A 55,785-nucleotide genomic window follows, 5' to 3' on the forward strand; every position below is an offset into this window, starting at 1 on the left:
GGTTATGTTGAGGCCGAATTCCCGGAGCCAGGCACGTACCACTTTGTTGACCACCAGATGGTGCATGCCGAAATGGGGGCACGCGGCAACATAGTGGTGAACTAAACCAGGGTTTACAACTTAATCGGAGCGTCAGTCGGCTCAACTGCACGGGGAAGGTTGGACTCGCCCATCAGGTACTGGTCCACGGCCTCGGCGCAGGCGCGGCCTTCGGCGATAGCCCACACAATCAAACTGGCACCGCGGCCATTGTCACCGGCCACGAACACCGGACCGTCGAAGTTCTGCTCGATGTCGCTGCGCACGGCAAGGTAGTCGTCGTCACGCATCATCACACCGCGATCGTTGAACTGAATACCCAGCTCATGCGGCAAGCCCCCGCGCTCCGGACCGGAGAAGCCCAGAGCAATGAGAACTAGGTCGGCATCGAGCTCGAAATCCGTGTCCTCCATGGGCACGCGCTTTCCGTCGATGACCTCAACCTCGTTAGCAGACAGGCCGGTTACGTGGCCGTCCTCGCCGTGGAAGGAGACGGTGTTGACGTTGAAGACGCGCTTGCCCAGCGTCTCACCGGTAACGCGGGCGTTGCGCCCGAGTGCCTCGGTAACCTCTGGCGGCTCGGAACCGGTGATGGTGTACTCACCTTCTTCGTGGGCAGTCGCCACGCGCCAGACCAGCGGGTACATCGGCCACGGAGTCGACGCCGCACGGGACTTCGGAGCCCGCGGACGGATATCGAACTGCGTGACGGACGCAGCACCTTGACGCAGCGCGGTACCAAAGCAGTCAATACCGGTGTCGCCACCGCCAATGACGACAACCTTCTTGCCCTTGGCATCAATTGGCGGGCTGTCGAGCTCGCCTACGGCAACGCGGTTGGCACCCGGCAGGTACTCCATAGCCTGGTGAATGCCCTCGAGGTCACGGCCATCAACGGGCAGGTCGCGGGCCAGCGAGGCGCCGGTAGCTAGGACCACTGCATCGAAATCGGCCAGGTCAGCGGCTGTCGGTGAGATGTTGGTGCGGAACTCAGTGCCCTCGATTTCCATCTGCTCAAGGCGACGGTCGAGGTAACGCTGCTCCATCTTGTAGTCCGGAACGCCGTAGCGCATCAGACCACCGATCTTGTCGTCACGCTCGAAGACCGTGACATCATGCCCGGCGCGAGTGAGCTGCTGTGCTGCAGCAAGGCCCGCCGGCCCGGAGCCGATGACAGCAATGTGTTGGCCGGTGTCGAAAGTCGGCACAATCGGCTGCACCCACCCCTCATCGAAACCGCGCTCGACGATAGCCAACTCGATATTCTTGATGGTCACCGCATCGTCGTTGATGCCGAGCACACAACCACCCTCGCACGGAGCCGGACACAGGCGACCGGTCCACTCGGGAAAGTTATTGGTGGCGTGCAAGCGCTCGAAAGCCTCTTGCCAGCGGTTCTGACGAACCAGGTCATTCCACTCCGGAATGATGTTGCCCAGCGGGCAAGCCGAGTGACAAAACGGCACGCCGCAGTCCATGCAGCGAGAAGCCTGCTGTTGCAGGTGCTCCTGACTAGCCTCCTCATAGACCTCTTTCCAGTCCATCAGACGCAGCGGAACCGGGCGATGAGCAGGCTCTTCGCGCTGGAATTTCATGAAACCCTTCGGATCAGCCATTGGTTACTGCCTCCATGATTGCCTCGTTGATGTCAGCGTCGTTGTCCTTTGCCTTCGCGACTACGTCGAGAATTCGGGCGTAATCACGCGGCATAATTTTGATGAACTGTGCGGCCGGGAACCGAGTCTTAGAACCCGTGAGCTTGCGGTGCTTCGACAGCGTTGCCTCCAGCCAGCTGATGTCCTCATCGTCGAGAGGCACGATGTCGACCAACTCGGTGTTGATGTTCGCCCGCGTCGCCTCGTTATCCAGCAGGTAGGCGATACCGCCACTCATACCGGCGCCGAAGTTGTGACCGACCGGGCCCGCCACTACGACGCGGCCACCGGTCATGTACTCGCAACCGTGGTTACCGATGCCCTCGACCACGGCCGTGGCACCGGAGTTACGCACGCAGAAGCGCTCGCCGACGGTGCCGCGGACGAAGATTTCACCGCTAGTGGCACCGAAACCAATGACGTTGCCGGCAATCGTGTCGGTAGCCACATCCGCGGTTGGCGGGGTCGAACGTGAAGGTCGGACCACAATCTTGCCTCCGCATAGGCCCTTGCCGACGAAGTCGTTGGCATCGCCCTCCAGCTTGATAGTCACACCGGCCGGCAGGAACGCGCCCAGCGAGTTACCGGCGGAACCGAGCAGGTTGACGACGATGGAGTCGTCGGCAAGCCCCTGCTTACCTGCGACTTTGGTGACTTCGTACCCGAGCCGCGTGCCCACGGAACGGTTCACATTGCTGATGGCGTGGTGCAGCGCCACTGGCGTCGGCGCCAACCCATTCGCGCGCGCCGTACGCAGCGCGGGCTGCGCTTCGTCGATGAGGCGCTCGTCCAACGCACCCTCAAGCCCGTGGTCCTGCGCCTTCGTGCAGTAGGAATCCTGGTCCACGAAGAAGGGGCTCTCGGCAACGTGCAGGATTCGCTCCAGGTCAAGCTTTGCGACGCGCGGAAGGTTGCCCAAATTCTTGCGCGGACGCAGGCACTCGGCATGTCCGACCGCTTCATCGATGGTGCGGAAACCCAGCTCAGCGAGGTATTCACGGACCTGCTGGGCGATGAAGGTGAAGAAGTTGACCACGTGCTCGGCACGACCGGTGAACTTGCTCCGCAACGTCGGATTCTGGGTGGCAATACCGACTGGGCAGGTGTCCAGGTGGCAGACGCGCATCATGACGCAGCCCTCAACCACCAGCGGAGCGGTGGCAAAACCAAACTCCTCAGCGCCCAACAGCATCGCGACCACGACATCGCGACCGGTCTTGAGCTGGCCATCGCACTGCACGCGGATGCGGTCGCGCAACCCGTTGAGCATCAGGGTCTGCTGGGTTTCAGCGAGCCCCAGCTCCCACGGACCACCGGCGTGCTTGAGGCTGGTCAGCGGCGAGGCGCCGGTGCCGCCATCGTGGCCGGAGATCAACACAACGTCGGCATGCGCCTTCGACACACCAGCGGCGACAGTACCCACACCCTGCTCGGAGACGAGCTTCACGTGAATGCGGGCGCGCGGATTGGCGTTCTTGAGGTCGTAAATGAGCTGCGCCAAATCCTCAATCGAGTAGATGTCGTGATGCGGTGGTGGCGAGATCAGACCCACGCCCGGGGTGGTGATGCGCACTTCCGCAATCCACGGGTAGACCTTGTTCGGTGGCAGCTGGCCACCTTCGCCGGGCTTTGCACCCTGGGCCATCTTGATCTGGATGTCGGTGCAGTTGGACAGGTAATGGCTGGTCACACCGAAGCGACCCGAAGCTACCTGCTTGATGGCAGAGCGTTTCCAATCGCCGTTGGCCTCCATTTCGAAACGGTCTGGATCTTCGCCGCCCTCGCCGGAATTGGACATCGCACCCAGGCGATTCATAGCGATGGCCAGCGTCTCATGTGCCTCCGCAGAGATGGAGCCGTAGCTCATCGCGCCGGTGGAGAAACGCTTGACGATGCTGGAAACCGGCTCGACCTCATCAATGTCGATCGGCTCGCGATCCGAGACGAACTCGAGCATGCCACGCAGGGTTGCCAGCTGCTTGGTCTGCTCATCGACCTTGTTGGTGTAGTCGCGGAAGACCGCGTACTGACCAGTGCGGGTCGCATGCTGCAGCGTGTAGATGGTCTCCGGGTTGAATAGGTGGTACTCGCCTTCGCGGCGCCACTTGTACTCGCCGCCGAGATCCAGCTCGCGGTGTGCTTGCTCTTCCGGACGCGGCAGGAATGCGCTGCGGTGACGAGCTGCAACGTCTTCTGCGACCTCGTCGAGGCCAATGCCCTCCAGCGGAGAAACAGCGCCGGTGAAGTACTCGTCCAGGAACTCCTGCGACAGACCGACGGTGTCGGCCAGCTGTGCGCCACGGTAGGACTGCAGTGAGGCGATACCCATTTTGGACATGACCTTCAGCACGCCCTTGGAGGCGGCCTTACAGTAGTTCGAGCAGGCCTGATCCAGCGTCAGATCACCGAGCTGGTCCTTCATACGCAGCTCATCGATGGTTTCGAAAGCCATGTATGGGTTAATGGCATCGGCGCCAAAGCCCAGCAGCATGGCCATGTGGTGCACCTCGCGTGCGTCGCCAGCCTCAATGATGAGGCTGGCGCGCGTGCGAGTGCGTTCCTCCACCAGGTGGTGGTGGACCGCGGAGGTCAGCAGCAGCGACGGGATCGGCGCAAAGCGCTCGTTGGACTCACGGTCAGACAGCACAATCAGTCGGGCACCACGGTCAATGGCTTCAGAGACCTCACGGCGGACACGACGAATAGCGTTGCGCAGGCCACGGCCACCGCGGGCGACTGGGTACAGGCCGGAGATGACCTCGGCGCAGAACTCGGAGTACTCCTCGTTCTTGCCCGCCTGACACAGGGTGACAAATTCGTGGTTGTCCAGGATTGGTTGCTCTAGCCGGATACGACGGGCGGCATCGGCAGTGGGCTCCAAGATGTTGGTCTCTGCCCCCAGCAACGTATTCATGCTGGTGATGGACTTTTCGCGCAGCGAGTCCAGCGGCGGGTTGGTCACCTGCGCGAACCGCTGCGAGAAGAAGTCGAACAGCATGCGAGGGCGGTTGGACAGTGCTGCAATCGGCGTGTCCGAACCCATCGACCCCAGGCCCTCCGCGCCGGTGAGTGCCATCGGGCGGATAATTAGGTCAACGTCTTCCTCGGTGATGCCGAAGACGCGCTGACGCAATACTGCGCGGGCGTGCGGCATGTACTGGTAGCGCTCTCGCGGCAGGTCGGTGATGTCGACTAGGCCCTCTTTGATCCATTCCTCGTAGGGACCAGTGGCGGCCAGCGTGGACTTAATCTCTTTGTCCTCAATAATGCGACCGGCTTTCATGTCCACCAGGAACATACGCCCCGGCTGTACGCGCGTGCGCTGCACAATCTGCTCCGGCGGGATATCCAAGACACCAGCTTCGGAGGCCATCACCACCAGGCCCTCGTCGGTCACCCAGATGCGCCCCGGGCGCAGGCCATTGCGATCCAGGGTTTTTTTTATGACCTGGCCGTCGGTAAAGCAGATGGCGGCGGGGCCGTCCCACGGCTCCATCAGGCAGGCATGGTACTCGTAGAACGCGCGAACCTGCGGGCTGAGGTTATCGTCGTGCTCCCAGGCCTGCGGAACCATCATCATGACCGCATGCGGGAGACTACGACCACCGAGATGCAGTAGCTCCAGGGCCTCGTCGAAACGCGCAGTGTCAGAACCGTTGGGGTCGCACACCGGCAGCGCGCGGTCGATATTGCCCAGCTTGCCAGAGCGAATCAGCGACTCGCGGGCGCGCATCCAGTTCTCGTTGCCGCGCACGGTGTTGATTTCACCATTGTGAGCGACGTAGCGGTACGGGTGCGCCAGTGGCCAGGACGGGAAAGTGTTCGTGGAAAAACGAGAGTGCACGATAGCCAGCGCAGAGGTGACTTCCTTCTGCTGCAGGTCAAGGTAGAAATCTTTCAGCTGCGGGGTGGTCAGCATGCCCTTGTAGACGATTGTGCGACTGGACAGTGACGGGAAGTACACGGTGTCGCCACCAGAGCCCTCGCCGGCCCCCTGTTCACCCAGCTCACGCTCGCAGCGCTTACGCAGGAAGAACATCTTGCGGTCGAGATCAATATCGCTGAGCTGACGCCCCTCGTAGTTCTTCGCGGTAACGAAGAGCTGACGCAGCACCGGCATAGCCTGGCGAGCCATCTGGCCAAGCCCGTCAGCGTTAATCGGCACATCGCGCCATGCCAAGATCTCGATGCCCTCTTCGGCGCAGATGTCCTCAATAGCCCGGATGGCATCGAGAGTGGCCATGCGCGACTGCGGCAGGAACGCAATACCGGTGGCGTAGGTGCCAGCCGGCGGCAAAATGACGCCTTCTTTACTCAGCTCAGCGCGGTAGTAGGCATCCGGCACCTGAATGAGAATGCCGGCACCGTCGCCGGTGGTTTTCTCTGCACCGGCGGCACCGCGGTGGTCGAGGTTGACCAGTGCCTGAATGCCCTTTTCCACAATGTCATGGGTCTGGCGACCGTAAATGTCGGCGACAAAGGCCACGCCACACGCATCGTGTTCGTTCGACGGGTGGTAGAGACCTTCCCTCTGAGGACCACGAGGCAATGTGGTCGCTATTTCGGTCAGAGTCATGGCTGTCTTAGCTGTCATGGCTGTTTTCCCCTTATAGGTGCAATGTGCCAATTGGGGGACACGGGTTATCTATATTTCCAACTCTTTTAACAATGTACTTTCATCTAAGCGTATTGCAATACGTATTTAGGGAATTACCTGTATTTGCCCACCCCCGAAGGAGCTAGGTTGACAGTGCCATTCGATAAAAACCGGGCTTTTACTACCGGTTTTAACTTCAACTCCCCCTAATCGAGCTACCACCCCCACTATCCACGCACAGTTGTTCGATTCTTTAGCAAACCCCCTCCATACCCAATCCGCTCCTACCGCTATGGTTAGCTCCATGCTCGCCAACCGTCGTTTCCGCTCGCCATTACAGGGCCTCGCCCTCCTTATCGGCACAGCGACAATCCTCAGCGGCTGCACGGCTCCCATAGACCCCACTCCAGAGAGCCGGTCGTACAGCCCGGCACCGGCACCCGCATTCACGCCCGAGCCAGCGGAACCCGCGCCCGAGATTCCTGAAGCGCCCCACACCCCAGACGCCCCCGACACCCCAGCGCCCAGCACATCGCCTATCGACGGCATCCGTAGCGCCCTCAACCAGCTGGAGATAAAAGGGCGCGCACCGAAAACCGGCTACGCGCGCGATGAATTCGGGCAACGTTGGAGTGATGACGTCTCTGCCGAGTTTGGCCACAACGGATGTGACACACGGAACGACATTTTGAATCGTGACCTTATTAATAAGGAGTACAAACCAAATACTCGCGATTGCGTCGTAGTTTCGGGGCAATTACTGGACCCCTACACCGGCACGATGATTGAGTTCCAGCGCGGCCGCGACACCTCTTCCGCCGTGCAAATCGACCATGTTGTAGCCTTGAGCGACGCCTGGCAAAAGGGAGCACAGCAGCTCTCACCTGAGGTTCGGCAGGACTTTGCCAATGACCCCCTCAACCTCTTGGCCGTCGATGGTCCCGCTAATCAACAAAAGCGGGATAGCGATGCCGCCTCCTGGGTACCCGCCAACAAACCATTTCGCTGCCAGTATGTCGCTCGCCAGGTGGCGGTAAAACACAAATACCACCTGTGGATCACGCAGGCGGAGCATGATGCCATCGACCGTTGGCTCTCCACCTGCACAACAGAGGATGAGCCCGCGCTTGCCGCTCTAACCCTGAATTAGGGCAACCGCTTCCAGCACGCACCGACACCACGCTTCTAGGCTCAAGCCGGCGAATATGCCACCTATTTAGCTACGTGTTCGCAACCTCCGCCCCTCCTAGTCGCGAACATTTCTATTTTTTTGAAGATTCCTAGCCCCCTAATTTCTGGGGGCGACCGCCATTCAGCCACTGCCCGCCCCCTCAAACAAACCAGCCGAAAACCCCAGGGCTCATAGAGTTATATAGGTCAATATCGGAATTGATTTCGTTACCACAGTGTTATCATTTCGTTATATTCGCCGCTTTCCATCGGTTTATAACCGTTTGATAACACTGTATCCTCGAGTCCGTTCGCGAAAAAGGTATCCGTCGTAAAGCATTGCGCACACTGATTGCGTATTTTTATTTTTCTTCGTCGAAACTACTTTTTGACGCGGCACAGGTTTGTTAAAGTCTGGTTGTTACAAAATCGCACTATCGTGACTGATGGTGTCAATGTGACTAAAGAGTCGCTTGGCGCTATTAATCGCTTGTCCATCATCTTGGAGGATTCTCACCCATGGCAGCTGAAATGAAGGCTCCGGAAGTACCACTTGGGCTCCAAATCAAGGCTTTTGCCCAGTCGATTCCACCACTCCTGCGTACCGGCGCCCTGTACATGACTCCGAAGACGGCGCCGAAGATCCTCGATTACCTGCGTCGCTTGAAGTTCTCCGTCGCCAGCCTTATTTCCATGAGTGCGCTGCGCTACCCGGATCGCCTCGCCCTTGTCGATGATGACGGCGAGCTGACCTATTCTCAGCTGCTGGACAACGCTCACGCCCTGGCTCGCGCCTTGATGGACCGTGGCATGACCCAGAAGTCCAGCTTCGGCGTTATCGCACGTAACGGCCGCGGCATCATCCTGCCGATGGCCATCAAGGGATTCATCGGCTCCGAAATTATGCTGATGAATATCGGCTCCGGCCCGACTCAGATTCGCGGCGTCGTTGACCAGAACAAGGCCAAGTTCCTATTCGTCGATGACGAGTTCCTGGGCAATCTGCCGGAAGACCTCGACGATGTCACCGTCGTTATTACCTCCGTGACCAAGCCGGAGACCCGCAAGAACGCGGGCAAGAACTTCCTGTTCATGGAAGACCTCATTGAAGAAGGTCGTACATCGAACGCCAAGTTAGATCCGAAGCCGGAGCAGGGACGCATCATCATCATGTCCTCCGGCACAACCGGCATCCCGAAGGGTGTCCTGCGCAATGAGCCGAAGACACCGGCAACTGTGGGTGCAATCGCCGAGCGTATTCCGTGGCGCCGCAACATGGTCATTCACCAGTCCGCATCCATGTTCCACGCCTGGGGCTGGGCAAATGTGCTGATTGGCATGGCTACCGGCTCCACCATTGTCACCATGCGTGTCTTCGACCCGAAGAAGGCTGTTGACCAGTGTGAGCAGTACGGCTGTAACGGCATGATTTCCGCGGCCTTCTTCCTGCGCCAGATCAAGGACGTTCTGGATGAGGAGCCGAACCGCAAGATTGGCCCGTTCCGCTTCATCGTCTCCTCGGGTAACGCCATCCCGGGCTGGCTCGTCTCCGCGCTGACTCACCGCTTCGGTCCGGTTATCTGTAACTTCTACGGCTCCACCGAAGCCGGCCTGTGCTCCATCGCATCCGGCGCGGACCTCGCAGCTCGCCCGGACTCCGCAGGTCGACCGGCAATTGGCGCCAAGGTTCGCATCCTGGGTGACGACGGCAAGGAAGTCGAGCCGGGTGAGGTTGGCATGATCCACACCGCTCAGGAGCTCTCCTTCATCGGTTACCTGAACAAGAAGGACAAGTTCACCACCGTCGATGGCCTGTTCCAGATCGGTGACCTCGGCCGTATCGACCAGGACGGCTACCTGTACATCTGTGGTCGCTCCGACGACATGGTGATCAAGGGCGGCGAGAACGTCTTCCCACGCGAGGTCGAAGAAATTCTCGGCCCGGTGCCGGGCATCGCCGACGTCTTCTGCCACGGCAGCAACGAAAACGACGAGATTTTCGCTGACCTGTTCCTCTACGTTGTCCGCGAGGACAATGAGGCCGGCAAGAACCTCACCGAGGACATGCTGCGCGAGTACGTCCGCGAAACTCTTGCCGAGCACTCCACTCCAGACCGCGTCTTCTTCGTCGACTCCCTGCCGCGCAACGCCATCGGCAAGGTTGTCCCGCGCGAGGTCAAGGCAATGCACGAGCGCCTGAACCTGGACGCTCAGTAAGAAGCGTGTACACGAAAGTGTGCCCACCGGCTATCCGCCGCATGGGCACACTTTTTGCTTATCTCAGCTACCTTTTACACGGCTATCCGCGCGGGCGCACCTGGATTTCATCCACGTTGGCATCCGCTCCGGTATCAACGGCCAGACGTACTGCGGCTGCGATCGATTCAGGCCGCATGAACTTCGTGCCGTCGTAACGCCAATCCGCATCATCGCGGTGCCAATTTGACTGCAGCTGAACCTGCATATCGGTATCGACGCGTCCGGGGTGCACGGAGCTGACTCGTACCGCGCCACGCTCTTCCTCGCGCAGCGCATCGGTGAACGCCCGTAGCGCGAACTTCGACGCTGCATACGGCGAAGTACCAGCTGAAGCGCGGAATCCCGAGCCCGAGTTGATGGTCACCAGCGTGCCCTCCGCCTTGCGCAGCGCCGGCAGCAGCTGGCGGGTCAGGTCGGCGACGGCGACGACGTTGATGTCCATAATCCGCGACCAGTCCGCACGCGAAACCTCCGCCACGTCCCCATCGACGTACACACCCGCCGAGTGCACGAGCACATCCAGCCCGCGCCCACCGAGCGCCTCCAACAGCTTTTCCACTTCCGCGTTTACGGCGTCTACATCACCCAGGTCAGCAACGAATACGCTTGCCGACGGCAACTGCGACGCCACCTTCTCAGCAGACTCAGCACTGGTAGCGGCCACAATGACGTGGTAATCACGGGAGAGATCCTTGGCAACCGCCAGGCCGATACCACGGCTTGCGCCCGTGACCAGGGCAATCTTGGTATCAGCGGCAATATCGATGCTCATGCACGGCTCCTTTATTTAGTCGATATGTACTTGACTTTGGTTTTGGGCTTACTTCTTCGGCTTCGCGCCGCCCACCTGGTCGATGGGGGTCACCTGCAGGAAGTCGATGTTGACGCGATTCGGGCGGGTGGCCGCGAACACAATGATGTCGGCAACATCATCGGCGGTCAGCGACTCAACGCCGTCGTAGACCGCTGCGGCCTTGGTCTCGTCGCCGTCGAAACGCACGAGTGAGAAGTCGGTGTGGACGCGCCCCGGATCGATTTCGGTGACGCGCACGCCATCGACAGCAACCTCTTGACGCAGGACTTCCACCAGGGCGCGCTCAGCGTGCTTGGCGGCGTTGTAGCCGGCACCGCCGGTGTAGACCTGGCGACCGGCAATCGAGCCGACGGTGAGCACAATGCCGCTGGTGGTCTTCAGTGCGGGCAGCAGTGCGCGGGTGACGCGCAGGGTGCCCAGCACGTTGACGTCGTACATCCAACGCCATTTTTCCTCGACAGCGCCTTCAACCGACTCCATGCCCCAGGCACCACCGGCGTTGTTTACCAGCACGTCGACACGCGGTTCAGCCTTAGCCAGCGCCACCACATCGTCGTCAGAGGTGACGTCAACCTTGTAGACTGTCGGTTCACCACCGGCAGCGCGGATCTCCTCCGCGACAGCCTCGAGCTTGTCCTCGCGGCGGGCTCCCAACACAACGCGAAAACCTTCAGCTGCGAACTGCTTGGCAGTGGCTGCACCAATACCGGAAGAAGCACCGGTAACTACAGCTACTTTCCTGCCATTAGTTGAAGTTTCAGAGGTCATGAGGGCTCAACTCCTTGCTACATGCGTCTACTGATATCCCCGACTGTAGTCATAGGACACCTTCCTCCGCCGAAGACTGCGTGTGCTTTACACCTGATGTTCCACGTGAAACGTATATAAAACTGTGCAAAAATTTTTCCGATTCACCGCATGCACAGCCGTTAAAACCGCGATACTGGTTGCATGTCTGACCAGCCTCACTTCTCACATCTTCTCTCCCCTCTCGACGTCGGTCCTCTAACTCTGCGCAATCGCATCATCATGGGTTCAATGCACTCCGGTCTGGAAGATCGCACCCGTGATATCCCTAAGCTGGCTGCCTATCTGGGTCGGCGTGCCGAAGGTGGCGTGGGACTCATCGTCACCGGCGGTTATGCTCCCAACATCGAGGGTTGGCTGACTCCGGCCGGTTCGATGATGGCGTCGAAGCGCATGGCGGACAATCACCGCCGCGTTACTGACCTCGTGCACTCCCACGGCAGCCACATCGTGCTGCAGGTGCTGCACGCCGGTCGTTACAGCTACAGCCCGCTGGCTCGCTCCGCCAATACCGGTCAGTCACCGATTAGCCCGTTTAAGGCTCATCGCCTCACCGGCTTTGATGTCTCACGCACCATTGGCGCTTATGTCCGCGCTGCGAAGCTCGCGAAACGCGCTGGTTACGACGGCATTGAGGTTATGGGCTCCGAGGGTTACCTGCTCAACCAATTCCTGGCCGAGCGCACTAACCACCGCTCGGACAACTGGGGCGGCAGCGCCGAGGCTCGCATGCGTCTGCCCATCGAAATTGTTCGCCGCATTCGCGCCGAAGTGGGCGAGGACTTCCTGCTTCAATACCGCATTTCGCTGCTTGACCTGGTGGAAGACGGCCAGACCTGGTCCGAGACCACTGAACTCGCGCAGCGTCTGGTCGAGGCTGGCGTCGATGTCTTCAACACCGGCATCGGCTGGCACGAAGCACGCGTCCCCACCATCGTTACGTCCGTGCCGCGCGCCGCATTCACGGATCTGACTGGTCGTCTCCGTTCGCTTGTCGACGTCCCGGTCGCAGCCTCCAACCGAATCAACCGCCCTGAGGTTGCGGAGAAGATCCTCGCTGACGGCAATGCGGACCTGATTTCCATGGCCCGCCCACTGCTGGCTGACCCGGACTTCGCCATCAAGGCGGGCGATGGTCGAGCTGACCAGATCAACACCTGTATCGCCTGTAACCAGGCCTGCCTGGACCACACCTTCGCGGCCAAGCGCTCCACCTGTTTGGTCAACCCGAAGGCGGCTTACGAAACCGAGCTGGTATCCGTGCCGGTTGCGAAGGACAAGGCCAAGCGCGTCGCCGTCATCGGCGCTGGTGTGGCTGGACTCGCTTTCGCGGAAGCCGCAGCTCAGCGCGGTCACCAGCCGGAGATTTTCGAGGCCGCCGATCAGATTGGTGGCCAGTTCAACCTCGCCGCACAGATTCCGGGCAAGGAGGACTACGGCGAGACGCTGAAGTACTTCTCACGTCGCCTGGAGGTGCTCGAAGTTCCGGTTCACCTGAACACGCGTGCCGACGTCGACGAGCTCAAGACCAAGTTTGACCACGTGATTGTGGCCACGGGTGTCACCCCACGAATCCCGGGCATTGACGGTATCGACCACGAGAAGGTCATTCGCTACGACGAGCTGCTCTCGGGTGCGAAGCAGGCCGGTAACAAGGTGGCCGTCATCGGTGCTGGTGGTATCGGTGTGGACGTGTGTGAGTACCTCACGCGCAAGCCGAACCAGACCATCGAGGCCTGGAAGGACGCCTGGGGCGTCGGTGACCCAGCGGAGTTCCGCGCGGGTCTGACCAAGCCGGGCACGGTCTCCGGCGCGGCTGAGGAGTTTGAGGTCGAGCGCGAGGTGCACCTGCTGCAGCGCAAGACCTCCCGCATCGGCAAGGGCCTGGGCAAGACCACTGGTTGGGTTCACCGTGCGGAGATTAAGAAGGCCGGTGTCAAGCAGTACACCGGCGTCACCTACAACCGTATCGATGACGAGGGTCTACACATCACCATCGATGAAAAGTCACAGGTCATCGCAGTTGACAACGTGATTGTCTGTACTGGCCAGGTATCCAATCTGGACTGCCTGGGCGACAAGGATCGCGAAAGCGTCACCGGCGATAACTCCAATGTCACCATCATCGGTGGCGCAGACGTGGCCGCTGAACTGGACGCAAAGCGTGCCATCCGCCAGGCCGTCGAAGTAGCGCTCGCGCTGTAGGGCCGCTACCCCTCGTAGCGGTCGGTGTAGGCGCGCTGCTCGAACTCGAAACGGCCCGGGTGAGCCGGGAACTCACCCGGGACACCGATGGCCAGCAACAGCGCTACCGCCACATCGGTGTCACCGGCACCGATAGCTTCCTTGACCTTCTGCTCACTAAAGCCCGTCATCGGGGAGCTAGCCCAACCAAAGGCGCTGGCAGTGACCATAGCGAAAGAAGCGGCAATCATGGCGTCGCGGATTGCGAACTCGCGGGAGAGACCCTTTTTCTCGCGGGCCTCGTGGAAGGAGGTCATCGAGGCCTCCCGCTCAGCGGCGGCAACTTCGTCCCACAGGCCAGTGGCCTTGTTGGTCTCAACCAGGCGCGGAATACCGCGCTTCCAGCCAGTCGGCTCACCAATGAAAGCGAGTAGCAGCGGCGCATTGGCAACCTGCTTCTGACCACCGGCAGCTTCCACTACCTTCTGACGCACCTCAGGGTCCTCGATACGCACAATCGCGCGGGACTGAATGTTAAAGGCGCTGGGAGCTTCCAAAGATAGCTCCAGGAGGCGGCGCACGTCAGCGTCGTCAAGAGGTTCGTCCGCATAGACGCGTGTGGCACGACGGTTGCGGACGATGTTCTCAAATTCGGTGGCGAACTGGTCGCGCGGAGAATGTGAAGTCATGCATTAGAGATTAGCGGGTGGCCAACCTTCGAGTTCGAGTAGCCAGCGCTTCATTTCGCGGCCACCGGCATAGGCACCGAAAGATCCCGCTCCCCCACTGGCGGGCACCACGCGGTGACAGGGAATCAGAATACCCAGCGGATTGGTGGCACAGGCCGACCCGGCAGCCCTGGCGGCACGGGGTGAGCCGGCCATCTCGGCAAGCTCGCCATAGGTCACAACCTGGCCATACGGCACATCGCGCAGTGCGGTCAGAGCACGAGCGCGGAAAGAATCCTGCGTGAATACGTCGCAGTCCAGCGGCAGCGCAAACTCACGGCGCTGCCCGGCAAAATACTCGCGGAACTGCTGCGCCGCCAGTTCCGCCACCGCCTGCGCTTCGGGGTCGGCGGCGCTGGGGTCGTCGTCAAGCACGGGACCTAAGAGATTGACTTCGACGACCCCGCGAGCGGAGGTGGCGATTCCAAGCGCACCGAAGGGCGTTTCCACCTTGGCAATCACCATGAAACCTCCTACTTAGTCCTTGTTGGTCTGGAACCAGTCCAGCAGCTCGTCCCACTCCTTCTCGTGACCGGAGCGGAAGTAACCACCGTACCCCACACCCTTGCCGCCAGCCGGCTGAGCCTGACGCTTTTCAATCTTTTCAGCAGAGCTCATCACATTGGTAATCAGGTCTGCCGAGGACTCCTCAGTCCAGTAATCATCCGGAACGCGGATGGACAGGAACGGCTGCGGAGCCTTGGAGAAGCGATTAGCGAAGTCAAACTCGGAATCGTCGAAGAAGTAGCCTTCCTTGCGAGCCCAGCGCGCCCACTGACGCATGACACCGTTCGGCGGCTCAACAGCCAGACGCCACGCCGACGCCGGAATGTGGCCAGTAATGAAACCGCTTATCGGGCCCAGAATGTTAAAGATGAAGAATGCGCGGACCTTGCCCGCCACGGACGGCACCTTGGAAATACGCATACCGCGGCAGTTGACCAGTGCTGCTGCGTCATAGGTGCCCTCGGAGCCGGCGTAGGCGATGCCGTGACCACCAACCGCGTGGCCGACAGCGAAGTGCGGCACGTCCGGGTAGGTCTCCTTGGCCCACTCGATCACACCCGGAATATCCTTGGTAATCCAGTCCGACATCCGGATGTCTTCATTGTTCTGGTCAGTCTTCAGAGCGGACTGGCCAATTCCGCGGTAGTCATAGGTGATAACGCCGTAGCCCTTTTCTGCCACGGTCTCAGCGAAACGGTGGTAGAAACCCTGCGGCACACCGGTACCGGAGTGAACGGTGATGATGCCGTTGGGAATGTTCTCTGGGTTCTCCTTCGGGCGGAACATGGTTCCGCGCAGCAGGACGCGGTCATTAGCCGGGATAATGATGTCCTGCCGAGGGCACGGCTCCGGCAACTTCGGGCTCTTCGCGGAAAAACGGCTAATTCCAGTGGAAGTGGTTGAGGCTTCGGAGGTCATTTATGCAGTTCCTTCGAGTGGACTTAACAAGTGCATGATTTTGTATACACAATCTTAAAGTGTAAGGCTCATCACTTTCAGCGCTTTCGTGGAATTTGGCTCACTTTGGGTACTGCGCGTTCTTTTAGCCTCTAACGAGCTGCCTCACGCGCGTTACAACTGCACATCCCCATAGGCGCGTTCGTCCTCGATCGGCTCCAGATGCGAGGAAATATGCACACCCGGGAAGCGCTCCCGCAGCTCATCCTCCATCGCAGTAAGCACATCGTGGCCGCGCTCGACGCTCCACGCGCCCGGCACCAGCACATGGAACTCAATGAACTGCTGATGCCCCGACACACGAGTGCGAATCTCGTGAACGTCAATGCCCCGACTCCGATTGCGGTGCGAGGCCAAAATCTCGTCCACCGCCACGCGGTCCTCGCCCTCCATGGCCTTGTCCATCAGGCCGTTACCGGAATCGCGCAGCAGCTTGAAACCGGTGACCAGGATGTTTACGGCCACCGCCAGCGCGATAATCGGGTCGAGCCACCACAGGCCAGTAATCCACACCAGAGCCACACCCGCCAGAACACCGGCGGAGGTCCACACATCGGTCATAAGATGCTTGCCGTCGGCGGTCAGCGCCAGGGAGTTATGCTGACGCCCGGCCCTAAGCAGAATCAGCGCCACCGCACCATTAACCACCGAGGCAATCACGGTCACGATGAGGCCCAGGCCGATCTGCTCAATCGGCTGCGGGTGCACCAAACGCTCGATAGAGACATAAATAATCGCCGCCGCCGCCACAAAGATCATGGCACCTTCCAGCCCGGCCGAGAAGTACTCTGCCTTGGAATGGCCGAACTCATGGTCGCGGTCCGCGGGCCGCGCGATAACCTTGAGCACAATAATTGCGACAACTGCCGCAACCAGATTGACAATCGACTCCGTCGCGTCGGAAAGCAGGCCCACCGATCCGGTTAGAGTGTAGCCCCAAAACTTCAGCGCGATGGTGACGACCGCCGCCCCCACTGAAAGCCAACCAAAACGAGATAAGTCCTGCATATGCGGGCACTTTACCCGCCTGTCCGGAGTTACTACCAGTTCTATGAGCACCGATTTCCAGTTCAATTTGCAGAACATTTCTGCAGGCCTGCCGTTCGCGTCGCAGCTCGCCTCGCTTGCCGACGCCGTGCGCGACCACGACGTAGTAGTCCAGGCCCCACCGGGTACCGGCAAGACCACTTTGGTTCCACCGGCGGTGGCCAACACCCTAGGCGGACGCATTGTAGTCACGGCTCCCCGGCGCGTGGCGGTGCGCTCGGCGGCGCGGCGGTTGGCCCAACTGTCGGGCACGAAGCTCGGTGGGGAAGTTGGTTACTCGGTGCGTGGCGACGCCAAAGTTTCCCACGCCACCCGCGTGGAGTTTGTCACTCCCGGTGTGCTGCTGCGTCGACTGCTGCGCGACGGCGACGTGGATGCCAGCGCGGTGCTCATCGACGAGGTGCACGAGCGCGGCTTGGACACCGACCTGGTGTTGGCGATAGTGCGCGACTTGCGGGATATCCGCGATGACCTGCGCCTTGTCGCTATGTCTGCGACGGTGGACGCACCGAAGTTCGCGGCCTTGCTCGGTGGCTCCACCCCGGCTCCCATTGTGGCGGCGGAGGCGGCAATCCACCCGCTGGATATTCGCTACTCGCCCTTCCCACAGCGGCTGGATGCGCGCGGTGTGACCGACGATTTCCTGCAGCACGTGGCAGCGCAGACCAGGACACTGGTGGAGGAAGCCGCCGGTGATGTGCTGGTTTTCCTCCCCGGGATCCGCGAGGTGGAACGCTGCGCAGGCTATATCGCCGACGCCTCAGATGCGACAGTGCTAACGCTGCATGGCCAGCAGAGCTCCGAAGAGCAGGACCGCGTGTTCCGTCGACAAGCGGACGGTAGGCGCGTGATTGTGTCCACCGCGATTGCGGAATCATCCGTGACCGTGCCGGGCGTGCGCGCCGTTGTCGACGCCTGCCTCACGCGCGGGCCGCGACTCGACATCGCGCGTGGCTTCTCCGGCCTGGTCACCAGCTCGTGTGCGCAGTCCTCCGCGAACCAGCGCGCGGGCCGTGCGGGACGTGAGGGCCCGGGCATCGTGGTGCGCTGCGTCTCTCAGTCGGAGTTCGCGTCCTTTCCCGCCTGGCCCGCGCCGGAAATCGAGGTCGCCGACCTGACCCAAGCGCTCCTCGACGCCGCCGCGTGGGGCACGCCAGGGATGCAGGGACTCAAGCTTCTCGACGCCCCACCACCCCACCACACGGAGGCTGCAAACCGCATTCTCGCTGGCCTGGGTGCTGTTGATGAGGCCGGTGACATCACGGAGCTCGGACGCACCCTGGCTACCCTGCCGGTGCATCCACGCATGGGACGCGCGCTGCTGACCGCCACGGCCATGATGCCGGAGCACGCCGGCGCGGTCGCACGCGCGGTGGAGAAACTCACCGATGCCCGCGGCTTGGCCAAGCAGGTGCGCCGCATTGAGCTGGATACTGAAGCCCCCGCCAACCTGCTGTCCTCGGACATCCCCGCGCTGGTCACGGCCCTGGCCTGGCCGGATTTCATCGGGCGACGGCGCAGTGCGAACTCCGACGAATGCCTCTTCACCGGCGGCACCGCAGCGGAACTCGCCCGCGGTTCTGACTTGCACGGCCACGAGTGGATCGCGGCCGCCGACATCTCGCGGCTCTCCCACGGCGGCGCGCTAATCCGCGACGGCGAGGCGATCGACCTGGAAATTGCCATGCTCACCGCCGGCCACCTCGCCCGCACAGAGACCACGGCGCGCGTCGAACAGGGCCGCGTTCGCGCCCGTGAGCGCGACCTGCTCGGCGCCATCGAGCTGTCCTCCCGCCAGGTCTCCCCGACGCCCGAGCAGTGCATTGCCGCCAACTCCACCTGGCTTGCCGGCACGCTTGCCGACGCCAGCCCCAACCTCGACCGCGACACCGAACAGCTCCGCCGCCGCATGGCCTTTCTCCACACTCATCGCGGTGCCCCATGGCCGGATGTCTCCCCCGCAGGGCTTGCGGCCCAGGCCGAGCTCCTCTTCGCTGGCGAGCTGGACCGCCCGACCCCTCCGACTTTGGATGCCGAGCACCTCCGCCGCCTGCTGCCCTGGCCGGAGGCCACGGACTTCGACCGGCTGGTGCCCGAACGCCTGGAGGTCCCATCCGGTTCTAAGATTCGCCTGGAGTACCCGGAGGACCCCACCGACGAAGAGGCGCAGATTGTCCTGGCTGTGAAGTTGCAGGAGTGCTTTGGCCTGGCGGAGACCCCGCAGGTATTGGAAAAGCCGGTGACAATGCACTTACTGTCACCGGCTCAGCGACCACTCGCGGTCACTGGAGACTTGGAAAGTTTCTGGAATGGCGCCTACGCACAGGTTCGCTCCGAGATGCGGGGCCGTTACCCCAAGCATCCGTGGCCGGAGAACCCGTGGGAGGAGCAGGCTACTGCGAGAACGAAGCGCCGTCGTTAAGCAGGCTCGTCGTTAAGCAGCTGCCTGCGCCCGCACGCGACTGGGTTTGTACCAGAGGTAGATTGCGTAGCCCAGGCAGGTGAAGAAGAGCACGCCGCCCATGATTCCCTGCATGTTGCCGTAGAACCACTGCCCCACGCCCGCAGCATGGCCGAAGTCGTTGCCCACGAAGACCTTGTACGGCGCCCACCAATGGGCGATCATGAACAAGGTGCCGACAACGATGTTCCCGATCTCGCGGACGAAGAGCACCAGCGGCACAAAGACCATGACAATCGACCAGTGGTGGCTGACCGCGTACGGTCCAGCAAAGCTGACCGCCAGCGCGACGAAACCGAGGGCTGCGACCTCATAGCCATCGCGATGGTAGACCCACGCCACGAAAGCGGCAGCGATGGCGCCAAAGAGGAAGAAACCGTAGATGCCAATATCGAGCGCAGTGCCCTCCACCCCGGCGCGGGCGAGCAGACCACTGAACGCCTGGTTGGCCTCGTAAGCCGGGGCGCCACCGCGGTTGCCGGCGAAGAACTCATCGGTCCAGAAGTAAATCGACTCTTTAAAGCGCACGGCGAAACCAATGGCGACGGTCACCAGGAACCAGCAGAAGCTCTTGGCCACGGCCGCAAAGTCACGGCGCATGAGGAACACCAGCGCATATGCCGCAGGGGTGATCTTGATACCCGCCGCGATACCCACGCCCAATCCACGTAGCTTCTTGGGCAAAAAGCCCAACACATCGGAGACCACCAGCAGCGCGAGGAAGACGTTGATCTGCCCGAAGAGCACGTTAGCGCGCAGCGGGTCGAGCAGCATCACCACCCCGAGCAGGCAGGTAGCCATCAGCTTCGGACACTCAGAGCCGAGACGAGTGAAGACCATCCACAGCATCGCCCACACCGCCGCCAGCGTGGCGAACGTCCAGATGATTTGCAGGGTAACCGGCCCCGCCCAGGTCAGCGGGTAAAACAGCAGCGCTGCAAACGGTGGGTAGATGAAGCGGAAACCCGATCTGGTGGGAAACTCTGGGGAGTAGAGATCCTGGTCTCGTCGTAGCGCCCAGCCGGCGTCTTGGAAGACCTCGAGGTCCATCATGTAGGCAGTTGCCGCAAGATAGATGAAGTCGATGACAACGACCAGCGACACCAGCCCAAATACAATTGCCAAGATCCGTCTCTGCATGACGGAAAGCGTCGAGAGTCTGTCCATGAGCATGATTCGACACTACCGCACAGTTCTTCCTACTCAGGCCTTAGAGTGGGAGGTATGTTCGTGGAAAACTATCGCAAGGTTCGCTCCGAGATCGACGACGCTTGCCGACGAGCCGGGCGTCAGCCCTCCGAGGTCCGTCTGCTGCCCGTCAGCAAGACTGTGCCTGTCGACGCCCTGGTGGAATCCTGGCCGGAGCTCGCGGCAGCCGGCTGCGCTGGCCTGGCGGAAACCGCGTCCAGGAAGCGGTGGCCAAGGCGGAGGTATTCCGGGAGGCCTTCGGCGAGAAAGCACCACATATGGCCATCATTGGTCCACTGCAGACGAATAAGGCAGGCCATTTAGTCAGCTGTGCTGATGAGTTTCAGGCGCTGGACCGACCGAAGGTGGCCGGAGCGCTGCAGCGCCACTTGGCTGATTCCGAGCGCACACTTGATGTGCTGATTCAGGTCAATGTCTCCCGCGAGCCGCAGAAGTCGGGCCTGGCGCCGAGCCACGCAGCGGAGTTTGTCCGCATGTTCGGCCCCGATGGCGAGTACCCGAACCTGCGCCTGCGCGGGTTTATGACCATCGCGGCCCAGAATGACCCGAATGTCCGCGAGACCTTCGCGGAGCTGCGCGATCTGCGCGACAGTCTGCTCGGGGATTTGCCGGAGGGCGTCAGCCTCGACGAACTGTCGATGGGTATGTCCGGCGACTACCGCGAAGCCATCGCCGAGGGAGCGACCACCGTGCGTGTGGGACGCGCTATCTTCGGTGAACGCTCGTATAAAAAATAAAGGTAATCAAATGAAGGTAATCTCAGTGCCATGAGTTCTGATGTCTCCCCGTGCTCCCGTCGTCGTTTCCTCCTGGGAACTGCCGCCACTGCAGCTGGCGCACTCGTAGCCGCTTGTGCACCAAAGTCTGCGGTGGAGAAAGTTGACGCTGCCGACATTCCGGTTGGCGGCGGTGTGGTTATCGGCAATTACGTCGTCACGCAGCCGGAGGAGGGCAAGTTCGCCGCTTTCTCCAGTTCGTGCCCGCACCAGAATGGTCGCATCACTGAGGTCAGCAATGGTGTGATGATTTGCCCGAACCACAACTCCCACTTTGATATTGCTACTGGTCAGGTTGTTTCTGGCCCCTCACGTAAGCCCGCTGGCCAGGCTCCGCTGTCGGCCGATGGCACTGAGCTGATTGTGGGTCAGAAGTAGATTCCGGAAGCAGATTCATGGTCGGCGGGTTCAAGGCCTAAGAGATCTAGTCCCGCCGGTGCCAGCTGGAATCGCAGCGGGCGGCGGCTCGTGGGCATTGCCAATCCTGCCGCCTCTAACTCGGCGAGATACTTTCGCGCTGTCCGCTTTTCCTTGCCGACGGTGTCAGCGACGTGTTCGAGCTTGATTCCATATTCGGGCCCGAACAACCGAACCTGTGCCAGGACGTATAGCGTGCCAATCTCGTTTCCTGTAAGCGACACAGGCAGCACCCGCTCGGGCGAGTTAGATAGCTCAGCTATCCGCTGTTCAAGCCTTTCGCACTGGTAAGACTTCATCTGCAGCTCTTCCAGCAAATACTGCTGTGCATTCAGAATGACATCAGCCATCGCCTCGACGAAGAAAGTGACTTCTCCCCGGTTCATTGGGTCTTCCGTAGTGGTAAAAGCCTTGTAATACTTCGCTTTATCCTCAGCGAGTTGGCGGGAAATAGTCAGCGCAGTTGAGGTCGAGAGTGCCTCCCGCAAAGCCACGGACAGTAGAAAACGTCCCATCCGGCCGTTGCCGTCATAAAACGGGTGAACGAATTCGAACATGAAATGGCTTGCCAAGATTCGAATCAGCCGATTGTCCTCTGCGGAATTCACCGTTGCCAGGAACTCATTGAGGAGTTGGTGAATGGCAGCTTCGCTTTCAACACCTCGATGAACCTGTTGTTGCCCATCGGTAATCGTGACCGTTGCTGCCCTGAAGAGTTCACCGTCTAACTCATCTTCGGCGGCAATCTCATCGCCGAGAAGCTGATCGTACTGCTGACGGATTTCTGTGAGCGTTGTCGGAAACTCAATCCGCTCATCGTTGGCCAACCGGAAATAGAGCTGACTGAATTCATGGAAGCGCTTGTGCTGGGTTCCCGAAGTGTTGTCCAACGCCTCCGCGACTTCTCGCCGTGTGGAGTGAATTCCCTCAATTTCATTGGTGGCTACCACCTCGGTCAGGAGCAGATTGAAAAGATAGTGAGTCCGCGCGGCATCCGGCAGGCGATTCCACAACTGTGAGATCTGTAGCTCTAGAGACAGAATCTTTTCAATCTTGGCCGCGAGATCGCTTGTAATGCAGCAAAAGAGCGGCCACTGCCCCAGCGGAAAGTGCCACTGAATCGTCGACGGGGAGTCTTTGCGTGACTGGTATTCGCCTTCCAATGTCTGTTCCGCATCATGTGCGGACATGTGGAAGATCCTCTTAAGCGGATAGTGCTTCACGGCGAGCTCCCTTCTTTCCCCGGCGTTCTTTACATGATGCTTTTTACATATAGTGCCCTAAAAACTAACCCTTAATGTAAAAAATCACTGTTTTTTACATTAAGGGTTCTTTACGCGGTGCCTAAATGCGCTATGTTGCCGATATTGCCCCTACCGCCGCGGCTTCAGCCCCGCCACAGCACACGCGCCCGCGACGAAGGACAGCGCCACCAGCCACGGAATCAGCCCTGCCCACTCAAAGCGGCTGAACACCATCCCGGATACCCAACCGACAATGGACGAACCCGCATAGTAGCTGAACAGGTACATCGATGACGCCTCGGCGCGGTCGCGCTGCGCCACCAGCCCCACGCCGGACGAGGACAGCGAGTGCGCCACGAAGAACGATGCCGTGAATACAAGCACGCCCACAACCAATGTGGGCAGCCACGGCAGCAGCGCCAGCCCCAAGCCCACGCACGCGGCCAGAGTCGCAATGGCGATGAGGCGACGGCGGCTCACCGTCTTCGCCCACACGCCCGCGCGTGCCGACGACCACGTGCCCGACAGGTAGAGAATAAATACGAACCCTGCCAGTGCCGGGGAGAGCCCGAACTTATCGCCCAGTCGGAAGCCCAGGTAGTTGTACAGAGAGACAAACGACCCCATAAACAGGAACGCCAGGGCGCACAGCGCGAGAATGCGCGGGTCGCGCAAGTGCCGCGCTATGGCCTGCCCCTCCCCTGCAAACGACAGCTGCTTCGGCTGGAACCTACGCTGTTGCGGCAGGAAGTACCAGGTCAGAATGGCGAAAACAAACGCCACCGTCGCTGAGACCGCAATCGCCATCCGCCAAGAGGCGAACTCCAGCACAATGGACGGAATAATACGGCCGAGCAGACCACCGACCGTCGTGCCCGAGATATACAGCCCCATCACGCGACTGACGTGGTCGGCGTGGACTTCCTCACTGACATAGGCCATAGCCACTGCGGGAACACCGGCAATGACAATGCCCTGCAGCAGGCGCAGCGCAATCATCGAACCGATGCCCGGCGCGATTGACACCACGAGCCCCAGCAGCGTTGCCACAAATGCGCTGATGACGATTACGCGCCTGCGTCCAAAGCGTTCGGACAATATGGACACCGGGATAATCGCACAGGCCAGACCACCGGTGGTGGCGGATACCGTCAGTGCGGCGGTGGCTGGGTCGACCGATAGCTCGTCGGAAAGCGTGGGCAGTAGCGCCTGCGTTGCGTAGAGCGCTTGGAACGATGCCAGGCCGGCGAAAAGCACAGCGATAAGCGCGCGGCGGAATCCGGGATCTTCTGGCCGCAGTCCTTCGATCTGTTCGGGGTTTTCGTTAGCGCTAGTCACTTGTCCTACGTTAGCCCTCCCTCCAAACCCCTCGCTGAATACACCAAACCAAAAAACCTTTTTAATTCGCCCGCGGTATCGCTTTCGTTTTATTAGTTTCGTAGGCATGACTACTTCTTCCGCACAGCCACAGGGTCGCAATCACGACCGCGAGTACGACATTGTCGTCTACGGTGCCACGGGTTTCGTGGGCCGCTTGATTGTGGACTATCTGGCTAAACACGCCGGTCAGACAAAGGTGGCGCTCGCAGGTAGGAATGCTCAGAAGCTTGCCGACGTCGCGGAGAACGCAGGCGTATCGGACTGGCCGGTCATTGTTGCGGATGCCGCCGACCAGCAGGCGGTGGCACAGCTTGCTGCCAGCACAAAGGTGGTGTTGACCCTTGTTGGACCGTACGCAAAGTACGGCCGCACCCTGGTGGCCGAGTGTGCCAAGGCCGGTACTCACTACGTCGACCTGTGTGGCGAGGTGCTGTTCGTCCACGACTCCATTGCAAACAACCACGAGGTAGCGCAGCAGACCGGAGCTAAAATTGTTCACTCCTGCGGCTTCGACTCGATTCCCTCCGACGTCGCTGTCCGCGAGCTCCACGAAGCAGCTCACACCAAGCTCGGTGAGACAACCCTGCTGTTCAAGCACGTCAAGGGTGGCGTCTCCGGCGGCACTATCGATTCGGTCCGCGTTCAGCTTGAACAGGCCAAGAAGGATCCCAAGCTGCGTCGCATCATCGCCGATCAGTACGCGCTGGCTGAGCCGGGACCCGACCAGGGTAAGTTCGGCGTCGACCTGCGCCCGGCGCGCTTCCGCAGCCACTGGCGAGCCCCCTTCTTCATGTCGCCTTTCAACACCCGCATTGTTCAGCGCTCAGCGATGCTGGCGGATTACGGTGATTCCTTCCGCTACCGCGAACTACTCAATGTCGGCCGCGGTCCGAGGGCTTTCGTGCGCGCGAATGCTTTCGCAGCTGTCTGCAGGTTGGCGCTGGCGGCGATGGCATTTGGGCCGACGGCCAAGCTCATTGATAAAAAACTACCGAAGCCGGGCGAGGGCCCGAGCGCTGAAGCACAGGCCGAGGGCCGCTTCACCATCGAGGCCTACACCGTCGATACCTCCGGCATTCACTGGCGTTCCAAGGTGTCCCTTGAGGAAGACCCAGGGTACACAGGCACCGCGATTATGATTTCCAGCGCCGCCCTCGCGCTCGTCCACGACGATCTGCCGGACACCACTGGCGTGCTCACTCCTACTGTCGCGCTTGGCGACGCCCTGTCCCGCCGTCTCCGCGCTGGCGGCATGACCATTGAGACGGTGCAGGCTCGATGATTGGTGGCCTGACCGGTGCTTTTGCGAATCTCACCCGCGGACCGAAGCTGCCGAGTGTAGGTGGTGGCCGTGCGTTAGTGACCGGCGCTTCCTCCGGCATCGGCTGGGCATGCGCGGAGGCACTGGTCAAGGCCGGTTTCGAGGTCGTTGGCACGTCCCGCAGAGGCGCCGATGCGCCGCACCCCGAGGGCGTGCAGATGGTGGCGCTCGACATGTCCAGCGCTGACGATATCGCCGCTGTGGTCGCTCACGGGCCTTACGACGTCGTCGTCGCCAACGCCGGTGAGAGCCAGTCGGGCGCTTTCGAGGAGCTACCCCGCGAGGCGCTTGAGCGTCTCTTCCAGGTCAATGTTCTGGGGCAGGTGGAGCTGTTACAACAGCTGCTGCCCGGCATGCGTGAGGCCGGTCGTGGCCGAATTGTGCTGGTGGGCTCGATGCTCGGCGGGTTACCGCTGTCCTACCGTTCTTCCTACGTGGCGACCAAGGCCGCTATCCGCGGCTTTGGACTCTCGCTGCGCGGTGAAGTCGCGCAGTTCGGTATCGGCGTGACCGTTGTCGAGCCGGGTTCCATAAACACCGGTATTTCTGCACGTCGGACGACATATAGCGATGAGGGTTCCGTTTACGCTGCTGATGTCCACCGCATGCTGACGAAGTTGAATGCCAACGAGGAAGGGGGCATTCCCGCTTCCGAGATTGCGGAGGTAGTGATGCGCGAGGTGGCCGCCGAACGACCCTTGGCCCTGGTGGCGCGGGGTCGTCGGCAAGCGTGGCGGTGCCCTTCATGCGGCGGATCCCGACGCAAGCGATGTTGACCATCATGCGCCGGGTGCACGGGCTGCGGTGAGTTAATCGGCGTGCTATTCAGCGATAGCGCGCATCTCGACGGCCTGCGCACACGCCTCCGCAGCTTCGTGGGCTAGGTTGATAGCCTCTTGCTCATCTGCGACTTGGACAATCCAAAAAGCCGACGGGAACGTCATCGCGTTGTAATACGGCAAATCGCTATGTGAACCATCCGGCAGCACCGTCATGGCATCCTCTGGCGGAACCAGCCCGCCGGACATAACCCAGTGGCCTTCGTCCTGCAGCTTCTGATTGAAGCGTCCGATTCGTTCAAAGGCAGCGTGCATTTCCTCATCAGAGTCATACGCGTTGATATCTCTGCGGCCATGGACCGTGAAAAAGTACTGCACACCAAGCTCCTGAGTTTCGTTTTGCTAAGTGTAACAGATTGGATGGGGTTGGCATTGGGGAATTTTTGGGGAATTTTGGCTTTGGTCGCTGGTTACCCTTTGACCGGGGTGGTACTACAGGTGGTACTATCAAAGATGTGGGGGACAAAATAGAAAAAATTCTTACATCTATGCGCGCTTCAAACGCCAACGTTTCTTACCAAGATCTGAAGAAGGTCTGCGACTTTTACTTCGAACGACGCCCTTCGCGCGGGGGCGATCATGAAACATACAAAACACCGTGGCGCGGCGACCCTCGAGTCAACATTCAAAACCGAAATGGGAAAGCTAAGCCCTACCAGGTCAATCAAGTACTAGCCGCCATCGACAAACTTCTACTCGAAGGAAAATAACAATGTCTTATCCTGCTGAAAAGTACACCTACCAGGTCTTCTGGTCAGAACCTGATCAAGAATATGTGGCGACGGTACTGGAGTTTCCTTCACTGTCGTGGGTAGCTGAAAACTCGTCGGAAGCGGAACAAAAACTTCGAGACCTCGTTACTGAGGTTCTTATGGATATGGAAGCCTCCGATGAAGCAGTCCCAGAGCCCTTCGGTCACCGTTCCTACTCGGGGCGATTCAACGTCCGAATCCCCAGTTCACTGCACCGGAAACTGGCAATGGCAGCTGCCCGCGAAGGAGTCTCGCTCAATACTTACGTAGCGCAGACACTCGCAGGCGCTGCATAGGTTTTGATCGGGCGTTTTGCGGGCAGGGCCTAGTTTTGTTCTTTCGCCAATTCCTGTTTCGCAGTGGCGGCTCGCTGTGCCCTGATCTCCGCTACCTGCTGCTTGCGGGTATTGAACCCCATGCGCCACGGGGCGGCTAGACCTGACTCGGGGGCATGCGGGTTATCGCGCCAAGATTTGCCCTCGTTGTAGGCCTGCGCGCCCTCGCGGTATGCGGCAGATTGCTCGGCAAAGGTTGGGTACAGCTGTTCAGCAGCCTGTCTGGCCTGCGCACCGACAGCCTTCATTTTCGCGCGCAGATCCTTGATTTTGTCCTGAATCTTTTTGTTGTAGCGTTCCTGCTGCTCTGCAATATCGACGAGTGCCTGCTGCTCGGTGATGGGGTCGAACGGGGCTTGGCCTGCCTTGTCGTAGGCTTCCTTAGCACGCGGGGTGCGCTCCCAATCACGCAAAGACGGGTTATAAACGCACCAATCTTCCTGGCCGTCGTCTTTGTAGATACTGCCGTTGTGATTCCAGTACTTCGTCATGCGTTTACCCTTCTGAGTGTTTCTGTGGGTCTTACTACGCCGTTAGGTACAGGGAACCCGAAGGCGACAGAACCTACACTAACCTCTCCGGAGCTTCCGCCAGGCCCAATCAATAATCACGAAGCCAACGAGCGTCACACCGAACAGTGGTGCAACTACCGAGTAGGCAATCAACAGCGCCACAACAGCCGCTGCGACACCCGGGCGAATATCTCGCCAGCGCGTTGGCGCCGGGAATCTGCCCGGACGACCACCGCGACCGCGCCCAAACCACATGGCGTAGCCGCGCACAATCATCGCCAGCAGAGCAACACCGATCAGTGCCAGGACCAGCTGATTCACCCACCCGAACAGGATTCCCATGTGCGCGTTAATCAGCCATTCGGTCAGCTTTGCCGGCAGCGGCCAGTCCGCAAAATGAATCCGGTCAACCATCGCTCCGGTCGACCCGTCAACGGTGACGGTCTCAATGCCCATCCGCCATTCCTCGCGGGCTTCCTTGGCCATCCACACTGTGCCAGCTTCCGGTGGTGTCAGTTCGACTTTCCCGGACAGCCCCTCGGCACGTGCGAGGTTCATAACACTATCCGCCTCTGACCATTCATAATTCGCTGGAGCAGTCGCAGTCACAGCTGGTTTCGGCGCGTACCAGTCCATCGTCTCACGTAGCTTTGCGATGCCGGTTCCAGCCACCCACGACCACGTCAGGCCGGTGACGGTCAGGAACAAAAGTCCAACGCTGACCGCCACACCAACATTCGCGTGACGACGCATATGATGCGCCCTCTTACTTGTTCCCTGTGTCCGCTTGCGGCGCGAACGGTCCCACCAGAGCCAGAGGCCACCAATAGCCAGTGCGCCCATCCAGGATGCTGCTGTCTCAGAGTAGAGGCGACCAAAGTTGCTATCAATCCAGAGCCTGCGGTGCCCTTCCGAGATCCAGGCCCGCAGTGGCAGCGCCGCCGAGGAACCGTATTGCACCAGGTCACCCTTGATGCTCAAGTCGCCTGGGTCGACGAACACCGCATGTCGGTAGGACTCCGACTTCAACTGCTCATCATTGAACATGACTCGCGTTGTCTGCCCCGGCTTTTCCGGGACCTGCACTGCGGTCACCGGCAGCTCAGGATGCACGCGCTGCGCGACCTCAACCTGCTTTTCCAGAGGCTGTGCGGGAAGGCTTGAAGTTGCAGTTAGTTCTTCGTGGTAAACCACCTTTTCTATGCTCGGAGCGAGGGCATATGCCACGCCTGTGATAGCTGCAATAACGAGTAGCGGCGCAACGAGGATGCCTGCAACGACATGGATTCGGTGCAGTAATGCTCGTGGTCCACCATTTTTCTGAGTCTGTGCGACGGGGTTTGCGGCTGGCGTTCCAGCGGCATCGCCTGTGGCTATTGAAGTCATGCTCTATTAGTCGGACGAACCGTCTCACTTGTTCCCCAGCAAGCTCACTTTTATTAACTTCCAGGGGTAACCATTTGGCCACGCGCCCCGTTGAAGGCCACCTCGTGCGCAACTATTCGTCGTAAAGCCCGCGTACCCTCGAACACATGGCTTATCCAGACGTGTACCACGCCAATGACAACCGCTATGAAACGATGCCGTACAACCGCTCCGGCGACACGGGGCTAAAGCTTCCAGCCATTACGCTGGGACTTTGGCATAACTTTGGTGATGACCGGCCGCTCGAGACGCAGCGTGAAATCCTGCGCACCGCGTTCGACCACGGCGTCACGCACTTCGATCTCGCCAACAATTACGGCCCACCACAGGGCTCTGCGGAGGCGAATTTCGGTCGCATCATGGCCAAGGATTTCGCTCCCTACCGCGATGAAATGATCATTTCCTCCAAGGCCGGTTGGTACATGCAGGATGGCCCCTACGGCTTCGGCGGCTCGCGGAAATACCTCGTGGCCAGCTGCGATGCCTCGCTGAAGCGCATGGGCCTGGATTATGTGGACATTTTCTACCACCACCGGCCCGACCCGGATACGCCTATCGAGGAAACCGTCGCCGCCCTCGACTTCCTCGTCCGCTCGGGACGCGCGCTCTACGTCGGCGTGAGCTCCTACTCCCCCGAGCTCACTCGCCGTGCGCAGAAAATCGCGCGTGAGCTGGGCACTCCGTTGACTATTCACCAGCCGAGCTACTCCATGTTCAACCGTTGGATCGAGGACGAATTGCTGGAGACCTGCGCCGACGAAGGCATGGGCGTCATCGCCTTTTCCGCGCTTGCGCAGGGTCTTCTCACCGACCGATATCTGGATGGCGTGCCGGAGTCCTCGCGTCTCGGCGCGCACAAGATGAACTCGGGGTTCCTCAACGACGACACGCTCACCGCCATCCGTGAGCTCAACGCCATTGCTTTACGACGAGGCCAGTCCCTGGCACAGATGGCCATCTCGTGGGTTCTCCGCCGTGACGAAGTGACCTCCGCCCTAATTGGGGCATCGTCGGTGGAACAGCTGAAAAACAGCCTCGGCGCCCTGGACGCTGCGCCGTTTAGCGATGAAGAACTCGCGGAGATCGACAAGTGGGCCGTCGACCGCGGAATCAATCAGTGGCAGGGCGCTACGGAGTCTGTATAGCCGGCAGCACATACTCAATCAGCTCATCAATCTGTTCTTCCGCATCCCGTTTAGAGGTGCGGAAGTTGATGCTGACGTGATTGATGCCGAGCTGTCGCTGGGAGTGCAGCAGTTCGATGAGCTTGTTGCGGCCAAGGCGGTACCCGAAGTGGCCACCCTGCGCGAGCGCGTCGGGGTCTTCATGCAGGTCGATCCACAGTGATTCCAGGAAGGGTTTGAACACGTCCTCACCACACTCTTGTGCCACCGCTTCCTGCCAGTTGGCGATGTTCTTCTTCTGCATTTCCAAACCCTTGTGGTACATGAACCACCCGTCGGTATGCGCGGCCTTCCACTCCAGGCTCTGCTGACAGGAGCCGGTGGCCAACAGCGGAACTCGGCGTGCCAGCGGCTTGGGCACCACATCGGATCCGCCCATCTTGCCCTCGGACCACCGGATAGGCCGGTCACTGGTGCTGAGGGCCTTTTCATAGACCTCGATATGCTCGCGGAAACGCTCACCGCGCTTGCCTTTGTCCTGGTTAAAGGCGGGGAACTCCTCGGGTCGATCGCCGGTGGCAACGCCGAAGAGGAAACGGCCGTCGGAAAGCCTGTCCAGCGTGGCCGCGCGCTTAGCCATCACCAACGGATGCTGAAAAGGCACAACGATTGCGCCGGTGCCGAGCGCTATGTCGGTGGTGTGTGCGGCGATGTAGCTGAGGTACATCCAGGGGTCGTAGACCTGGCCGACGTCGCCGAATGTTTCCACACGCAGCGGGATGTCGCGCGCCCACACTGCCGCGATGCCTGCGCGTTCGGCTTTCTGAATCAGCCGAATCTGATTGCTCAGCACGTCCTTGGGTTCGGCTTCGGCGTCCTGTTCGATGGGCAGGCTGAGACCCACAGTGAGTCGGCCCGGCGCGAATGTGCGCTGGTAACCGGGTAGTTCGTCAATGGGCTTGTCCGAAAGATCAAACAGCGAGCTCATGGTGTTTAACGGTAGTACAGCTTGAGCCACGGCACTCGCAGTTAAACTGGGACCATGCTTGAGGATGCCATCATCGTCGGAGGCGGCCAAGCTGCCCTCGCTACCGCCTACTACCTGCACAAACACGACATTGATCCGCTCATTCTGGACAATCAGTCGGCTCCCGGCGGCTCCTGGCGCAATGTCTGGCCCTCAATGACGCTCTTTTCCACCCCGGGTTTCTCCAACCTTCCGGGCATCCAGATGCCCGATTATGACGGCTTCCCGCCCGCTTCCCATGTGATTGATTACCTCAGCTCCTACGAAAAGCGCTACGAACTGCGCGTTCAGCGCCCGGTTAACGTTACCCACGTCACCCACGACGGCACCTTCCACCTCACCAGCGATGCCGGAGACTTCGAGTCCCACCAACTCATCGCCGCCACCGGCAACCGCCCCTTCGTCCCCCACTACCCCGGCACGACCTCCGCAAAACAGTGGCATTCGGCCAATTACCCAGGCCCCGAGCCATTCGAAGGCTCCCGCGTTGCCGTTGTCGGCGCGGCGAACTCCGGCGCCCAAATCGCCGCTGAACTGATACTTTCCGGTATCGACACCACCTGGTTCACCCGCCACGAACCGCGCTGGATGCCCGACGACGTCGACGGTCGCGTCCTGTTCGAACGCAACCGTCAGCGAGCACTCGCCATCGCACGTGGCGAACTCGACCCCGGCCCCTCCGACAGTATCGGCGACATCGTTGTCCTGCCGTCCGTCCGCAAAGCCCGCGACTCCGGTGCCCTCACCTGGACACCCATGTTCTCTTCGCTTGACGACGTCCACGCGGACCACCTCATTTGGTGCACCGGTTTCCGCCCCGCGCTCAGCCCCTTCCGCAGCGTCGACTCCGACCTCATCGAGTTCGTCGGCTACGGCGACTGGGTTGGCCCCGGTGCAGCCACGATTATGGGTGTTGGCCCCTTCGCTAAGCGCGCGGCTGAGCGGGTGGCTGCTCGACTGTCAGCATGATCTGCATCAACATCATGTCCAACCAACGCCCGTTCTTTGTCCCTACCTGAGGCAATAGCCCAACACGCTGGAAACCATACTTTTCGTGCAGCGCAATCGACCCCTCGTTGCTGCCGTCGATCGCTGCCACCAAAACGTGCTTCCCGCCTCACGAGCAGCATCAATGGTCACCGGTAGAAGCGTCCCGCCAATGCCCCGGCCCTGAAAGCTCGGATGTACATAGATGGAGTTTTCCACTGTGTACCGAAACCCGTCGAAGTCACGAAAGTCACTAAAGGTGGCATCTCCAGCGACTTCGTCGTCAAGCGTGGCGACGAAAACCGGGTAATCCTTGTCCCAGTGCACCTCCATCCATGCAATGCGATTCTCCACGCTGACCGTGTCATCGTTCCAGATGGCGACGGTGTTGATCACGGCCTCGTTGTAAATCTCCGCGATTGCCTCGGCGTCCTCCCGCGTTGCTTGCCGAATAATCATGGTTTTGCCCCGTTTTCTGCGCTGGTTTCTGCACTCCGCCTTTATAGATGCGAGATTATCAAGCTTCCGGTTTCGAACGGGTGTTTTATTTATATTTTTCCGCAACCCTCCATACGTCACCCGCAAACAACCTGGTAGCAAACGCTTTTATGGTCAGCCGACATCTACAAAAACCATTCAAAATCTCTCATCATTTCTCTTTACAAAGCAGAACGGCACCTGTACGATAGCAAGTAAGTTCGAAAGAAAACCGACAACCATTGGAACACCAGGGGGATCCAATGAAGTCCGAACAAGTACCCGAACCATATTGGGCTCATGAGAATCCCGAAGATGAGCTCTCAGCACTCGCGCGGGCTACCAACCGCACCCACCTTGAGTTGATTGAAGCCTGCTGCCCTGCAGGCGATGATGACGTTGAAAACCATGCCGCTCGCATCAGCGTTCGCCTGGGAATCACCCGCAGTGAAGCACTGCGTATCTGTGACATTGGCCTATTGCTGGAGAAAATGCCTCAGCTAGCGGCCTACGCCCGGGAAAGCTGCGCATTATCTGTGCGGCAACTCGGCATCATTGCACATGGCGTGGTCGGCATCGAGCCTGATCAAATACCCGATGCGGAAAAGAAAATTCTGGCATTGGTCACGCCACGGAAACGTCGTCAAGCAATGATCGGACCTCGCACGCTCACTACCAAAATTGGTGATATTGCTGCGGACTTGGATGACCGTGCTCGCGCCGACGGCACAATTCCCACTATTACCGATACGGAATCGGTAACTCTGGTGGAACGTCCCGACAGCTACTCCCAAATCATTCTCACGCTGCGCCCGGACCGCGCCTATTTCGCCATGTGCGCAATTGAAACGGTCTTCCGCGCGAATGAAGAAATGACGCAGGCGGATGCATTTGTGGAACTAATCCACCAACGCACCGATGCGGAGGTTGTGCTCAATGTTTTCCGCGAGCACCACAGTGATGACGCCTGGCTGGACGGCGCCGGCTGGCTCGGCGCGCTGGTCACGGAAGAGTGGATGCAAAAGGTGACGCATGTCCGCCTCTCAGCAGACAGCGCCACCAATGGTTACCGCCCAACCCCAGCGCAGGTCGCCCGCGTTCACGGTCGTGACGGCACGTGTCGCTTCCCCGGCTGCGAAGTCCCAGCGTACAAGTGCGATATTGACCATATCGCACCGTACAACCAGGAAGACCCCGAAGCCGGTGGCCCCACCGACACACAGAATCTGCACTGCCTATGCCGGAAGCACCACAACCTGAAAACCCACAAGCTCTGGGATATCACGGCTTATGAGGACGGCTCAGAGGTGTGGTCCTCTGCCGACGGCGTTACCGCGGCGACCGTCCCGGCCGGACCGTTAGCCGGGTTCGGGCGACAGACGTTTGACAAGCGCGCTACTCAGAAGACGAAAGCACGCCATGACCACTACATGAAGTGGTGGCTGTCATTCGCGGCGGTGCCAGATCTAGTCTTTGATGATGGGGAGGATTAACCCAGCGGGCCACCGCAGTTCGGCCATGCGCCAGCACCCTGGGAGGCAAGCACGCGCTCGCCAATCTCAATCTGCTGCTCCTTGGTGGCCTGGTCAGCCGTTGGTGCGTACTGGTCACCGCCGTGGCCGCTCCAGGTCTGCTGCGAGAACTGCAGTCCGCCGTAGTAGCCGTTACCGGTATTGGTCTGCCAGTTTCCGCCGGACTCACATGCCGCAACCTGATCCCAGGCGCTGACTGATGCAGCGTTAGCGGCGGCGGTCGGGGCAGCAATCATGCCTGCTGCCACGGCGGCGGATGCGATGAACTTACCGGAAAAACGCATAAGCAGAGAACACTCCTAAAGGGTTGACTTTTCTCTTGGCCGACCAACCTACGCGCACCCTCCCCCACCCTGTCAACCCGTATCCTGGAAAGCATGTCCGTGGCAGATGTCGTCCGCAAAACCGAGAGAAGAATCAACGCGCTGGCCGCCAAGCGTTCCAAAAACGCTGGTTGGGAACCGGAAATCATCGGATTCACCGGGTACGGAAATGCAGAGCGCGTTCGCGTACTCGGCCGTGTCCTTATGAAGGATCCGGCCAAAAAACGAGACGAAGAACGAAACAAAAAACGCGGGTTTTGGCAGTTCTTTACCGTCGAACTCGCGGACTTTCCCGTCACCATCACTGCCGGCAATCGCACGGTGGAAACCACCGCGGATAGCAACGGCTACATCGAGGTGCTGATTCGGAATCACGGCCTCGAACCCGGCTGGCACGAGATCACCATCAACGACACTCCCGCAGAGGCCCTCATCCTCTCCCCGGAAACCAAATACGGCATCGTCTCCGATATTGATGACACTGTTTTGGTCACCATGCTGCCGCGCACCCTCATCGCCGCCTACAACTCCTGGGTCAAAGAGACAGACGAGCGCAAAGCCGTCGCTGGCTTCAGCGAGTTCTATGCGCAACTTCGCCGTCGTTACGCGAGCAAAACCGATGAGGACACGGACGTTCCCGTCATCTACCTTTCCACCGGCGCATGGAACACCTTCGGCACACTAAAAAAGTTCCTGCACCGCAACAACCTGCCGAAGGGCCCGCTACTGCTCACCGATTGGGGGCCAACGCCCACTGGCCTGTTCCGCTCGGGCAAGGAACATAAGAAGGTGCGACTGCGGGACCTGTTTATTGACTTCCCCGAAATCAACTGGATTCTCGTCGGTGATGACGGCCAATACGACCCGCTCATCTACGGCACAGCCGCGGCGGAGCATCCTGATAAGGTCGCGGCAATCGCAATCCGCAACCTCACTCCCAGCGAGCACGTGCTCTCCCACGGCACCGCAGTGCCAATTGAAAAACTGGAGAACAAGGAGGTTCCATTCATCGAGGGTGCCCACGGCTTTAAGCTGCTCAAACAAATCGACCAACTGCCGCAACCATGATCTACCTCCGCCAGGCCCGTATTCACGATGATGCCGAGCTCCCGGCTTACGTCGTAAAGCTCGCGTTGCCCTTCCCCATGGCCTTCACCACGCCGATTACCATCTTGACCGGCGAAAACGGCAAGGGAAAGTCGACGGTGCTGGAGGCGTTGGCGTCGGCGATGGGGGTCGACACGGACGGCGGCTCGCGGTTTAAAACGCAGGAGCGCACCTCTCCGATTCCGCTCGCGCTGACCAAGCGCAATCCCCCGGATACGTTCTTCTTTCGCGGCGACGCGCACCTGAACCTCGCGCGTTTCTACGCATCGATCGGCAGCCTCCCCGGCGGTGACGGCATGGCGGACCTCACCCAGATGAGTCACGGCCAATCCATCATGGCGCTGGCCAAACGTCGCTTCGGTGCTGAATCACTGATCTTCCTCGACGAACCCGAGGCCGGACTGTCGGTACTGCGCCAGCTTGAACTCCTCGGCCGTCTCGGCGCGCTTGCAGAAGCCGGCGCACAGATTATCATGGCGACGCATTCCCCCATCCTGCTCGCCGCACCGGAAGCAACGATCATTTCGCTTGACGACGCCGACACCACCCACTTCGAAGACACCCTCGCGGTACGGGCGACCAGGGATTTCCTAGCCGATCCCGTCGGCATCGCTGACTACATGGTGGAGCGTTTTACTTCGGATTCTTAAGCCCCAGCGATGCCACGACGCCCACGGCCGACAGCGCCACCGGCAGCCACATGGCATCACTCATGGCGGTGGTGAAGTCGCCACGGTTGCTGCTGAGCGCCGCCGCCATGACGGTGGCAATCAGCGCGCTTCCCAGCACACTGCCGATCTGGCGGATGGTGTTGTAGACACCGGAGGCAGCACCGGCGAGGGACGGGTCGATGTTGCGGGTGGCAGCCGTCGACAGCGTGCCCCAAATAAACGCGTTTGCCACACCGAATGCGGCGCCCGGCAGTAGCAGCCACAGCACGGAGAGGTCCTCGTGGATGAGGTAGTGAAACCCGAGCATGCCTACCAGCGAGGACCCAAAACCGATCAGCGCGAACTGGCGGAACTTCAGCCGGTCCAGCATTCGCCCAGTCCACGGCGCCATGACACCGGAAATGAGCGCCTGCGGCACGAGCAGTAGTGAGGCTTGGATGGTCGATAGGTCGCGAGCATTCTGAGCGAAGAGGATAATCGGGAAACCAACCGCGACCACCAGCGCTCCCATCACGGCAATCGCCAGCGAGGAGATGGTGAAGTTGCAATCCTTAAAAAGGGACAGCGGCATCAGCGGTTCGGCCGTCGTCTTGCTCTCCCACACAGTGAACAGGCCAAGAACCACCACACCGGCGGCAATCAGTGCCCAGATCCAACCGGTCCAGCCGGCACTCTCCCCCTCCTGAATGCCGAAGACCAGCAGGAACATACCAATCGCGCTGAGCACAACGCCCAGATAGTCAATCTTGTTGCGGTGCGTCTCAAAGGTCGGTAGATAGCGAAACGCAAAAACGAGCCCGATCAGGCCAATCGGCACATTAATGAGGAAAATCCAGCGCCAACTCAGCAGCTCAATCAACACGCCACCAGCCAGCGGCCCCGTCAGCGAGGCAATTCCGGCCGCCGCGCCCCACAGCCCCATCGCCGCACCGCGATGCGCCGGCGGAAACATCTGCGTAATCAGCGCCATCGTCTGCGGCGTCAACAGCGCGGCCCCCAGTCCCTGCACCACGCGGGCAATGATCAGCATGCTTAACGACGGCGCCAACCCACACGCCAGCGACGCCAACACGAAGATAACCAGGCCCGCTACATAGGTGTGCTTGACTCCCCAGAGGTCACCGAGCCTGCCGGTAATAAGCAACGGCACCGCATAGGCCAGCAAATAACCACTGGTCACCCACATGACCTGGTTGAGCTCACCGCCCAGTTCATGCTGGATGGTGTTAATACCAACGGTGACAATGGTGGCGTCGACCAGAATCATGAAGAAGCCGAGCAATACGGTCCACAGCGCTGGCCACGCCTTTTTGGGATCAAACTGAGTATTCAAATCTGTAGCCACTCGGAGTCATGTTAGTTGATGGCACAGTAAAATCCAGACCATGGCTGTTCAGCATATGACCGACGAAACCATCGCCGAGTTCTTCGCCGACCACCTCTCGCGCGTAGATGATGACATGCAGCGCGCGGTGGCTCTCGAGGTGCTCGAGTGGGTCCACGAAAAGTATCCTGAACTGGGCGTTCGAATCGCCTGGAGCCAGCCGATGTTCACCCTTGATGGCACGTTCATTATCGGCTTCTCCTACGCCAAGAAGCACATGGCGATTGCCCCGGAGCGCGCAGGTATTGAAAAGTTCGCCGACGAGTTCGATGCCCGCGGCCTCTCCTACGGCAAAATGATGGTCCGCTTCCCCTGGCCAAAGGACGGCAAGGCCGAGTCCATGCCGCTGGACCTGCTTGCCAAGATGATCGAGTTCAACATGGAGGACAAGCGTGGCATGACCACGTTTTGGCGGTAGGAAGGTCTCCGTCGAATTTAGTGGCTAGCCCGAAACCACGCTGTCCAGAATCATCGCTGCATCAACAAATCTCTCGGGATGGGGACCCGCGAAGTTCAGGCGTAAATACGGGCCGATTTCCTCGGAGGGAAACCAGTCCCGTCCTGGCGCAACTATCAGTCCGCGTCCTTCGCAACGTTCGGCAACCTCTTGGGGGTCTATGCCATCGGGAAGCCTGCACCACAAGTTGAGTCCTCCTTGAGGCACGTGTGGAGTTTCCACCGACGGCGCATATCTGGATAAAGCTTCAAGCAAATCATTTCGTCGCTGTCGTAGTGCGACCTGCATATTTTTGAGGTGCGTCGCGTACGCACTTTGCTTGACGACGTCCAGCGCCACGGCCTGCAGAATTCCACTGGTGTACAACGCTTCGGCTGAAACTTCTGCGAGTATCCGCTGAAGAACCGGCCCCTTGGCAATTACTGCCCCTACCCGAACTGCAGGCGAAATCACCTTTGTCAGCGATCGCAGATAGATGACATGCCCTTCGGCATCATCCGCCGCTATCGGAACATCAGGTGCGTCGAATGCGAAATCATGTGCCCAATCGTCCTCAATGAGGAAAGCGTTGAACGCTCTTATGATTTCAATAATTGTTTTACGACGAGCTGTCGACCACCGTTTCCCATGAGGGTTACCGAACGTGGGTTGACCATAAAAAGCTCGTGCAGAACTCGTTCGTAGCAGCCTCTCCAGACTCTCGGGAATTGGCCCCTCATCATCACTTTCCACTGGTAGTAGAGAAATCCCAGCCTGCCGAGCAGCCAGGATTGCACCCCAATATGAAGGCGACTCAATGATGAGTTCCTTCGGTGAAATGGCACGAAAAATGGCACCGAGCCCGCTCTGTGTGCCTGGAACAATAACCACATCGCGCTCATTTGCCCGTACCAGTTGCGAAGCAAACCACTGCCGCAGTTCTGCCATCCCCCGCACCGGTGCTCGTCGATAGGCATCGTGCGATTTACTGACTCTGGTAAGCGCTCTTCGTACCAAGTTCGTTGGCAGCAGAGATTCATCCGGATAACCGGAATGCAGACTGATTGCCTCATCGGTGGAAGCTCTCTGGGTGGCGGCCAGAACCCTTCCGGTATTGGGCTGAGGTCCCAGCGCTCCGACTTGCCAGCTAAAGTCCGCCCGTGGGAGTTGTTGGCGATGCCTGACGAATACCCCCACGCCGACTCGCACTTCCACCAGTCCGCGGGTAGCCAGTTCGTGGATAGCGTTTCGCACTGTCACCGGGCTAACCGAATACGACCGTGTTATTTCACGGCTGGATGGCAGCTTTTCTCCGGCTTTGTGTTGCGCAATCCACGTTTCCAGCTCGCCGACCAACATAGACGTGCTACTGTTAACCATGAATATACATAGTAGCGCTATCGTATCGAAGCGCGCAGTGCTATCCTGCCCAATCCATTTTTCGCATCACCTCGACAATGTTCTCTATGACCTGCGCGGACCAATTCAGGACAAGGCCGACGAGCTACAGCGTCAGGGCGTAAAGGTCATTCCCCTCAATGTCGGAAATCCTGCCCCATTCGGCTTCCGGCCATCTGCAGAGGTACTTTCCGCTATGCACCGTGGCCTCGAGGAAACTTCTGGATACTCAAATTCCCTCGGCCTGAGTGACACCCGTCAGACTGTCGTGGACTACTACTCGCAGAATGAGGACTTCCCCGCCCTCGATAGCGATCACGTTCTCGTCGGAAATGGTGTCTCGGAGCTGGTAAACCTATGTCTACAAGCTCTCATCAACGACGGTGATGAGATCCTCATCCCCTCACCCGACTATCCACTCTGGACCGCATCCACCACCCTCGCCGGCGGAGTCCCCGTGCACTATCCCTGCCTAGAAGAAAATAATTGGCAGCCAGACGTCGATGACATACGCGAGTCCATCACAGCCAAAACTCGGGCGATTGTCATCATCAATCCAAACAATCCCACAGGCACCATCTACTCACCGGAGACTCTCTCCCAGATTGCCCAGCTCGCACGTGAGCACAATCTAGTGCTGCTTTCCGACGAAATCTACGACCGCATTGTGTACCCTGGAGCCTCATTCACTCCAACAGCTTGCCTAGCGCAGGATGTCCCCTGCTTAACGTTCTCCGGCCTTTCCAAGACGCATCGCTTGGCCGGATTGAGAGCTGGATGGGTGACTGCAACTGGATTTCGCGAACAGGACACCCTGTTTAAAGGAATTCGACTACTGGCCTCAATGCGGATGTGCGCCTCAATTCCGGCCCAGCACGCGATTGCTGCCGTGCTGGGCAAAGAACACAGCATCGACAATTTAGTACGACCCGGTGGCCGCCTCTTCGAACAAAAAGTTGCTGCCACTACAGCACTCAGCAAGATTCCCGGAATCTCGTTCATCGAGCCGCAAGGGGCGCTGTACATTTTCATTCGACTAGACGGCAATATTTACGAAATTGATAAGGATGAGGACTTCGTTCTCTCGTTTCTGGAAGCAGAACACATTCACATCGTCCAAGGCAGCGCTTTCAATGTGAAAGGCGGGACATATGTCCGGATTACTTTTCTTCCTGAGGTCGAGACAATGGAACATTTCGCCGCTCGCTTCGCAGCTCACCTGGAGAAGTACGCTAAGCGCTAGCCCCCACCTACATCGCTAAATCCGCCAGGGCATCCTCATCAATAATGGCCGTCCATCTTCGACCCGCGCAGGTATTGAAAAGTTCGCCGACGAGTTCGATGCCCGCGGCCTCTCCTACGGCAAAATGATGGTCCGCTTCCCCTGGCCAAAGGACGGCAAGGCCGAGTCCACGCCGCTGGACCTGCAAACCAAGATGATTGAGTTCAACATGGAAGACAAGCGCGGGATGACCAAGTTCTGGCGATAGGTCGGGGTTGGTTGCCGGACCTGGAAGCTGTCAAGCATTTAATGCGCATTCCTTTCCTCAGCGAGATTACGGAGGAATGCGTCTTTGTCGTCGCAGTATATCTCAATCGAGGAAACCATCATTAGCCCCTTGTAAAGATCTTCTGCCACGACTGGCGAATCCACTTCTAGCCTAACGTTCACTTCACTCAAAACAGGCACCCTGAGATTGCCATCCTCGTCAATTGCTACGTCCCCTCCTTCGCCTGCCGTTACGGAGCTCGTCTGACGCAGGTGTGACCATGGAATTTCGCAAGTAAGCCTCCGTCCAATTCGCAGTACTAGTCCCTGCGGTGTTATGAGATGTGGTTGGTCTCGAACAGTTACGTAAAACCCGGATAGAAGAACTACTGCATAAACGCTAATTACCAGCAAGACATATCGCCAAAATGTATTAGAAATAGCGAAATGCACTATGCCGATTTCTACAATGCTCAGCGCTAATACCATAAAAACAACAGTTCGAAGATTTTTGTGCACAGTAAAGGATCTGACTTCACTGTCGACATTTTTCTGAAGTCTAAAGAATGTAAAAGCAGCTATCAGTGAGCTAACTTCCGAAACAAGTAGCGCTAGTATTTTTCGAGGTACGCCAAAATTCTTTGACGTCTCGGACAGCGAAGCAGCCCATGACCTACCATTTCTGAGATAGTCTTGCCGCATACCTCCAAACAGTAAGAGAAGAGCCGCAACTACAACGGCAAGTGGTAACAGGAATACCCAATCCGGCAAACCAGATACCACATTCATAAGAAGGATAAGAACTACTTCAAGAATAATTGCGGTAACCAGAATTGCTCTAAATATAATTTTCATGCTTACCTTCCGACTATGAACGGACAGGCTTTCCTCGGAAGAAGATTCCTCACCATGCAAGCTCTCTCTTAATATTTCTTACACATTCTTGAGTTGATTTTTCACGATATAAACAGGTACCAAATGATCGTTAAAATATGGCCGTGAGCCAAATTCATGACTGAACACCGCTATACCAATGTCGCAGATGGGGGGCCGACTGCCCTCATGCACATCTCAAAACTATTCTTGTTTTCTTCCACTTTCAATACAAAATCAGTTTTCGAGATTTATACTTCCCTTCTCGCGAGCTGGCTGCAATGCTAGATGGCCGACGCATCCGACGACTTGTGGCCACGCTATTCACCTATCGATGCGCTGCAGCGTGTCCACAAGTGAATAGCGCATCGACAAGTGAGAGAGCCTGGCCCACAGCGTGCGCATAAGTGCCGAAAAACCATCGATAAGTCAGGAGAATCCATCGATAAGTGAGAGAAATACATCGACCAGTCCCCGAAACCTGGCCATAAGTGCCGGACAAGGTTAAGGGAGGGTTAAAGGACAAGCCAACAACCTCAGCTCAGCATCCGCCTCTGCTTCAACCCAAGCCCCACTCCAACCGCCACCGCAAACAAAAAATCCTCGGAAGCTTTTACACTTCCGAGGATCTTCGCTGTGGGCGAAGGGGGACTTGAACCCCCACGTCCGTAAAGGACACTGGCACCTGAAGCCAGCGCGTCTGCCATTCCGCCACTCGCCCGTGGGAACGAATAGAACTATAACACCCCGCGCTAATACACCACCAAATCCCCAGGCCAGCGCGCGTTTTTCACCACTTTTCACCACTTTTAAAACGTCTTTTTCGCACTTAGCAACAGCCACTTATTTCACAAGCGTCGTCACTATTTGATAAACCTCAGCAGTTCCTAGCCCTTAACTGAAGGTGTAGGGCTCTATACTGTTGCTAAAGTATCGATAATTTTTATGCACATTTTTCACGTAACCCGCCGCGGTTTGGCGGGAGAAGGCGAATTTCTTTAGTCAGATGGATTTCCTAGGACGCATCCGCAAGCTCGATAGCTCGCTTCAGCGCGGGCTCGACAACAGCTTTGCGCGCGTGTTCGGCGGCAAGGTTGTCCCGAATGAGTTAGAAGAATGCCTGAAGCAGGAAATTGAAGATTTCCTGATGCAGGACGCCAACGGTCAGTACTTGGCACCCAATGATTTCCGCATTGGCATCAGCGCCGCCGATTACAAAAACCTCTCCGCGTCAGAGCCCAACCTGCCGAATCAATTGGCTGACCGCATGACGCGCTACTGCCGTAACAACGGCTGGGGTTTCACCGGTACCATCAGCGTCCACCTGCAGGCAGTGGAGTCGCTCCACACCGGTCAGCTGAAGACGGCCAGCACTTTCACCGAGGACACCGTAAGCACTTCGGAGTTCGTTCCATTCGACGACAGCGCTGATGATGCCAACACTGACGCAGCCCCGTCGCAAAGCGATGATGAACCCCAAGCCGCCGAGACCTCTGCCGCCTACCACCCACAGCCGGAAGCTGAGCAGTTCCCCACCGCTTCCCGTCCCGCGCCTACCGCCGACCCGGAAGCGGCAACTGAGCTGAGCAACTCGGCCGTGGACGAAGACCAGTCCCAGGAAAAGACCATCACCCTGCTGTTGCAGGACGGCTCCTCGCGCGTATTCGAGGTGCGCCATGGTTCGAACATCATCGGCCGCGGCACCGCTTCCGACTTCCGCCTCCCGGACACTGGTGTTTCCCGCCAGCATGCCGAAATCACGTGGGATGGCCAGGATGCGGTGCTCGTCGATTTGCATTCGACCAACGGAACCATTGTCAATGGCGAACCCATTGATAACTGGCTGCTGGCCGACGGCGACGAGATCTCGCTTGGACATTCTGTTCTCGAAGTTCAGATCCGCTAGTTAAATCCGCTGATTTAGATCCGCTAAGTAGTGAGGTTCACTAGATTCAAATGCCACTACCCTAGGTTTGCCGACACATTCCTGGAATAATTACGTCCGTGTGTTCGGTTGCGGACCCACCAGCTCTATATAAGGAGGTTCCTCGGACGTGGAAGCTATCGTTTTTCTGCTTTCGCGCATCGGCGTGCTGGTCGTCCTGTGGTTTTTCATTTGGATGACGCTTCGCACCCTGCGTACAGAAACAATAGGTTCGGCTCCGCTGCGCCCGCTTCGGCAAACCAGCAGCGCTCCGGCCAAGCGTTTCCAGCGCTCGCAGACTCCACATCAGCTCCTTGTCACCTCCGGGCCGCTGGCGGGTTCGCGCATGAACCTAAACAACCAACGCGACATCACTATCGGCCGTTCAGAGTCGAATGCCTTCGTCCTCAACGATGATTTCGCCTCGGGCCAGCACGCTCGCGTCATCAACCGCGACGGCATCTGGTACCTGGAGGATCTGGACTCCCGCAATGGCACATTCCTCAATGGTCAGCGCGTGGAACAGCCGGAACGACTGGCTTCGGGTATGGAATTTCGTATTGGCCGTACAACTTTGAGGTTGCAACCATGAGTCTTGCTCTGAATTACACGGCCCGCTCTGACCGCGGCCTCATCCGACAGAACAACGAGGACTCCGCCTATGCGGGTTCGCGTCTGCTCGCGCTTGCCGACGGCATGGGTGGCCACGCCGCCGGGGAAATCGCATCCCAGCTGATGATTGCGGCTGTCTCTCGGTTGGACAATGATCAGCCCGGCCCCGATTTGCTCGAGTCCCTGCGCAGCGCCTGCATAGAGGGCAATAATTCCATTGCGGATGAAATTGAGCAGAACCCCTCTACGCAAGGCATGGGCACTACGCTGACTGCTCTGCTTTTCGACGGCACCCGCCTGGGCATGTGCCATGTCGGTGACTCGCGTGGCTATCTGCTGCGCGACGGGGAGCTCATCCGCATTACCCGGGATGACACTTATGTGCAGTCGCTGGTGGACGAGGGCAATCTCACCGAAGAAGAAGCGGCAATTCACCCTCAGCGCTCACTGATTTTGAAGGCTCTCACCGGTCGCCCGGTGGAGCCTACTTTGTCTTATCGCGATGTCCACGAGGGCGATCGCTACCTGCTGTGCTCGGATGGCCTGTCCGATCCGGTGTCCGCGGACACCATCAAGGATGTGCTCTCGGAGGGGACTCCGGACGAGGCCGCTACCAAGCTCATTGACTACGCGTTGAAGTCCGGTGGTCCGGACAACATCACCGTGGTGGTTGCCGATGTTGTCGATTCGTCGGCACGCACGCCTTACGAGCCCGCCCTGGCCGGTGCCCTGCAGAGTGCGGAGGAGGAACTCCCCCGCCCTAATACGGCAGCGGGTCGCGCGGCGGCACTCCGCCCGCGGAAGTCGCAGGAAATTGCAGTGACTTCGGCGCCGGAGAAGAAGGCTTCCAAGGGCAAGTGGCTAGTTGTTTCTGTGGTGCTGGTGCTGGTGGCCGGTTTGGTCGGCCTTGGTATTTGGGGCTGGCAGAAGAAGGAGTCGATGTACCATCTCGCGGTGGTTGACGGGCAGGTGCAGTTGATGCATGGCGTGCCCGGTAGTTTGCTGGGCTTCGATCTGCAAGAGCCGCATCAGTTCATCTGTTTGACCGATGACAACAAAGTTCAGCTGCCTCCGGCCGGGACGCCGAAGGAGAAGGTCGACTGCCACATCATGACGCCGGAAGATCTCTCGCCGGCGGCACGCAATTCGCTGGAAGGTCTGCCGGCTGATTCCTACGACGGTGTCAGCGACCAGATTGGCCGTTTGGCGGAGTCGGCACTGCCGGTATGTCTGTCCGTGTCCGACGACGACAAGGACGCAACTTCCGCCGACAAGAAGGATGAAAAGCTGGGTTCGAAGCCAGGAGTCAACTGTAGGCAGGTGCGAAAATGAGTGAAACTACCGCGAAGCGACAGCTTCGGATGAAGGAAATGCTCCTGCTGCTGCTGTCGGCAGGATTGTTGCTTTTGGCACTTATTTCGCTGGAACTGGCTCAGGGCAACTCTCTGACCGCCGATGTCTTTTACATCATTGGCGGATTCTTTGTAATCTTTGCAGTGGCGCATATCGCACTGACCTTTGTGGCGCCCAACGCCGATCAGGTGATGCTGCCGGTTGCAGCCACTCTCAATGCCTTGGGGTTGGTGATGATTCACCGCCTCGACCTGGCCAATGACACCTCGTTAGTGCGCAACCAGATTATGTGGACCGTGCTCAGTGTCGCACTGTTTATCGGTGTGATCGTCCTGCTGCGCAACCATCACTCACTGTCGCAGTACTCGTATCTGCTGGGTCTCGGCGGCTTGATTCTGTTGGCGCTGCCGCTGGTGTGGCCGTCGTCGATTAATGCTGATGCCCGCATCTGGATTTCCATCGGCCCGTTTTCCATGCAGCCTGGTGAGTTTGCCAAGGTCATGTTGCTGATCTTCTTCGCACAGCTGCTGGTGAATAAGCGCTCGCTGTTCAATGTGGCGGGTAAGCGTTTCCTGGGCATTGATTTCCCGCGTGTTCGCGATCTGGGCCCGATTCTGCTGATCTGGGGCATCGCTACTGTCATCATGGCTCTGCAGAATGACTTTGGTCCGGCGCTGGTGCTCTTCGGCACTGTGCTGGCAATGCTCTACGCTGCCACCGGTCGTGGTTCCTGGCTCATCATCGGCATGGGGCTGGTGACCATCGGTGTTGTCGGTGTCTACATGGTTTCGGACAAGATTCAGGCGCGAGTCACGCATTTCCTGGATCCGTTGGGTTCCTACGACGAGGGTGGCTACCAGCTCTCCCAGGGGCTGTTCGGCATGAGCTGGGGTGGCATCGGTGGCACCGGTCTGGGGCAGGGCTACCCACAGAACATTCCGGTGGCACACTCTGACTTCATCCTCTCCGCCTTTGGCGAGGAGCTCGGTTTTACCGGTCTGAGTGCCATCATCCTGCTGTTCGCGATTCTGATTTCGCGCGGTATTTCGGCGAGCTTGGCGGTACGTGATTCCTTCGGCAAGCTGCTGGCGGCCGGCATCGCATTCTCGATGGCCATTCAGCTGTTCGTGGTTGCAGCCGGTGTTTCCAAGCTGATGCCACTAACCGGTCTGACTACACCGTTCATGTCAGCCGGTGGTTCCTCACTGCTGGCCAGCTACATCATGTTGGCCATCGTGCTGCGCGTCTCTGACGAGGCCAACCGCCCCTGGGGCATTCCAAGCACCCCTTCTGGCCTCAACGACAATGCCAACGCAGCTCAGGGGGTGAACCAGTAGATGAATAAGACCATTCGCCAAATCTTTGTTGTCGTACTCGGGCTCTTCGTTCTTCTACTGGCGAACCTGACCTACATCCAGGGCTTCCAGCAGGATAAGTACGCCCACAATCCGCTGAATAGCCGCCAGTTCCTGGAGGAAAAGTCCAAACCTCGCGGCCAGATCACCACTGACGGCGACATTCTGGCCCACTCGGTCAAAGGCGAGAACGGCTTCTATGACCGCAGCTACGACACCGACCCGGAGGCATATGCCGCGGTGGTCGGATACCTGTCGGACATCTACGGCTCCGCCGGTATCGAACGCTCTCAAAACGGAATCTTGAACGGCAGCGACCCTTCGCTGTTTACTTCCCGCGCCCTCGACATGGTCACGGGCAAGGAACCTTCTGGGGCTTCCGCAGAGCTGACGCTGTTGCCGAACGCTCAGCGGACTGCGTACCAACAACTCGCTGAACGCGGCTACGTCGGCTCCGCCGTCGCCATTCGCCCATCGACGGGTGAAATTCTCGCGATGGCCTCCACACCGTCGTTCAACCCGAATGACATCGCGGCCGGCGACGAGAGTACCTGGCAGTCCCTCAATAACAATGAGGGCGCACCGCTGCTCAACCACGCCACTCAGCGTCCGCTGCCGCCCGGTTCCACTTTCAAGGTGTTGACCACGGTCACGGCACTGGAGCAAGGCGCCTCCCCGGACACCTCGGTCACTGGCGCACCGCAGATTACGCTGCCGGATACCACCACCACGTTGGAAAACTACGGTGGCTCGACCTGTGGCGGGGCTACTACGACTCTCCGCCAGGCTTTCGCACAGTCCTGTAATACGGCGTTCGCGGAGCTCGGTATGCAGTACGGGGCCGATGCGCTCAAGGACGTCGCCAAGCGATTCGGCATCGGTGAGACCCACGACGACGCGGGCCTGCCGATTCAGCCCTCCACCGTCGGTGAGATTCCGGATCAGTCCTCGCTGGGGCAAACCTCCATTGGTCAGCGCGACGTGTCCTTTACACCACTGGACAACGCCATCATCGCCGCCACGATTGCCAACGGCGGCGTGCGCATGGAACCCCAGATCATCAAATCGGTGCGCGGTGCCGACCTCTCCGAGATCAAGTCCTTCAAGCCGATTGAAGCCGACGAGGCGATTTCGCCGGAGATCGCAGAAACCGTAACTGAGCTGATGCGCGGTTCCGAGTCGCATTCGGGCGGTAACGGTTCACGTATCGCCTCCAAGACCGGTACCGCGGAACACGGTGCTGTCCGCGGCGAGTACGCACCGCACGTTTGGTACATCGCCTTCGCTCCGGACTCCGATGTCGCCGTGGCTGTCGTCGTGGAAAACGGTGGCGGTCAAGGCCAGGGCGCTACCGGCGCCTCCGTTGCTGCCCCGATTGGCCGTGCGCTCATTGACGCGGTCGAACAGGCGGGTTGATAAGCATGGATGCCCACCAAGTTCAAGACATCGTCGGCGACCGCTATCACGTCCGCCGTCTGCTCGGCCGTGGCGGTATGTCCACCGTCTGGCTTGCCGACGACGCCACCAGCGGCGAACTAGTTGCGATCAAACTTCTGAATCAGGAGTACTCGGACAACTACGAGTTCCGGCAGCGCTTCCAGAACGAAGCCGCTGCTGCACGCAGCGTCAACAGCCCAAACGTGGTGAAGATTGTCACGTACGAGGAAGGCGATATCGGCAGCCACGGCGCGTGTTACATCGTCATGGAGTACATCCGTGGCGAATCTCTGTCGCAGGTGCTGCAGCGACGTCGCACCCTGCCAGAGCACCTGATGCTCGACGTGCTGGAGCAGACTGCGCACGGTCTGTCGGCAATTCACGCTGCGAACCTTGTCCACCGCGACATTAAGCCGGGCAACCTGCTGGTGACGCCGGAGGGCACCGTGAAGATTACCGACTTTGGCATTGCCAAGGCCGCCGAAGCGGTGCCTCTGACGCGTACCGGCATGGTCGTCGGTACCGCGCAGTATGTCTCACCGGAGCAGGCGCAGGGCAAACAGGTAAGTCCGGCGACTGACATTTACTCGCTTGGCTGTGTCGCCTACGAAATGGTGGCCGGCGCCCGCCCCTTCCAGGGCGACTCCACCGTCGCGGTTGCCGTGGCACACATCAACGAGGCACCGCCTGCGTTGGCGCCGACGGTCAATCCGCATATCCGCGAACTTATCGGCATTATGCTGCGCAAGGATCCGCAGCGTCGCTATGCCGATGGCCGCGAGCTGGCACAGGCTGTTTTGCGAGTGCGCGCGGGGCACCGCCCACCGCAGCCGCGTGGTGTGACCCCAACGGTGCACCGTCAATCCAACGCTGCCAACCCGGCGACCACCGAACTCGGTGCCATGACGCGACCGCCCATGCCGGTGTCGCAACCACAGCAGCAGCCACAGCGGCCACCGCAGCAACCCACTCGGCAGCGAAAGCCGGCAAAGAAGCGCAGCGGCTGCGGTTGTGGCTGCGGCAGCATTGTGCTGTTGGGACTGCTAGTGTTACTGGCCGGGGCTATCGCTGTTGTCTATTCGCTGTCGACAACCGGTTCACTGCCAACCATTCCAAACTTGGAGCAGTACATTCCGAACCAGTCACAGCAGCAAACCACAGAAGAAAACTCTGACTCCAGCAACGGTTCCGGTTGGTCGGACGACAATTCTGGTAACTGGGGAAATAACGACGGTGGCAGCTACGGCGACAACTCTGGTGAAAACTACGGTGGCAACAATGATGGTGCTTCTGACAGCTCCACTGAACAGGACACCAGCGAGACCGCCCCGGATACCTCCGAACCGACTCAGGATTCGGGCAACGACAATAGCGACGACTCCACTGGCGGTGGTCTGCCCGGCATTCAACTGCCCCCGGAAAATGGGTCCGGTAATACCTTGGGGACTCCAGATGCACAGTAATATTCAGGTACAAGATGTTTTGGTGGAAATCCTTCCGAAGGGACTGACGAACAATGTCTGGCAATGACGATCTCCTCTCCGGCCGTTATCGGCTCGGCGAGCTCATTGGCGTTGGCGGCATGTCCGATGTTTACCGAGCTGAAGATACTGTTCTCGGTCGCTCTGTCGCGGTCAAGATGATGAGGGCCGACCTTGCCAGGGATGAGAACTTCCTCGCAAGGTTCCGTCGTGAAGCGAAAAACTCAGCACTACTGAATCACCCGTCTATCGTGTCGGTGTACGACACCGGCGAGACGGATAGCCCGATGGGGCGTGTGCCTTTCATTGTCATGGAGCTGATTCAGGGTGAGACGCTGCGTGACCTTGTTCGTCGTGAGGGGCGGCTCGACCCGAAGAAAGCCACGTCGATAATGGCATCGGTGTGTGACGCACTGACGGCATCCCACCATGCCGGCATCATTCACCGTGACATCAAGCCGGCGAACATCATGCTGACCAACACCGGCAAGGTGAAGGTGATGGACTTCGGCATCGCTCGCGCGCTCGGTGATTCCACCACGATGACGCAGACTGCGGCCGTGCTGGGTACCGCGCAGTACCTTTCGCCGGAGCAGGCGCGCGGTAAGACCGCCGATGCACGTTCTGATATTTACGCTGTCGGTTGCGTACTTTTCGAGGCTGTCACGGGCGCCCCGCCATTCACCGGTGAAACCCCTCTTTCTGTCGCTTACCAGCATGTTCAGGATCAGCCGCCGCGCCCTTCGGGGAAGCTCAACACCGACCCGAACACGGCTCAGGGCCTCGACGCGGTGCTGTTGACCGCGATGGCCAAGGATCCGATGGAGCGCTACGACACCGCAGAGGACTTCGCCCAGGATTTGCGTCGTCTTGCACGCGGCGAGGATCCGTTGGCGCTGGCGCACCACGGCGCGCATGACGACGACGCGAAGACCACCGAATTCCTTCCGGCAGCTCCGTCGGATGCTGAGACTCGGGTGACCCCTGCACAGCAGGCAACTCCGGCCCCTGTCCCTGCTCCCGCTCCTGAACCGAAGGAAGCAGCGGACCAGTCGGAGGCCCCTGCTCAGATCGCTAACACTGACGAGCCCGAGAAAGAGAAAGGCGGCGCAGGAAAGACTGTCGCGCTGGTGGCTGCTGCAATGGTGGCTCTCGGCGGTGTCGGCTACGGCGCCTACCAGCTCTTCAACTCGTCCACCGAGGTCGAGACCGTTGCCATTCCGCAGGTCGAGGGTCTAAATGTCAATGAGGCAACGCAGGTTCTCGAGGAGGCTGGTTTTGTAGTCAACCGCGTCGATGAGCCGAACCCAGATGTCCCCCGAGACACGGTGATCGCCACGGAACCGGGTGTCGGATCGGGGTTGCCGCAGGGATCTCGCATCAAGCTGCGCGTATCTTCGGGCCCGGAGTTGACTAATGTGCCGGATGTGCGCGACAAACAGGCCGAGGAAGCTCGCCGCCTGCTCGAGGAGGCGGGGCTTGTCGTCAATCCAAAGCTGCAAGAGGAACCGAATGAGGACGTTCCGCGCGGCAATGTTATCGAGCAGTCTCCAGCTGCCGGTTCTCAGGTATCGAAGGGAACCCGCGTAACCTTGACTGTCTCCTCCGGTATCGAGACCAAGACTGTTCCGGATGTCACTGGTCAGACTTTGGATTCCGCCCGCACGACCCTCGAATCCGCTGGTTTCGTTGTCGAAGTGGTAGAGGTGGACTCCGCTGAGAAGCAGGGAACCGTCATTGAGGTTCCGCAGAAGGGCTCGGAGCTCACTGTCGGTACGACGGTTGAGCTGCACGTTTCGCGTGGTAACCAAATTAAGATGCCACGGGTTGAGGGACAGACCCTCAGTGATGCGGAGAAGGCACTCGCCGATGCCGGATTCGAGGGAACTATCCGCACCGAGGAAGTCACCACGCTGGATCTGTCCAAGGTCGACCACGTGGAGAAGGCCAATCCGTCGGCCGGGTCTAAGCTGAACAAGGACGGCGAGGTCACCCTGCGTGTCTACCGGCTTGGGGTTGCTCCGGAGGGTTCTGAGGACGAGCCTGCGCCGGAACCTCCCCTAAGGCTGCCGGATTTGCTGCCTAACTAACGGCTAGTGTGCCAGCACATCTGAGAAGGCGCGCTGGTACACGGCCTGCTGTTCCTCCAACTCCGCCAGGAGTTCCTCGGAGTACTCGCCACCGGCCAGGCGCAGCCAGTTGACGAGCATGCGGTGCCCGTACTGGGTGAGTACCGACTCCGGGTGGTACTGCACGCCGTGAATCGGCAGGTCGCGGTGGCGCATCGCCATCAGCATGCCCGAATCGGTGAATGCCGTGGCAATGAGTTCCTCCGGCAGTGTCTTCGGATCGACCGTCAACGAGTGGTAGCGCGTGGCAATAAAAGGACTGGGCACATCGGCCAGCACACCCGTGCCGTCGTGTGTGACCGGGGAAGTCTTGCCGTGCAACAGCTCGTCGGCACGCACGACCTGCGCACCAAAGACCTCACCAATCGCCTGATGACCCAAGCACACACCCAACACCGGTGTCGGATCGTCCTGCCTGCTCACCGCGCGAATAATGTCCTCTGTCCATCCAGCATTGGACGGCTCACCGGGACCGGGCGACAGTAGGATTGCATCAAATTGCTTTACGACGTCGTCAACATCGCGGAGACGCGCATCATCATTGCGCCAGACAGTCACCGTTTCGCCGAGCTGGCCTATGTACTGGACCAGATTGAATACGAAGCTGTCATAGTTATCGACGACGAGAATCTGCATAACTGGGAATTCTACTGCCTGCGAACTTCACTGGTAAGTTCGGATGCAAAGTTTACAATTATGCATATACCGCGGGAGTGTAGATACCGCGCTGATCGCAACCTGCTGACCACAACCTAAGGAGTTTAAAGCGCTATGCCTAAGGCAAAGATTGAAAGCACTAATTCCCCACAATCCGGTGGCTCCTCCGTCAGCCGTACCCCGGTCAAGATCAACAGCACTCAGACACCGGTGTGGTACAAGGTGCTGATGTTCGGGTTCATGCTGATTGGTTTGGGCTGGCTGCTGGTCAACTACATCGCGGGTCCGCATATTCCGTTCATGGTGACTTTGAACGCATGGAACTACGTCATCGGCTTTGGTCTTTTCATTGTTGGTCTGCTGATGACTATGGGTTGGCGTTAGTCAGCTCTAATACACCGCACTCCTCAGGCGCATCCACTTTTGGATGCGCCTTTTTCATACCTAAAAACCCAGGTCAATTCACCCCCGTTAATACACCCGTTTCCCACACGTTTTTCGGAGAATGGGGATTTCCCTCCTATTGATCGCGCAAAAAAGTTATCCACAGAAACCTGTGTAACAATCATGTAATTTGTGGATAACTGTGGAGAGATTTCGTCCCAAAATTCTCACGGGTTACGTGACAGAAACCGTAAAGCATGACAACTTTGGCTCTATCCCCTGTGTCCACAGTATCCACAGCCTGTGGATAATTCTGTGAACAAGTAACATAGTTGCAAGTCAACTTGTGTGTAATTCCAATATTCTGCGGAGTTCGACCACTTTCGAACGCTGGTTCGTAAATTACAAGAATGGAATTATCCACACATGTGCACAAGTCTGTGGACAACTGTGGATTCTTGTAATTTGTGAAAATTGGGACCGTAACGTGCTTCTTGGTCCATGTTCACCTAGGTGAACAGTGGAGTATTTTGCCCACAGGGCTGTGGATATGTGGAGAATCAACCCAATTTGCTACTACCCCCGCTACCCCTAAACACAACATTGAAGTTACGGGCCGTCGTAAAGCGAAAATAGGCATGAAAAAACCCGCCCGGAACAACCGGACGGGTTAAAGAGCGTAGAAGCTAGCGGATTACTTCTCGATATCGATGGAGGTAATCACGACCGGCTCCAGCGGGCGATCCCAGTGATCGGTAGCCACACGAGCGATCTCGTCGACGACCTTCTTCGAGGCGTCATCAACGACCTCACCGAAGATGGTGTGAGCGCCATTGAGGTGCGGGGTCGGAACCACGGTGATGAAGAACTGGGAACCGTTGGTGCCGCGGCCGCCACGCTTGCCGGCGTTAGCCATAGCGAGCAGGTACGGACGATCGAACTGGAGCTCCGGGTGGATCTCATCGTCGAACATGTAGCCCGGGCCGCCAGTGCCGGTGCCCAGCGGGTCACCACCCTGAATCATGAATCCGGCGATGATGCGGTGGAAAATGGCCTCATCGTAGAACGGGCCGGACTCGGTGCCAGAGGCGTTCTGACCCTTGTACTCCTTCGTGCCCTCTGCCAGGCCGATGAAGTTGTCGACAGTGTTCGGCGCGTGGTTGCCGAACAGGTCAATCACGATATCGCCATGGTTGGTGTGCACAGTTGCAGTAGCAGTCTTAATAGTCACGTTCCTTAGGATACCGACCTTGGTGGCCAATTGCTCTTACTGGTGAGTTTCTCCTTGGCAGAAACCTGCGAAAATGTTTTTCAAGATAAGGAAAAGAGTTCTTCGTTGACCCCCATGACGAGCAAATAGTGCCTAAGCTGGAATGTGAGCCTGCTGCAAGTATTTCGACGCTAGGCCTAACTGGGCCCTAGCTCTTGGACGTAGAAGCATCTTGGTCTCAGAGGCACTGGCGCCGCAGCAGTATTAATCATTGATTGAAAATAAAAGGCGAAGCCTGTTGGCGATGCACTAATTAAGGAGAGTCATGAACCCCAACGCAATCTCGCTGGCTGTCAAGGGACTGAAGTCCGCTTACGACAGCTACTCCGATTACCGGGACAAGAAGGCTGCAGAGCTCTACGACACGATGCAGGAGGCTAAGAAGGTGGCAGCTGCACAGAACGAGGCTGCAAAGGACGCAGCATCCGATTGGGCAGAAGACGTTAAGGAAAAGGTTTCCGGCGCTCGCGATCAGCTCGCTGAGCAGGCTGAAGAACTGACCGGCAAGGTTGAGAAGAAGTCCAAGGAGACCAAGAAGCAGGCGAAGAAGGCCGAGAAGGACGCTAAGCGCAAGGGCAAGAAGACTCGTTGCAAGGCTCGCTGCGAGGCTAAGAAGGCTGAAAAGAAGGCCAAGAAGGCTCGCAAGGACCTCGAGGTGCGTACCCAGAAGGCTATCGACAAGGTAACCGGTAAGGAAGAGCAGCGCGCCAAGAACGGCCGCATTGCAACCGCTTCCCTGGTCTTCGCTGTTGTTGCAGCAATCGTCGGTGTCATTGTCTGGAAGCTGCGCAAGGACGACAAGCTCCCGGTTGACCCAGCTCCGTACCAGCAGAAGGCCCAGGAAGTTAAGCACAAGGTCGAAGAGAAGGCCGCAGAGGTCAAGGAGACCGTTGAAGAAAAGGCTTCTGAGGCTAAGGAAA

At 59.0% G+C, this 55,785-nt stretch carries 48 protein-coding genes, 1 tRNA gene and 2 pseudogenes; 27 read left to right on the forward strand and 24 right to left on the reverse strand.

The window, feature by feature from the left end:
• Positions 1–113: 113 nt before the first annotated feature.
• Both HMPREF3011_RS10305 and gltB read right to left on the reverse strand, forming a co-directional pair.
• Positions 114–1,655, reverse strand: coding sequence for a glutamate synthase subunit beta (locus tag HMPREF3011_RS10305; RefSeq protein WP_070841501.1), 1,542 nt, complete (start codon positions 1,653–1,655; stop codon positions 114–116).
• Positions 1,648–6,270, reverse strand: a complete 4,623-nt coding sequence (gltB, locus tag HMPREF3011_RS10310) for a glutamate synthase large subunit (protein ID WP_070841560.1) — start codon at positions 6,268–6,270, stop codon at positions 1,648–1,650. Before gltB ends, HMPREF3011_RS10305 begins: the two co-directional genes overlap by 8 nt.
• A gap of 325 nt (positions 6,271–6,595) precedes the next feature.
• Between gltB and HMPREF3011_RS10315 the strand changes: the two genes are divergently transcribed.
• Positions 6,596–7,441, forward strand: coding sequence for an HNH endonuclease family protein (locus HMPREF3011_RS10315; RefSeq protein ID WP_246821522.1), 846 nt, complete (start codon positions 6,596–6,598; stop codon positions 7,439–7,441).
• Positions 7,442–7,980: 539 nt separating this feature from the next.
• The gene (locus HMPREF3011_RS10320) at positions 7,981–9,678 is read left to right on the forward strand and encodes an AMP-binding protein (RefSeq protein WP_070601370.1); all 1,698 of its coding nucleotides are present in this window, start codon (positions 7,981–7,983) and stop codon (positions 9,676–9,678) included.
• An 82-nt stretch (positions 9,679–9,760) separates the two neighbouring features.
• On the opposite strand, the gene HMPREF3011_RS10325 is transcribed toward HMPREF3011_RS10320, so the two are convergent.
• Entirely contained in the window at positions 9,761–10,492 is a 732-nt protein-coding gene (locus HMPREF3011_RS10325) for an SDR family oxidoreductase (protein WP_070841503.1), read from the reverse strand.
• Between the two features lie 48 nt (positions 10,493–10,540).
• Positions 10,541–11,302: an SDR family oxidoreductase gene (locus tag HMPREF3011_RS10330; RefSeq protein ID WP_070559965.1), complete on the reverse strand. Its 762-nt coding sequence runs from the start codon at positions 11,300–11,302 to the stop codon at positions 10,541–10,543.
• A 183-nt stretch (positions 11,303–11,485) separates the two neighbouring features.
• Between HMPREF3011_RS10330 and HMPREF3011_RS10335 the strand changes: the two genes are divergently transcribed.
• Positions 11,486–13,546 (forward strand): NADPH-dependent 2,4-dienoyl-CoA reductase, encoded by a 2,061-nt coding sequence (locus HMPREF3011_RS10335; RefSeq protein WP_049181231.1) that lies wholly within the window; start codon positions 11,486–11,488, stop codon positions 13,544–13,546.
• 5 nt (positions 13,547–13,551) lie between these two features.
• On the opposite strand, the gene HMPREF3011_RS10340 is transcribed toward HMPREF3011_RS10335, so the two are convergent.
• From HMPREF3011_RS10340 to HMPREF3011_RS10355, 4 genes are all read right to left on the reverse strand, one after another.
• On the reverse strand, positions 13,552–14,214 hold the full coding sequence (locus HMPREF3011_RS10340; RefSeq protein ID WP_070628745.1) for a nitroreductase family protein: 663 nt from the start codon (positions 14,212–14,214) through the stop codon (positions 13,552–13,554).
• A 3-nt stretch (positions 14,215–14,217) separates the two neighbouring features.
• Positions 14,218–14,718 (reverse strand): methylated-DNA--[protein]-cysteine S-methyltransferase, encoded by a 501-nt coding sequence (locus HMPREF3011_RS10345; protein ID WP_038627189.1) that lies wholly within the window; start codon positions 14,716–14,718, stop codon positions 14,218–14,220.
• A gap of 12 nt (positions 14,719–14,730) precedes the next feature.
• The gene (locus HMPREF3011_RS10350; RefSeq protein WP_038627187.1) at positions 14,731–15,678 is read right to left on the reverse strand and encodes an alpha/beta hydrolase family protein; all 948 of its coding nucleotides are present in this window, start codon (positions 15,676–15,678) and stop codon (positions 14,731–14,733) included.
• 153 nt (positions 15,679–15,831) lie between these two features.
• Positions 15,832–16,725 (reverse strand): cation diffusion facilitator family transporter, encoded by an 894-nt coding sequence (locus HMPREF3011_RS10355; RefSeq protein WP_016421781.1) that lies wholly within the window; start codon positions 16,723–16,725, stop codon positions 15,832–15,834.
• A 43-nt stretch (positions 16,726–16,768) separates the two neighbouring features.
• On the opposite strand from HMPREF3011_RS10355, the gene HMPREF3011_RS10360 reads away from it, so the two are divergent.
• On the forward strand, positions 16,769–19,186 hold the full coding sequence (locus tag HMPREF3011_RS10360) for an ATP-dependent RNA helicase (RefSeq protein WP_070841504.1): 2,418 nt from the start codon (positions 16,769–16,771) through the stop codon (positions 19,184–19,186).
• A 12-nt stretch (positions 19,187–19,198) separates the two neighbouring features.
• Here HMPREF3011_RS10360 and HMPREF3011_RS10365 read toward each other — a convergent pair whose 3' ends face one another.
• Complete coding sequence (locus HMPREF3011_RS10365) at positions 19,199–20,365, reverse strand: glycosyltransferase 87 family protein (RefSeq protein ID WP_224792251.1); 1,167 nt, start codon at positions 20,363–20,365, stop codon at positions 19,199–19,201.
• Between the two features lie 84 nt (positions 20,366–20,449).
• On the opposite strand from HMPREF3011_RS10365, the pseudogene HMPREF3011_RS10370 reads away from it, so the two are divergent.
• Positions 20,450–21,171, forward strand: a pseudogene (locus HMPREF3011_RS10370) (YggS family pyridoxal phosphate-dependent enzyme).
• A gap of 30 nt (positions 21,172–21,201) precedes the next feature.
• Positions 21,202–21,588, forward strand: coding sequence for a Rieske (2Fe-2S) protein (locus HMPREF3011_RS10375; protein WP_016421777.1), 387 nt, complete (start codon positions 21,202–21,204; stop codon positions 21,586–21,588).
• On the opposite strand, the gene HMPREF3011_RS10380 is transcribed toward HMPREF3011_RS10375, so the two are convergent.
• Together HMPREF3011_RS10380 and HMPREF3011_RS10385 are read right to left on the reverse strand one after the other, a co-directional pair.
• The gene (locus tag HMPREF3011_RS10380; protein WP_239393049.1) at positions 21,579–22,817 is read right to left on the reverse strand and encodes a Fic family protein; all 1,239 of its coding nucleotides are present in this window, start codon (positions 22,815–22,817) and stop codon (positions 21,579–21,581) included. The two genes, HMPREF3011_RS10375 and HMPREF3011_RS10380, sit on opposite strands and share 10 nt — an antisense overlap.
• Positions 22,818–23,000: 183 nt before the next feature.
• On the reverse strand, positions 23,001–24,209 hold the full coding sequence (locus HMPREF3011_RS10385) for an MFS transporter (RefSeq protein WP_049181226.1): 1,209 nt from the start codon (positions 24,207–24,209) through the stop codon (positions 23,001–23,003).
• A gap of 106 nt (positions 24,210–24,315) precedes the next feature.
• Here HMPREF3011_RS10385 and HMPREF3011_RS10390 point away from each other — a divergent pair, with 106 nt between their 5' ends.
• Entirely contained in the window at positions 24,316–25,533 is a 1,218-nt protein-coding gene (locus HMPREF3011_RS10390; RefSeq protein WP_038627174.1) for a saccharopine dehydrogenase family protein, read from the forward strand.
• Positions 25,530–26,380: pseudogene (locus HMPREF3011_RS10395) on the forward strand (SDR family NAD(P)-dependent oxidoreductase). Before HMPREF3011_RS10390 ends, HMPREF3011_RS10395 begins: the two are co-directional and overlap by 4 nt.
• A gap of 13 nt (positions 26,381–26,393) precedes the next feature.
• Here the strand turns inward: HMPREF3011_RS10395 and HMPREF3011_RS10400 are convergent.
• On the reverse strand, positions 26,394–26,729 hold the full coding sequence (locus HMPREF3011_RS10400; RefSeq protein WP_038627170.1) for a YciI family protein: 336 nt from the start codon (positions 26,727–26,729) through the stop codon (positions 26,394–26,396).
• 38 nt (positions 26,730–26,767) lie between these two features.
• Between HMPREF3011_RS10400 and HMPREF3011_RS11680 the strand changes: the two genes are divergently transcribed.
• Positions 26,768–27,121: a hypothetical protein gene (locus HMPREF3011_RS11680; RefSeq protein WP_316247734.1), complete on the forward strand. Its 354-nt coding sequence runs from the start codon at positions 26,768–26,770 to the stop codon at positions 27,119–27,121.
• Between the two features lie 2 nt (positions 27,122–27,123).
• Positions 27,124–27,459: a type II toxin-antitoxin system HicB family antitoxin gene (locus HMPREF3011_RS10410; RefSeq protein WP_038627166.1), complete on the forward strand. Its 336-nt coding sequence runs from the start codon at positions 27,124–27,126 to the stop codon at positions 27,457–27,459.
• A gap of 29 nt (positions 27,460–27,488) precedes the next feature.
• On the opposite strand, the gene HMPREF3011_RS10415 is transcribed toward HMPREF3011_RS10410, so the two are convergent.
• The gene (locus HMPREF3011_RS10415) at positions 27,489–27,989 is read right to left on the reverse strand and encodes a hypothetical protein (RefSeq protein WP_049181225.1); all 501 of its coding nucleotides are present in this window, start codon (positions 27,987–27,989) and stop codon (positions 27,489–27,491) included.
• Positions 27,990–28,067: 78 nt separating this feature from the next.
• Complete coding sequence (locus tag HMPREF3011_RS10420; protein WP_049181224.1) at positions 28,068–29,396, reverse strand: PepSY-associated TM helix domain-containing protein; 1,329 nt, start codon at positions 29,394–29,396, stop codon at positions 28,068–28,070.
• Between the two features lie 146 nt (positions 29,397–29,542).
• Here HMPREF3011_RS10420 and HMPREF3011_RS10425 point away from each other — a divergent pair, with 146 nt between their 5' ends.
• Positions 29,543–30,580 carry an aldo/keto reductase gene (locus HMPREF3011_RS10425; protein WP_016421770.1) on the forward strand — a complete coding sequence of 346 codons (1,038 nt, stop codon included), beginning with the start codon at positions 29,543–29,545 and terminating at the stop codon, positions 30,578–30,580.
• Here the strand turns inward: HMPREF3011_RS10425 and HMPREF3011_RS10430 are convergent.
• A complete protein-coding gene (locus tag HMPREF3011_RS10430) occupies positions 30,564–31,547 on the reverse strand; it encodes an LLM class oxidoreductase (protein ID WP_016421769.1) in 984 nt (327 codons plus the stop codon). The two genes, HMPREF3011_RS10425 and HMPREF3011_RS10430, sit on opposite strands and share 17 nt — an antisense overlap.
• Positions 31,548–31,601: 54 nt before the next feature.
• Here HMPREF3011_RS10430 and HMPREF3011_RS10435 point away from each other — a divergent pair, with 54 nt between their 5' ends.
• Complete coding sequence (locus tag HMPREF3011_RS10435; protein ID WP_049181223.1) at positions 31,602–32,555, forward strand: NAD(P)-binding domain-containing protein; 954 nt, start codon at positions 31,602–31,604, stop codon at positions 32,553–32,555.
• On the opposite strand, the gene HMPREF3011_RS11685 is transcribed toward HMPREF3011_RS10435, so the two are convergent.
• Positions 32,512–32,676 carry a GNAT family N-acetyltransferase gene (locus HMPREF3011_RS11685; protein WP_311199636.1) on the reverse strand — a complete coding sequence of 55 codons (165 nt, stop codon included), beginning with the start codon at positions 32,674–32,676 and terminating at the stop codon, positions 32,512–32,514. The two genes, HMPREF3011_RS10435 and HMPREF3011_RS11685, sit on opposite strands and share 44 nt — an antisense overlap.
• Positions 32,598–33,032 carry a GNAT family N-acetyltransferase gene (locus HMPREF3011_RS10440; RefSeq protein ID WP_371440768.1) on the reverse strand — a complete coding sequence of 145 codons (435 nt, stop codon included), beginning with the start codon at positions 33,030–33,032 and terminating at the stop codon, positions 32,598–32,600. The genes HMPREF3011_RS11685 and HMPREF3011_RS10440 overlap by 79 nt, the downstream gene beginning before the upstream one ends.
• A gap of 281 nt (positions 33,033–33,313) precedes the next feature.
• On the opposite strand from HMPREF3011_RS10440, the gene HMPREF3011_RS10445 reads away from it, so the two are divergent.
• Positions 33,314–34,543 (forward strand): HNH endonuclease signature motif containing protein, encoded by a 1,230-nt coding sequence (locus tag HMPREF3011_RS10445; protein ID WP_049181222.1) that lies wholly within the window; start codon positions 33,314–33,316, stop codon positions 34,541–34,543.
• Here HMPREF3011_RS10445 and HMPREF3011_RS10450 read toward each other — a convergent pair.
• Positions 34,540–34,866, reverse strand: a complete 327-nt coding sequence (locus HMPREF3011_RS10450; RefSeq protein ID WP_005511827.1) for a transglycosylase family protein — start codon at positions 34,864–34,866, stop codon at positions 34,540–34,542. The two genes, HMPREF3011_RS10445 and HMPREF3011_RS10450, sit on opposite strands and share 4 nt — an antisense overlap.
• 93 nt (positions 34,867–34,959) lie before the next feature.
• Between HMPREF3011_RS10450 and HMPREF3011_RS10455 the strand changes: the two genes are divergently transcribed.
• Both HMPREF3011_RS10455 and HMPREF3011_RS10460 read left to right on the forward strand, forming a co-directional pair.
• A complete protein-coding gene (locus tag HMPREF3011_RS10455; RefSeq protein WP_049181221.1) occupies positions 34,960–35,973 on the forward strand; it encodes an App1 family protein in 1,014 nt (337 codons plus the stop codon).
• Positions 35,970–36,662 carry an AAA family ATPase gene (locus HMPREF3011_RS10460; RefSeq protein WP_049181219.1) on the forward strand — a complete coding sequence of 231 codons (693 nt, stop codon included), beginning with the start codon at positions 35,970–35,972 and terminating at the stop codon, positions 36,660–36,662. The genes HMPREF3011_RS10455 and HMPREF3011_RS10460 overlap by 4 nt, the downstream gene beginning before the upstream one ends.
• On the opposite strand, the gene HMPREF3011_RS10465 is transcribed toward HMPREF3011_RS10460, so the two are convergent.
• A complete protein-coding gene (locus HMPREF3011_RS10465) occupies positions 36,646–38,028 on the reverse strand; it encodes a DHA2 family efflux MFS transporter permease subunit (protein WP_070841505.1) in 1,383 nt (460 codons plus the stop codon). The two genes, HMPREF3011_RS10460 and HMPREF3011_RS10465, sit on opposite strands and share 17 nt — an antisense overlap.
• A gap of 40 nt (positions 38,029–38,068) precedes the next feature.
• Here HMPREF3011_RS10465 and HMPREF3011_RS10470 point away from each other — a divergent pair, with 40 nt between their 5' ends.
• On the forward strand, positions 38,069–38,485 hold the full coding sequence (locus HMPREF3011_RS10470; protein ID WP_038627139.1) for an iron chaperone: 417 nt from the start codon (positions 38,069–38,071) through the stop codon (positions 38,483–38,485).
• Between the two features lie 24 nt (positions 38,486–38,509).
• On the opposite strand, the gene HMPREF3011_RS10475 is transcribed toward HMPREF3011_RS10470, so the two are convergent.
• Positions 38,510–39,883: an aminotransferase-like domain-containing protein gene (locus HMPREF3011_RS10475; RefSeq protein ID WP_070586031.1), complete on the reverse strand. Its 1,374-nt coding sequence runs from the start codon at positions 39,881–39,883 to the stop codon at positions 38,510–38,512.
• Between HMPREF3011_RS10475 and HMPREF3011_RS10480 the strand changes: the two genes are divergently transcribed.
• On the forward strand, positions 39,882–41,144 hold the full coding sequence (locus tag HMPREF3011_RS10480; RefSeq protein ID WP_070559946.1) for an aminotransferase class I/II-fold pyridoxal phosphate-dependent enzyme: 1,263 nt from the start codon (positions 39,882–39,884) through the stop codon (positions 41,142–41,144). The genes HMPREF3011_RS10475 and HMPREF3011_RS10480 overlap by 2 nt on opposite strands.
• A gap of 124 nt (positions 41,145–41,268) precedes the next feature.
• Positions 41,269–41,391, forward strand: a complete 123-nt coding sequence (locus tag HMPREF3011_RS11595) for a hypothetical protein (protein WP_255463556.1) — start codon at positions 41,269–41,271, stop codon at positions 41,389–41,391.
• Between the two features lie 38 nt (positions 41,392–41,429).
• Here the strand turns inward: HMPREF3011_RS11595 and HMPREF3011_RS10490 are convergent, their stop codons facing one another.
• Both HMPREF3011_RS10490 and HMPREF3011_RS10495 read right to left on the reverse strand, forming a co-directional pair.
• On the reverse strand, positions 41,430–42,245 hold the full coding sequence (locus HMPREF3011_RS10490) for a hypothetical protein (protein WP_070841506.1): 816 nt from the start codon (positions 42,243–42,245) through the stop codon (positions 41,430–41,432).
• A gap of 655 nt (positions 42,246–42,900) precedes the next feature.
• Positions 42,901–42,984: transfer RNA gene (locus tag HMPREF3011_RS10495), tRNA-Leu, on the reverse strand.
• A 285-nt stretch (positions 42,985–43,269) separates the two neighbouring features.
• Between HMPREF3011_RS10495 and HMPREF3011_RS10500 the strand changes: the two genes are divergently transcribed.
• The 7 genes from HMPREF3011_RS10500 to pknB all read left to right on the forward strand — a co-directional run bounded on the left by HMPREF3011_RS10500 (position 43,270) and on the right by pknB (position 52,515).
• Positions 43,270–44,169 (forward strand): DUF3662 and FHA domain-containing protein, encoded by a 900-nt coding sequence (locus tag HMPREF3011_RS10500; RefSeq protein ID WP_038627135.1) that lies wholly within the window; start codon positions 43,270–43,272, stop codon positions 44,167–44,169.
• A 148-nt stretch (positions 44,170–44,317) separates the two neighbouring features.
• Positions 44,318–44,779: an FHA domain-containing protein FhaB/FipA gene (locus HMPREF3011_RS10505; RefSeq protein ID WP_038627132.1), complete on the forward strand. Its 462-nt coding sequence runs from the start codon at positions 44,318–44,320 to the stop codon at positions 44,777–44,779.
• A complete protein-coding gene (locus tag HMPREF3011_RS10510; protein WP_038627130.1) occupies positions 44,776–46,131 on the forward strand; it encodes a PP2C family protein-serine/threonine phosphatase in 1,356 nt (451 codons plus the stop codon). The genes HMPREF3011_RS10505 and HMPREF3011_RS10510 overlap by 4 nt, the downstream gene beginning before the upstream one ends.
• Entirely contained in the window at positions 46,128–47,489 is a 1,362-nt protein-coding gene (locus HMPREF3011_RS10515) for an FtsW/RodA/SpoVE family cell cycle protein (RefSeq protein ID WP_065422994.1), read from the forward strand. Before HMPREF3011_RS10510 ends, HMPREF3011_RS10515 begins: the two co-directional genes overlap by 4 nt.
• Positions 47,490–48,923: a penicillin-binding transpeptidase domain-containing protein gene (locus tag HMPREF3011_RS10520; RefSeq protein ID WP_038627126.1), complete on the forward strand. Its 1,434-nt coding sequence runs from the start codon at positions 47,490–47,492 to the stop codon at positions 48,921–48,923. It begins immediately after the preceding gene.
• A gap of 5 nt (positions 48,924–48,928) precedes the next feature.
• Positions 48,929–50,407, forward strand: coding sequence for a serine/threonine-protein kinase (locus HMPREF3011_RS10525; RefSeq protein ID WP_070841507.1), 1,479 nt, complete (start codon positions 48,929–48,931; stop codon positions 50,405–50,407).
• Between the two features lie 53 nt (positions 50,408–50,460).
• Positions 50,461–52,515, forward strand: coding sequence for a Stk1 family PASTA domain-containing Ser/Thr kinase (gene pknB / locus HMPREF3011_RS10530; protein ID WP_070431838.1), 2,055 nt, complete (start codon positions 50,461–50,463; stop codon positions 52,513–52,515).
• Positions 52,516–52,518: 3 nt separating this feature from the next.
• On the opposite strand, the gene HMPREF3011_RS10535 is transcribed toward pknB, so the two are convergent.
• Positions 52,519–53,190, reverse strand: a complete 672-nt coding sequence (locus HMPREF3011_RS10535) for an aminodeoxychorismate/anthranilate synthase component II (RefSeq protein WP_038627121.1) — start codon at positions 53,188–53,190, stop codon at positions 52,519–52,521.
• A gap of 135 nt (positions 53,191–53,325) precedes the next feature.
• Between HMPREF3011_RS10535 and crgA the strand changes: the two genes are divergently transcribed.
• The gene (gene crgA / locus HMPREF3011_RS10540; protein ID WP_005511903.1) at positions 53,326–53,595 is read left to right on the forward strand and encodes a cell division protein CrgA; all 270 of its coding nucleotides are present in this window, start codon (positions 53,326–53,328) and stop codon (positions 53,593–53,595) included.
• A gap of 694 nt (positions 53,596–54,289) precedes the next feature.
• On the opposite strand, the gene HMPREF3011_RS10545 is transcribed toward crgA, so the two are convergent.
• Positions 54,290–54,826 (reverse strand): peptidylprolyl isomerase, encoded by a 537-nt coding sequence (locus HMPREF3011_RS10545; protein WP_370547538.1) that lies wholly within the window; start codon positions 54,824–54,826, stop codon positions 54,290–54,292.
• A 304-nt stretch (positions 54,827–55,130) separates the two neighbouring features.
• Here HMPREF3011_RS10545 and HMPREF3011_RS10550 point away from each other — a divergent pair.
• Positions 55,131–55,785: hypothetical protein (locus tag HMPREF3011_RS10550; protein ID WP_246821527.1), on the forward strand; the 655-nt coding region annotated here is incomplete at its 3' end.

Source organism: Corynebacterium sp. HMSC074C04 (genome assembly GCF_001838295.1).
Taxonomy (GTDB): Bacteria; Actinomycetota; Actinomycetes; order Mycobacteriales; family Mycobacteriaceae; genus Corynebacterium; species Corynebacterium amycolatum.

Bases quoted from the DNA above. Each gene is read 5' to 3' on its own strand.
- HMPREF3011_RS10365 (WP_224792251.1), bottom strand. From the start codon at position 20,365: ATGCAGAGACGGATCTTGGCAATTGTATTTGGGCTGGTGTCGCTGGTC.
- HMPREF3011_RS10335 (WP_049181231.1), top strand. From the start codon at position 11,486: ATGTCTGACCAGCCTCACTTCTCACATCTTCTCTCCCCTCTCGACGTC.
- HMPREF3011_RS10430 (WP_016421769.1), bottom strand. From the start codon at position 31,547: ATGAGCTCGCTGTTTGATCTTTCGGACAAGCCCATTGACGAACTACCC.
- HMPREF3011_RS10500 (WP_038627135.1), top strand. From the start codon at position 43,270: ATGGATTTCCTAGGACGCATCCGCAAGCTCGATAGCTCGCTTCAGCGC.
- HMPREF3011_RS10425 (WP_016421770.1), top strand. From the start codon at position 29,543: ATGGCTTATCCAGACGTGTACCACGCCAATGACAACCGCTATGAAACG.
- HMPREF3011_RS10475 (WP_070586031.1), bottom strand. From the start codon at position 39,883: ATGGTTAACAGTAGCACGTCTATGTTGGTCGGCGAGCTGGAAACGTGG.
- HMPREF3011_RS10330 (WP_070559965.1), bottom strand. From the start codon at position 11,302: ATGACCTCTGAAACTTCAACTAATGGCAGGAAAGTAGCTGTAGTTACC.
- HMPREF3011_RS10460 (WP_049181219.1), top strand. From the start codon at position 35,970: ATGATCTACCTCCGCCAGGCCCGTATTCACGATGATGCCGAGCTCCCG.
- HMPREF3011_RS10305 (WP_070841501.1), bottom strand. From the start codon at position 1,655: ATGGCTGATCCGAAGGGTTTCATGAAATTCCAGCGCGAAGAGCCTGCT.
- HMPREF3011_RS10320 (WP_070601370.1), top strand. From the start codon at position 7,981: ATGGCAGCTGAAATGAAGGCTCCGGAAGTACCACTTGGGCTCCAAATC.
- HMPREF3011_RS10340 (WP_070628745.1), bottom strand. From the start codon at position 14,214: ATGACTTCACATTCTCCGCGCGACCAGTTCGCCACCGAATTTGAGAAC.
- HMPREF3011_RS10520 (WP_038627126.1), top strand. From the start codon at position 47,490: ATGAATAAGACCATTCGCCAAATCTTTGTTGTCGTACTCGGGCTCTTC.
- HMPREF3011_RS10420 (WP_049181224.1), bottom strand. From the start codon at position 29,396: ATGACTTCAATAGCCACAGGCGATGCCGCTGGAACGCCAGCCGCAAAC.
- HMPREF3011_RS10455 (WP_049181221.1), top strand. From the start codon at position 34,960: ATGTCCGTGGCAGATGTCGTCCGCAAAACCGAGAGAAGAATCAACGCG.
- HMPREF3011_RS10510 (WP_038627130.1), top strand. From the start codon at position 44,776: ATGAGTCTTGCTCTGAATTACACGGCCCGCTCTGACCGCGGCCTCATC.
- HMPREF3011_RS10360 (WP_070841504.1), top strand. From the start codon at position 16,769: ATGAGCACCGATTTCCAGTTCAATTTGCAGAACATTTCTGCAGGCCTG.
- HMPREF3011_RS10490 (WP_070841506.1), bottom strand. From the start codon at position 42,245: ATGAAAATTATATTTAGAGCAATTCTGGTTACCGCAATTATTCTTGAA.
- HMPREF3011_RS10440 (WP_371440768.1), bottom strand. From the start codon at position 33,032: ATGATTATTCGGCAAGCAACGCGGGAGGACGCCGAGGCAATCGCGGAG.
- gltB (WP_070841560.1), bottom strand. From the start codon at position 6,270: ATGACTCTGACCGAAATAGCGACCACATTGCCTCGTGGTCCTCAGAGG.
- HMPREF3011_RS10350 (WP_038627187.1), bottom strand. From the start codon at position 15,678: ATGACCTCCGAAGCCTCAACCACTTCCACTGGAATTAGCCGTTTTTCC.
- HMPREF3011_RS10445 (WP_049181222.1), top strand. From the start codon at position 33,314: ATGAAGTCCGAACAAGTACCCGAACCATATTGGGCTCATGAGAATCCC.
- HMPREF3011_RS10435 (WP_049181223.1), top strand. From the start codon at position 31,602: ATGCTTGAGGATGCCATCATCGTCGGAGGCGGCCAAGCTGCCCTCGCT.
- HMPREF3011_RS10375 (WP_016421777.1), top strand. From the start codon at position 21,202: ATGAGTTCTGATGTCTCCCCGTGCTCCCGTCGTCGTTTCCTCCTGGGA.
- HMPREF3011_RS10515 (WP_065422994.1), top strand. From the start codon at position 46,128: ATGAGTGAAACTACCGCGAAGCGACAGCTTCGGATGAAGGAAATGCTC.
- HMPREF3011_RS10480 (WP_070559946.1), top strand. From the start codon at position 39,882: ATGAATATACATAGTAGCGCTATCGTATCGAAGCGCGCAGTGCTATCC.
- HMPREF3011_RS10380 (WP_239393049.1), bottom strand. From the start codon at position 22,817: ATGTCCGCACATGATGCGGAACAGACATTGGAAGGCGAATACCAGTCA.
- HMPREF3011_RS10410 (WP_038627166.1), top strand. From the start codon at position 27,124: ATGTCTTATCCTGCTGAAAAGTACACCTACCAGGTCTTCTGGTCAGAA.
- HMPREF3011_RS10470 (WP_038627139.1), top strand. From the start codon at position 38,069: ATGGCTGTTCAGCATATGACCGACGAAACCATCGCCGAGTTCTTCGCC.
- HMPREF3011_RS10535 (WP_038627121.1), bottom strand. From the start codon at position 53,190: ATGCAGATTCTCGTCGTCGATAACTATGACAGCTTCGTATTCAATCTG.
- HMPREF3011_RS10315 (WP_246821522.1), top strand. From the start codon at position 6,596: ATGCTCGCCAACCGTCGTTTCCGCTCGCCATTACAGGGCCTCGCCCTC.
- pknB (WP_070431838.1), top strand. From the start codon at position 50,461: ATGTCTGGCAATGACGATCTCCTCTCCGGCCGTTATCGGCTCGGCGAG.
- HMPREF3011_RS10345 (WP_038627189.1), bottom strand. From the start codon at position 14,718: ATGGTGATTGCCAAGGTGGAAACGCCCTTCGGTGCGCTTGGAATCGCC.
- HMPREF3011_RS10525 (WP_070841507.1), top strand. From the start codon at position 48,929: ATGGATGCCCACCAAGTTCAAGACATCGTCGGCGACCGCTATCACGTC.
- crgA (WP_005511903.1), top strand. From the start codon at position 53,326: ATGCCTAAGGCAAAGATTGAAAGCACTAATTCCCCACAATCCGGTGGC.
- HMPREF3011_RS10390 (WP_038627174.1), top strand. From the start codon at position 24,316: ATGACTACTTCTTCCGCACAGCCACAGGGTCGCAATCACGACCGCGAG.
- HMPREF3011_RS10355 (WP_016421781.1), bottom strand. From the start codon at position 16,725: ATGCAGGACTTATCTCGTTTTGGTTGGCTTTCAGTGGGGGCGGCGGTC.
- HMPREF3011_RS11595 (WP_255463556.1), top strand. From the start codon at position 41,269: ATGATGGTCCGCTTCCCCTGGCCAAAGGACGGCAAGGCCGAGTCCACG.
- HMPREF3011_RS10415 (WP_049181225.1), bottom strand. From the start codon at position 27,989: ATGACGAAGTACTGGAATCACAACGGCAGTATCTACAAAGACGACGGC.
- HMPREF3011_RS10325 (WP_070841503.1), bottom strand. From the start codon at position 10,492: ATGAGCATCGATATTGCCGCTGATACCAAGATTGCCCTGGTCACGGGC.
- HMPREF3011_RS10450 (WP_005511827.1), bottom strand. From the start codon at position 34,866: ATGCGTTTTTCCGGTAAGTTCATCGCATCCGCCGCCGTGGCAGCAGGC.